At 62.0% G+C, this 57,463-nt stretch carries 49 protein-coding genes and 4 tRNA genes (1 of these 53 cut by a window edge); 32 read left to right on the top strand and 21 right to left on the bottom strand.

All coding sequences use genetic code 11. From position 1 onward, the window contains the following. The 3 genes in view from H7R73_RS00265 to H7R73_RS00255 are tightly spaced (at most 14 nt apart) and all read left to right on the top strand, a layout consistent with a single transcriptional unit that may run on beyond the window. On the top strand, positions 1-911 hold the end of the coding sequence (locus H7R73_RS00265; protein ID WP_232092722.1) for a fimbrial biogenesis outer membrane usher protein. Its footprint begins 1,537 nt before the window's first position; 911 of the gene's 2,448 nt are visible here — the last part of the coding sequence; its start codon lies beyond the left edge, outside the window; its stop codon occupies positions 909-911. A 2-nt stretch (positions 912-913) separates the two neighbouring features. Then, positions 914-2,530, top strand: coding sequence for a hypothetical protein (locus tag H7R73_RS00260; protein ID WP_182951436.1), 1,617 nt, complete (start codon positions 914-916; stop codon positions 2,528-2,530). 14 nt (positions 2,531-2,544) lie between these two features. Then, positions 2,545-3,219: a fimbria/pilus periplasmic chaperone gene (locus H7R73_RS00255; RefSeq protein ID WP_223931213.1), complete on the top strand. Its 675-nt coding sequence runs from the start codon at positions 2,545-2,547 to the stop codon at positions 3,217-3,219. A 34-nt stretch (positions 3,220-3,253) separates the two neighbouring features. On the opposite strand, the gene leuE is transcribed toward H7R73_RS00255, so the two are convergent. Then, positions 3,254-3,892 (bottom strand): leucine efflux protein LeuE, encoded by a 639-nt coding sequence (leuE, locus tag H7R73_RS00250; protein ID WP_010672336.1) that lies wholly within the window; start codon positions 3,890-3,892, stop codon positions 3,254-3,256. Positions 3,893-4,103: 211 nt separating this feature from the next. Between leuE and H7R73_RS00245 the strand changes: the two genes are divergently transcribed. Beyond that, complete coding sequence (locus H7R73_RS00245; RefSeq protein WP_041214206.1) at positions 4,104-5,324, top strand: MFS transporter; 1,221 nt, start codon at positions 4,104-4,106, stop codon at positions 5,322-5,324. Positions 5,325-5,537: 213 nt separating this feature from the next. On the opposite strand, the gene H7R73_RS00240 is transcribed toward H7R73_RS00245, so the two are convergent. Further along, positions 5,538-6,722, bottom strand: coding sequence for an NAD(P)/FAD-dependent oxidoreductase (locus tag H7R73_RS00240; RefSeq protein WP_182951435.1), 1,185 nt, complete (start codon positions 6,720-6,722; stop codon positions 5,538-5,540). A gap of 162 nt (positions 6,723-6,884) precedes the next feature. Further along, the gene (gene ftnA / locus H7R73_RS00235; protein WP_010672333.1) at positions 6,885-7,409 is read right to left on the bottom strand and encodes a non-heme ferritin; all 525 of its coding nucleotides are present in this window, start codon (positions 7,407-7,409) and stop codon (positions 6,885-6,887) included. A 209-nt stretch (positions 7,410-7,618) separates the two neighbouring features. On the opposite strand from ftnA, the gene H7R73_RS00230 reads away from it, so the two are divergent. Beyond that, positions 7,619-9,403 carry a GGDEF domain-containing protein gene (locus H7R73_RS00230; RefSeq protein ID WP_103261056.1) on the top strand — a complete coding sequence of 595 codons (1,785 nt, stop codon included), beginning with the start codon at positions 7,619-7,621 and terminating at the stop codon, positions 9,401-9,403. Positions 9,404-9,421: 18 nt separating this feature from the next. On the opposite strand, the gene fabV is transcribed toward H7R73_RS00230, so the two are convergent. After that, a complete protein-coding gene (fabV, locus tag H7R73_RS00225) occupies positions 9,422-10,609 on the bottom strand; it encodes an enoyl-ACP reductase FabV (RefSeq protein ID WP_103261055.1) in 1,188 nt (395 codons plus the stop codon). 452 nt (positions 10,610-11,061) lie between these two features. On the opposite strand from fabV, the gene H7R73_RS00220 reads away from it, so the two are divergent. Both H7R73_RS00220 and trpS read left to right on the top strand, forming a co-directional pair. Beyond that, positions 11,062-11,496 (top strand): universal stress protein, encoded by a 435-nt coding sequence (locus H7R73_RS00220; RefSeq protein WP_010672329.1) that lies wholly within the window; start codon positions 11,062-11,064, stop codon positions 11,494-11,496. 191 nt (positions 11,497-11,687) lie between these two features. Beyond that, the gene (trpS, locus tag H7R73_RS00215) at positions 11,688-12,701 is read left to right on the top strand and encodes a tryptophan--tRNA ligase (protein ID WP_182951434.1); all 1,014 of its coding nucleotides are present in this window, start codon (positions 11,688-11,690) and stop codon (positions 12,699-12,701) included. On the opposite strand, the gene H7R73_RS00210 is transcribed toward trpS, so the two are convergent. Further along, positions 12,680-13,654, bottom strand: a complete 975-nt coding sequence (locus H7R73_RS00210; protein WP_103261052.1) for a LysR family transcriptional regulator — start codon at positions 13,652-13,654, stop codon at positions 12,680-12,682. The two genes, trpS and H7R73_RS00210, sit on opposite strands and share 22 nt — an antisense overlap. Positions 13,655-13,745: 91 nt before the next feature. Between H7R73_RS00210 and H7R73_RS00205 the strand changes: the two genes are divergently transcribed. Together H7R73_RS00205 and H7R73_RS00200 are read left to right on the top strand one after the other, a co-directional pair. Next, a complete protein-coding gene (locus H7R73_RS00205) occupies positions 13,746-14,645 on the top strand; it encodes a DMT family transporter (RefSeq protein WP_041212088.1) in 900 nt (299 codons plus the stop codon). Beyond that, positions 14,630-14,791: a hypothetical protein gene (locus H7R73_RS00200; protein ID WP_103261051.1), complete on the top strand. Its 162-nt coding sequence runs from the start codon at positions 14,630-14,632 to the stop codon at positions 14,789-14,791. Before H7R73_RS00205 ends, H7R73_RS00200 begins: the two co-directional genes overlap by 16 nt. 105 nt (positions 14,792-14,896) lie before the next feature. On the opposite strand, the gene H7R73_RS00195 is transcribed toward H7R73_RS00200, so the two are convergent. Next, the gene (locus H7R73_RS00195) at positions 14,897-15,367 is read right to left on the bottom strand and encodes a DUF6314 family protein (RefSeq protein WP_103261208.1); all 471 of its coding nucleotides are present in this window, start codon (positions 15,365-15,367) and stop codon (positions 14,897-14,899) included. Between the two features lie 42 nt (positions 15,368-15,409). Here H7R73_RS00195 and H7R73_RS00190 point away from each other — a divergent pair, with 42 nt between their 5' ends. Beyond that, the gene (locus H7R73_RS00190) at positions 15,410-16,264 is read left to right on the top strand and encodes a DMT family transporter (protein WP_042016171.1); all 855 of its coding nucleotides are present in this window, start codon (positions 15,410-15,412) and stop codon (positions 16,262-16,264) included. Between the two features lie 63 nt (positions 16,265-16,327). Here H7R73_RS00190 and H7R73_RS00185 read toward each other — a convergent pair whose 3' ends face one another. Both H7R73_RS00185 and H7R73_RS00180 read right to left on the bottom strand, forming a co-directional pair. Beyond that, the gene (locus tag H7R73_RS00185; RefSeq protein ID WP_029313392.1) at positions 16,328-17,191 is read right to left on the bottom strand and encodes a GGDEF domain-containing protein; all 864 of its coding nucleotides are present in this window, start codon (positions 17,189-17,191) and stop codon (positions 16,328-16,330) included. Between the two features lie 169 nt (positions 17,192-17,360). Next, the gene (locus tag H7R73_RS00180; protein ID WP_010672321.1) at positions 17,361-18,074 is read right to left on the bottom strand and encodes a 3-deoxy-D-manno-octulosonic acid kinase; all 714 of its coding nucleotides are present in this window, start codon (positions 18,072-18,074) and stop codon (positions 17,361-17,363) included. A 138-nt stretch (positions 18,075-18,212) separates the two neighbouring features. Between H7R73_RS00180 and H7R73_RS00175 the strand changes: the two genes are divergently transcribed. The 8 genes from H7R73_RS00175 (at position 18,213) to H7R73_RS00140 (ending at position 26,252) form a co-directional block, all read left to right on the top strand. Beyond that, complete coding sequence (locus H7R73_RS00175; RefSeq protein WP_103261207.1) at positions 18,213-19,313, top strand: glycosyltransferase family 9 protein; 1,101 nt, start codon at positions 18,213-18,215, stop codon at positions 19,311-19,313. A 256-nt stretch (positions 19,314-19,569) separates the two neighbouring features. Further along, a complete protein-coding gene (gmk, locus tag H7R73_RS00170) occupies positions 19,570-20,196 on the top strand; it encodes a guanylate kinase (protein ID WP_039040668.1) in 627 nt (208 codons plus the stop codon). Positions 20,197-20,275: 79 nt separating this feature from the next. Next, a complete protein-coding gene (gene rpoZ / locus H7R73_RS00165) occupies positions 20,276-20,551 on the top strand; it encodes a DNA-directed RNA polymerase subunit omega (RefSeq protein ID WP_005307060.1) in 276 nt (91 codons plus the stop codon). 135 nt (positions 20,552-20,686) lie between these two features. Next, positions 20,687-22,804 (top strand): bifunctional GTP diphosphokinase/guanosine-3',5'-bis pyrophosphate 3'-pyrophosphohydrolase, encoded by a 2,118-nt coding sequence (spoT, locus tag H7R73_RS00160; RefSeq protein WP_182951433.1) that lies wholly within the window; start codon positions 20,687-20,689, stop codon positions 22,802-22,804. Between the two features lie 107 nt (positions 22,805-22,911). Beyond that, the gene (trmH, locus tag H7R73_RS00155; RefSeq protein WP_182951432.1) at positions 22,912-23,643 is read left to right on the top strand and encodes a tRNA (guanosine(18)-2'-O)-methyltransferase TrmH; all 732 of its coding nucleotides are present in this window, start codon (positions 22,912-22,914) and stop codon (positions 23,641-23,643) included. Further along, on the top strand, positions 23,643-24,308 hold the full coding sequence (locus H7R73_RS00150; protein ID WP_103261049.1) for a CatB-related O-acetyltransferase: 666 nt from the start codon (positions 23,643-23,645) through the stop codon (positions 24,306-24,308). The genes trmH and H7R73_RS00150 overlap by 1 nt, the downstream gene beginning before the upstream one ends. Next, complete coding sequence (locus H7R73_RS00145) at positions 24,305-25,345, top strand: alpha/beta fold hydrolase (protein ID WP_103261048.1); 1,041 nt, start codon at positions 24,305-24,307, stop codon at positions 25,343-25,345. The genes H7R73_RS00150 and H7R73_RS00145 overlap by 4 nt, the downstream gene beginning before the upstream one ends. Positions 25,346-25,448: 103 nt before the next feature. Continuing rightward, positions 25,449-26,252 carry a Cof-type HAD-IIB family hydrolase gene (locus tag H7R73_RS00140; protein WP_039040694.1) on the top strand — a complete coding sequence of 268 codons (804 nt, stop codon included), beginning with the start codon at positions 25,449-25,451 and terminating at the stop codon, positions 26,250-26,252. Between the two features lie 70 nt (positions 26,253-26,322). Here the strand turns inward: H7R73_RS00140 and H7R73_RS00135 are convergent, their stop codons facing one another. The 5 genes from H7R73_RS00135 to H7R73_RS00115 form a co-directional block, all read right to left on the bottom strand. Further along, positions 26,323-26,841 carry an RICIN domain-containing protein gene (locus H7R73_RS00135; RefSeq protein ID WP_103261047.1) on the bottom strand — a complete coding sequence of 173 codons (519 nt, stop codon included), beginning with the start codon at positions 26,839-26,841 and terminating at the stop codon, positions 26,323-26,325. A 170-nt stretch (positions 26,842-27,011) separates the two neighbouring features. Further along, positions 27,012-27,088 (bottom strand) — tRNA-Pro (locus tag H7R73_RS00130). A gap of 59 nt (positions 27,089-27,147) precedes the next feature. Then, a tRNA-Leu gene (locus H7R73_RS00125) sits at positions 27,148-27,233 on the bottom strand. A gap of 20 nt (positions 27,234-27,253) precedes the next feature. Beyond that, a tRNA-His gene (locus H7R73_RS00120) sits at positions 27,254-27,329 on the bottom strand. 50 nt (positions 27,330-27,379) lie between these two features. Next, a tRNA-Arg gene (locus H7R73_RS00115) sits at positions 27,380-27,456 on the bottom strand. Positions 27,457-27,719: 263 nt separating this feature from the next. Between H7R73_RS00115 and H7R73_RS00110 the strand changes: the two genes are divergently transcribed. From H7R73_RS00110 to H7R73_RS00065, 10 genes are all read left to right on the top strand, one after another. Next, positions 27,720-28,310, top strand: a complete 591-nt coding sequence (locus H7R73_RS00110) for a TetR/AcrR family transcriptional regulator (RefSeq protein WP_182951431.1) — start codon at positions 27,720-27,722, stop codon at positions 28,308-28,310. After that, a complete protein-coding gene (locus H7R73_RS00105; RefSeq protein ID WP_182951430.1) occupies positions 28,307-29,413 on the top strand; it encodes an efflux RND transporter periplasmic adaptor subunit in 1,107 nt (368 codons plus the stop codon). Before H7R73_RS00110 ends, H7R73_RS00105 begins: the two co-directional genes overlap by 4 nt. 15 nt (positions 29,414-29,428) lie before the next feature. Further along, positions 29,429-32,509 carry a multidrug efflux RND transporter permease subunit gene (locus tag H7R73_RS00100; protein ID WP_039040660.1) on the top strand — a complete coding sequence of 1,027 codons (3,081 nt, stop codon included), beginning with the start codon at positions 29,429-29,431 and terminating at the stop codon, positions 32,507-32,509. A gap of 120 nt (positions 32,510-32,629) precedes the next feature. Next, a complete protein-coding gene (locus tag H7R73_RS00095; RefSeq protein WP_182951429.1) occupies positions 32,630-34,588 on the top strand; it encodes an ATP-binding protein in 1,959 nt (652 codons plus the stop codon). A gap of 76 nt (positions 34,589-34,664) precedes the next feature. After that, positions 34,665-36,014 (top strand): glutathione-disulfide reductase, encoded by a 1,350-nt coding sequence (gene gorA, locus H7R73_RS00090; RefSeq protein WP_182951428.1) that lies wholly within the window; start codon positions 34,665-34,667, stop codon positions 36,012-36,014. Between the two features lie 447 nt (positions 36,015-36,461). Then, the gene (gene kdpA / locus H7R73_RS00085) at positions 36,462-38,144 is read left to right on the top strand and encodes a potassium-transporting ATPase subunit KdpA (RefSeq protein ID WP_182951427.1); all 1,683 of its coding nucleotides are present in this window, start codon (positions 36,462-36,464) and stop codon (positions 38,142-38,144) included. A 55-nt stretch (positions 38,145-38,199) separates the two neighbouring features. Further along, positions 38,200-40,257, top strand: a complete 2,058-nt coding sequence (gene kdpB / locus H7R73_RS00080; protein WP_182951426.1) for a potassium-transporting ATPase subunit KdpB — start codon at positions 38,200-38,202, stop codon at positions 40,255-40,257. A gap of 60 nt (positions 40,258-40,317) precedes the next feature. Next, positions 40,318-40,845, top strand: coding sequence for a potassium-transporting ATPase subunit C (locus tag H7R73_RS00075; protein WP_010672299.1), 528 nt, complete (start codon positions 40,318-40,320; stop codon positions 40,843-40,845). Between the two features lie 102 nt (positions 40,846-40,947). Further along, positions 40,948-43,536, top strand: a complete 2,589-nt coding sequence (locus H7R73_RS00070) for a sensor histidine kinase (protein WP_182951425.1) — start codon at positions 40,948-40,950, stop codon at positions 43,534-43,536. Positions 43,537-43,574: 38 nt separating this feature from the next. Beyond that, entirely contained in the window at positions 43,575-44,258 is a 684-nt protein-coding gene (locus tag H7R73_RS00065) for a response regulator (RefSeq protein WP_010672297.1), read from the top strand. A gap of 96 nt (positions 44,259-44,354) precedes the next feature. On the opposite strand, the gene H7R73_RS00060 is transcribed toward H7R73_RS00065, so the two are convergent. Continuing rightward, complete coding sequence (locus tag H7R73_RS00060; RefSeq protein WP_103261041.1) at positions 44,355-45,482, bottom strand: multidrug effflux MFS transporter; 1,128 nt, start codon at positions 45,480-45,482, stop codon at positions 44,355-44,357. Positions 45,483-45,574: 92 nt separating this feature from the next. On the opposite strand from H7R73_RS00060, the gene H7R73_RS00055 reads away from it, so the two are divergent. After that, positions 45,575-46,399: an AraC family transcriptional regulator gene (locus H7R73_RS00055; protein ID WP_103261040.1), complete on the top strand. Its 825-nt coding sequence runs from the start codon at positions 45,575-45,577 to the stop codon at positions 46,397-46,399. On the opposite strand, the gene H7R73_RS00050 is transcribed toward H7R73_RS00055, so the two are convergent. Further along, positions 46,329-46,562: a hypothetical protein gene (locus H7R73_RS00050; RefSeq protein ID WP_041212072.1), complete on the bottom strand. Its 234-nt coding sequence runs from the start codon at positions 46,560-46,562 to the stop codon at positions 46,329-46,331. The genes H7R73_RS00055 and H7R73_RS00050 overlap by 71 nt on opposite strands. 283 nt (positions 46,563-46,845) lie before the next feature. Here H7R73_RS00050 and H7R73_RS00045 point away from each other — a divergent pair, with 283 nt between their 5' ends. Beyond that, positions 46,846-48,096 carry a valine--pyruvate transaminase gene (locus tag H7R73_RS00045; protein ID WP_103261039.1) on the top strand — a complete coding sequence of 417 codons (1,251 nt, stop codon included), beginning with the start codon at positions 46,846-46,848 and terminating at the stop codon, positions 48,094-48,096. A 73-nt stretch (positions 48,097-48,169) separates the two neighbouring features. Here the strand turns inward: H7R73_RS00045 and H7R73_RS00040 are convergent, their stop codons facing one another. Together H7R73_RS00040 and H7R73_RS00035 are read right to left on the bottom strand one after the other, a co-directional pair. Then, positions 48,170-48,610, bottom strand: a complete 441-nt coding sequence (locus tag H7R73_RS00040; protein ID WP_010672292.1) for an Hsp20 family protein — start codon at positions 48,608-48,610, stop codon at positions 48,170-48,172. A gap of 92 nt (positions 48,611-48,702) precedes the next feature. Continuing rightward, positions 48,703-49,116 (bottom strand): Hsp20 family protein, encoded by a 414-nt coding sequence (locus tag H7R73_RS00035; protein ID WP_010672291.1) that lies wholly within the window; start codon positions 49,114-49,116, stop codon positions 48,703-48,705. 256 nt (positions 49,117-49,372) lie between these two features. On the opposite strand from H7R73_RS00035, the gene H7R73_RS00030 reads away from it, so the two are divergent. Further along, positions 49,373-50,143, top strand: a complete 771-nt coding sequence (locus tag H7R73_RS00030) for an MBL fold metallo-hydrolase (protein WP_182951424.1) — start codon at positions 49,373-49,375, stop codon at positions 50,141-50,143. An 85-nt stretch (positions 50,144-50,228) separates the two neighbouring features. Then, a complete protein-coding gene (locus H7R73_RS00025) occupies positions 50,229-51,194 on the top strand; it encodes a GlxA family transcriptional regulator (protein ID WP_042016140.1) in 966 nt (321 codons plus the stop codon). A 97-nt stretch (positions 51,195-51,291) separates the two neighbouring features. On the opposite strand, the gene gyrB is transcribed toward H7R73_RS00025, so the two are convergent. The 4 genes from gyrB to dnaA form a co-directional block, all read right to left on the bottom strand. Further along, entirely contained in the window at positions 51,292-53,703 is a 2,412-nt protein-coding gene (gene gyrB, locus H7R73_RS00020; RefSeq protein WP_103261037.1) for a DNA topoisomerase (ATP-hydrolyzing) subunit B, read from the bottom strand. Continuing rightward, on the bottom strand, positions 53,700-54,803 hold the full coding sequence (gene recF / locus H7R73_RS00015; RefSeq protein WP_010672287.1) for a DNA replication/repair protein RecF: 1,104 nt from the start codon (positions 54,801-54,803) through the stop codon (positions 53,700-53,702). Before recF ends, gyrB begins: the two co-directional genes overlap by 4 nt. Before the next feature lie 2 nt (positions 54,804-54,805). After that, entirely contained in the window at positions 54,806-55,909 is a 1,104-nt protein-coding gene (dnaN, locus tag H7R73_RS00010; protein ID WP_039040646.1) for a DNA polymerase III subunit beta, read from the bottom strand. 83 nt (positions 55,910-55,992) lie between these two features. Continuing rightward, the gene (dnaA, locus tag H7R73_RS00005) at positions 55,993-57,363 is read right to left on the bottom strand and encodes a chromosomal replication initiator protein DnaA (protein ID WP_039040645.1); all 1,371 of its coding nucleotides are present in this window, start codon (positions 57,361-57,363) and stop codon (positions 55,993-55,995) included. Positions 57,364-57,463 lie beyond the last annotated feature (100 nt).

Here is a 57,463-nt window from a genome sequence, read left to right as displayed (position 1 = left end):
ACCTCTCCATGCGCGCCAGCCTGCAGAGCGACAGTGGCACACTCAATGGATTCAGCAACAAGAGCATCACCCTGGACTACGCCATCCCGTTCGACAATCTGTTCAGCTTCGGCATGAGCAGCAACGAGCAGGGCCAGACCACGGCCAACCTCAACTATCAGAAGCGCATGGAGGGAGCCATCAACCTGGCCGCACTGAATGCCTCCCGCATGATGCACGGCAGCGACACACACAATATGGCGCTTTCCGGCACCCTGGGGTTCGAGAACAGGGTCATCGGCGGCACCATGACGCTGGGTCGCGGTCATGGCGGCGACGTGAATGGCAACCTGATTGCACGGGGTGCCCTGATCACCACGGAGAACGACGTGATCGCATCCAGCCGGAGCACCTCTGGTTCAGGCCTCATCATCAATACCGGCATCCACCGGGAAGGACAGATGCTCGCCAAGGTGAATGGACAGGACTACCCCCTGCAAGGGGAACAGACCTTCCTGGCGCTCCCGCCTTATCAGGAATACGAGGTGGAACTGCTCAACAGCAAGACGGGCAAGGACAGCTATGACATCAACACCGGCAAGCAGCGCTACACCCTGTTCCCCGGCAACGTCGCCACCCTGGATGCCGGCAGCAGCATCAAGGAGATGGTCACCGTGTTTGGCGTACTCAGGGCAGAAGATGGCTCGCTGCTTGCTAACGCCCGCATTGACAACCACATCGGCACCACGGTGACCAACGAGGTCGGCGAGTTCACCCTGGACGTGGACAAGGCCAACCCCATGCTGACTTTCCGCCGGGGAAGCGACTTCTGTGAAGCCGACCTGGATCTTGCACAACACACGGGCGCGGCCTGGGTCGGCATCGTGACCTGCCAGGGACTGCCCACCTACGCCATGGTGAGAGAGTATTGAACATGAACATCACACACAGATTGCTGCTGGTCATTGCACTTGGCGCCGGCTGGGCACAGCAAGGCAGTGCGGCTGTCACAAAATATAATCTGGCTGATGCCGATCTTCGTCATTTGCTGTTTATTGAAAATCAGGAGGACAACAATTTATTCATTACCCCAACCGATTATCTGGACCCTCGCCTGTCGGGTGGCAATGCCTGGACGTCCGACTCCAGACAGGTCAGCCTGGCATATGCAGACAATGGCTATAACTACACAGTCACCAACGACAATATCGACATGTGGGAAAACGGCCCGATTCGGTATCCTTATATCAATCAGCGTTGCATAAAGAGCTGGTCTGGATGTGACCCGCAAACGGCAGAAGCGGTCAACAAGCCGAGCGTCGTCAATGAAACAGGTTTCTTTGGATTAACGAAGGCGGCAACTGGATATGCTCATGCAAAATTGAGCGCCAGCTTCTTTGATTACCTGCGTACCATGCCGGTTGGAGCCATCCTGAACAGGGAAATGAACCTCTGCAGGACCACCAGAGCCTATGATGCAGCCTCGGGTGAGCGTTGCATAGATCAAAGCAGCGGCACCTGGTATGTGAGAAAGGTACAGCACAAGAAAGCGGGTCATCTGCGCTTTATACAGACCAATGCCATCAGTGAAGTGATCGTGGACAGCAATGGAGCCCCCTATGTGTTACCCGGTTCACAAGGCTGCGAGAATTATCGGCTGGGTACCCGTGATGGTATTCTCTGCCGTTTTCTTGACTACGATTTCAGTCAGGATGGTAGCCAGTCATTTTCCGATCCCTATGTATACACAAACATAAAAAATGCGGCCCTGAACAGCGCCATTGCCAGTGCAGATGTGCAAATGAGCGCAAATCTCACCAATTGGGCAAGCAAGGGTGCTGACTACAAGATCGGCTATCTCAATGGGCAATCGTCTATTTATCTGTTTCTCTCCAGTAATTTTTTCAAACAGGTGGTCAGACTCGGGCTTCAGGATCAACTGACAAGAAGTTTGATTAACTTCAACATGCGAAATGTCAAAGCACCGGAAAGTGGGTTTTATGAATTCAGTGGCACCACTGAAATCGTGATAAAGCCGCGGGACTTCAGCGTATCCATCTTGTCTTCGGAGGGCGTCAGCAATCCTTACAGGGAGGGGCAGGTCGGAAAAGACATTCTGAGCTTCTCATACAATATCTCTGATAGCGGCCCCATCAGTGCCGATATGCTGGAAATTTCTATTTCACAGGACAGGGGGTCGCCTTATCGGGGATATTGCACTTTCTATCCGGCAGGCTCCTCAGCTCCTGAACAGGCCGTCCCCATCCCTACCAGGCTGGTATTCGATTCGGTGGCTCATGGAGCGGGTTCACGGCACGCCATTCGCTGCGATCGCACACCGGTGGATATTCGCACCCTCGGAATACAGGACAATCAACCACCGCAGGAGTGGAATGATCCCGTCAACGGTCAGGGCATCACCCGGTTTTACAAGCTGGCGCTGGAATTCGACCTGACCGATCCCATGGTGCAGCGCACCATGGGCGACGAGATGTGGGAAGGCGAGGTGGAACAAAGCGGCACCATCACCATCAAGGGGACCTGGCGCTGACCATGGAGTACAACATGCATCGTCTACTTTGGCCCTTGCTGGGCGGCTTGCTGGCCTCACAGGCCGCCGCCCTCGACATCGGCGCCATGACTCTTGCCATGGCGCCAGAGCAGGAGTTCATTACCAGAACCCTGACCAACAACAGTGCTTCACCCAAGCTGTACGACATACAAATGGAAAAAATCAGCGACCCCACGGCCAGAGGCAGGACACTGCCCACCGTCCCCGGTGAGCTGCTGTTTGCCCCCAGGCGCTTCACCCTGCACGCCAGACATGCCCAGAACGTCAAGTTCTACTACAAGGGGCCCGCCGATGACCATGAGCGTTACTACCGCATCACCTTCACCGAGTCACCGGCAGCCCAGGTGGATGAAGGCAGCCAGACGCAGCACCGGGGAACCGTCGAGGTGAAACTGGCCCTGCAGTCCATCCTGGTGGTGCGTCCGCGTCAGTCACGTTTTGCATACCAGTTGGACCCGGCACAGAGCACCATCACCAATACCGGCAACACCTATTTCGAGTTCATGGTAAAACGGGGCTGCCAGCAGGCGGACAGCGAGGCGGACAGCAAGTACCTGCTGCCCGGGGAGACCTACCACAATCCCGGGATCAATCAGCCGGGCAACCAGAAGCTCATCGTCTACCAGTCCCGCTTCATCCCGGTGGGCAAGGATTGCTGGCCAGACTAGGTGCCCGACACCGGACGGTCAGCAATCCCCGGGGTCAGGAGGAGAGCGTCGCCAGCCTGGCCGCAAACCCCATGAAGAAGAGGCCGATAAGGCCGTTGCCGAGACGGGCCGCCGTCTGGCGCTGACGGAAAAAGCGGGCCATCAGGGTACCGCCGAAGATCAGCAGGGTCAGGTAGACGAAGCTCATGGCTTCCAGCATGCCAGCCAGCACCAGGTAGGAGATCCAGGTGTGGGCATAGCTGAAGTCGATGAACTGCACGAAGAAAGAGACGTAGAACAGGATCGCCTTGGGATTGGTGAGGCTCAGGGTGAGGGCCTTGGTAAAATAGCGCTCACCGGGATCCATCTCGGACGCCGGTCCCGCCTTTTTGGCGATGAAGTTCGCGTGCAGGATCTTCACCCCCAGATAAAGCAGGTAGATGGCGCCCAGATAGCGCACCAGGGTAAACAGCAATGGGGTGGTGCGAATGAGGGACGCGATCCCCAGATAGGCGCAGAAAATGAGGATGGCATCGCCGACGAAGACGCCGAGGGCGGCGCGATAACCCGGGCCTATGCCGCGCACGGCACCGGTTCGCAGCACGTAGAGGGAGTTCGGGCCCGGGGCGATGATGATGAAGAAGAGACCGACCAGATAGGTCCAGACGTTGATGACACCCAGGCTTTCGAACATGTTCCCTCCATGGCGGGTGATGGGCCGGATAACGGCGGCAGGCCTTCTATACTAATCCGCCCCGCGCCAAGCACAAGATCTGACCAGCCATCCACACGCCGTCAGCATGAACGGCCTGCGCGCCGCGCGAACGCAATCCGGGCGTTCGCCCACTTTGGTTATGTCCAGATGCGCCGGGATAGGGCATGGTAGAGGGAGTGATACCCCAGCCATGGACAAGACCTTGAGTACCGACACCCCGATCACCGCCCCGCCCGCGGTGGACAACCCGACTACCACCGCTTATCCGGTGATCGCCGCCATCAGCTTCTCGCACCTGTTGAACGACATGATGCAGTCGGTACTGCTGGCCATCTATCCCCTCCTGAAGCTGGGGCTCGATCTGTCGTTCACCCAGATAGGTCTCATCACCCTCACCTACCAGTTCACGGCCTCGCTGCTGCAACCCCTGATTGGCCTCTATACCGACCGCAGACCCATGCCCTACTCCCTGCCTCTGGGCATGGGCTTCACGCTGGTGGGGCTGCTCTACCTGTCGCAGGCAGGCAGCTTTGGCGCCGTGCTGTTGTCGGCCATGCTGATCGGCATGGGCTCCTCCGTCTTCCACCCGGAATCCTCCCGGGTCGCCCGCATGGCGGCCGGCAACCAGCCCGGTCTGGCCCAGTCTCTGTTCCAGATCGGCGGCAATCTGGGATCGGCCATCGGCCCCCTGCTCGCGGCGCTCATCATAGTGCCGAAGGGACAGGGCAGTGCGGCCTGGTTCTCGTTGTTCGCACTCATCGGGGTCATCGTGCTCAGCTTCGTCGGCCGCTGGTCCAGCCACCATGCCGCCAGCTTCCATCGGCGGATGAGGGCCCATGCCGGCACCGGCCTGAGCCGCCGCCAGATTGGCTGGTCACTGGCCATCCTCGGTCTGCTGATGTTCTCCAAGTTCTTCTACATGGCCAGCCTGAGCAGCTATTACACCTTCTACCTGATGGACAAGTTCCACCTGTCGCTGGAGAGCGCCCAGCTCTATCTGTTCGCCTTCCTGTTTGCCGTCGCGGCGGGGACAGTGCTCGGCGGGCCACTCGGCGATCGCATCGGTCGCAAGCGGGTGATCTGGATCTCCATCCTCGGCGTCGCTCCCTTCACCCTGCTGCTGCCCCACGTCGACCTGTTCTGGACCTCGGTGCTGTCGATCGTCATCGGCCTCATCCTGGCGTCGGCCTTCTCCGCCATCCTGGTCTACGCCCAGGATCTGGTACCCGGCAAGGTCGGTACCATTTCCGGCCTCTTCTTCGGCTTCGCCTTCGGCATGGGAGGGATAGGGGCCGCCCTGCTGGGCAGATTGGCCGATGCCACCAGCATCGAAACCGTCTATCAGGTCTGCGCCTATCTGCCCCTTATTGGCCTGCTGACCGCCTTCCTGCCCAATATCAGGAGAGGCTAGAGGCCAAGCGGCAACCAGCGACCGACCATAAAAAACGCGGCCTGAGCAGGCCGCGTCTGGTTCCATCACTCGGGCCGCCTGACACGGCCCGATCCGCTCGGACTCATCCGCCGAGCCTCTTTGTCAGCACTCCAGCCCGACGACCGGGTCAACTGGAAGTTGTCACCCGAGAGGCCGCTGACGGGACCATTCACCGCAGGGCCGCGGCATTCCTCAGCAGTACTGGCCTGCCACCCAGCCCGACGACCAGGCCCACTGGAAGTTGTAACCACCGAGCCAGCCGGTCACATCGACCACTTCGCCGATGAAGTAGAGGCCGGGCACGGTGCGCGCCTCCATGGTCTTGGAGGAGAGCGCGTTGGTATCCACCCCCCCCAGGGTCACTTCAGCGGTGCGATACCCTTCGGTGCCGTTGGGCAGGATCTGCCAATCCCCCAGCAGGGTGGCCACCGCCTCCAGCTCCCGTTCGTTGTACTGGCGCATCGGCTTGCTCACCAGCCATCCCAGCTCCACCAGCTTGTCGACGAAGCGCTTGGGCAGCTCGCGCCCCAGCACGGTTTTCAGCTCCTGGGCAGGATGGGCCTGGGCCCAGGTCTTGAGGGTCTCTGGAATGTCGAGATCCGGCAGCAGGTTGATGTGGATCTTCTCCCCCGCCAGCCAAAAAGAGGAGATCTGCAGGATGGCGGGGCCGGAGAGGCCGCGATGGGTGAACAGCATGGCCTCCTTGAAGCGGGTGCCATCCTCGGCGGTCACCGCCACCGGCAGGCTGACCCCCGCCAGATCGGCGAAGGCCTCCTTGTCGGCCTGATGCAGGGTAAAGGGCACCAGCCCGGCGCGAGTCGGCAGCACGGTGAGGCCGAACTGCTCCGCCAGCTTGAAGCCGTAAGGGGTAGCACCGAGTTTCGGCATGGAGAGGCCGCCGGTGGCGACCACCAGCGACGAGCAGGCGATCTCCCCCTTGCTGGTGTCGAGCACGAAGCCTTCATCTTTTTTGCTGACGGTGAGGATCTCGGTCTGGAACTGCAGGGTCACGCCAGCCCAGTCGCACTCGGTCAGCAGGATGTCGACGATATCCTTGGCGCTGTCGTCGCAGAAGAGCTGGCCCAGGGTCTTCTCGTGGTAGTTCAGGCCATGCCTGTCCACCAGATCGATGAAATCCTGCTGGGTATAGCGCGCCAGCGCCGATTTGCAGAAGTGGGGGTTGGCCGAAAGGAAGGCATGGGGACCCGCCTGATGATTGGTGAAGTTGCAGCGACCGCCGCCGCTGATGAGGATCTTGCGGCCCGGCTTCTTGGCGTTGTCGAGCACCAGCACGGAGCGACCCCGGTAGCCAGCCTGGGCCGCACACATCAATCCGGCCGCCCCGGCACCGATCACCACCACATCCACCTGTTTCATCGTCACTCACCCATCAAAAGAAAAACGGCCCCTTTACCTTAAAGGACCGTCATTGTACCCGGCAGACACCAGCACAGCGGTACAAGGACACCTGCAAATAGAAAACGGCCCCTTTACAAGGGGCCGTCATTGTACTGACTGAACACTAAGTGTCCACGACTATCAGGCGTTGCCGTCCATGATGCTGGCCGGGGCGCCCTTGGCCAGCTCGGCCAACTCCTTGTCGATGAAATAGAGGCCCTTGCCATCCTCGCCCACCAGGCTCAGACGGTCGACGATGCTCTTGAACAGCTTCTCCTCTTCGTGCTGCTCGGCCACGTACCACTGCAGGAAGTTGAAGGTGGAGTAATCCTGGGTGGTGAAGGCGACGTGGGCCAGACCGTTGATGCACTTGGTGATGTGATACTCGTGCTCCAGGGTGGTGCGGAAGATGTCACCCAGGGACTTGAATTCGTGGGGAGGCGCTTCGATGGCCCCCAGCACCGGCATGGCGCCGGTCTCGCTCACGTAGGTGAACAGGCGCTCCATGTGCTGGCGCTCCTCGACCGCATGCTGGCGCAGGAAGGTGGCGGCCCCCTCGAACCCCTTGTCCTCGCACCAGGCGCTCATCTGCAGGTAGAGGTTGGAGGAATAGAATTCAAGATTAATCTGCTCGTTCAACTTCTCGATCATGGCTTTGGCCAACATGATGATTCTCCACTGTGATTTGCCCACGATTGTCGCCACTGTTGCATCCTGACGCAACCAGAGACAACCGACGCACCCCGCAGTTGCGACGACTTTTCACCTCATCCTCTCCCCCATACGGTTATAGAGAAGCAAAGAAACATGGTGTAGGTGACATCAGCCATTATGATGGCGCCATTGGTCGGGGAAAGGATTCAATGAGATTCATAATGGCACTGGCGCTGCTCTGGATGACCCAGTTGCAGGCAGCTCCCTCCTTGCTGAAAGAGGCTGAATTGCAGGCGGCGCGCGATCCCGTCGGCTATCTGCAGCGCCTCGACGCCAGTCCCCAGCAGGATATGGAACTGTTCTACGCCAGGTCCCTGGCCCAGGCAGCCCTAGGCCGCTATCCCCAGGCACAGCGCGACAATGCCCGCGCCCGCGGTCTGGCCAATGCCCAGCAGGAGACCCTTCGCCTGCTCGACTTCCGGTTGCAGCAGATTGCCCTGACCCTGGATGCCGATACGCCGGATCAGGCACTCGAGCTGCTCACCCAGCTCTGGCCAGTGGTCCGGCATCACCCCAGGCAGGTCTCGGAGTGGCATGCCCTCAACGGGCTCGCCCTCTACCGTACCCAGCAGATGAAAGAGGCGATCCTCGAGCTCAAGACCGCCTATCACCTCAAGCAGAAAGAGCCGGTTTCCATCCTCTCCACCTTGCAGTGCGGCCGTCTGCTGATGACCCTCGGCAACCTCTATGCGGACCTCAATCTCTACCGTGAGGCCGAGACCTATTATCAGGATGCCCTCGGCCAGATGGTGCAGCTCAACGAACCCAACAGCCAGGCCATCATCCGGGCCAACATGGCCAGGCTCTACATCGACATGGGCCAGCCTGCCAGAGCCAGCCAGTTGCTCGATACCCTGCTGGCCACGCCGAGCCTGTCACCCCACTATCGTGCCATCGTCCTCGGCTACCAGGCCATGGTGTTCAACGCACGGGCGGACTGGCACGCCGCCTGGCGCAGCCTGGAGGAGGCACAAGCCATCTATGACAGGCTGGATAGCCCGCAGGCGGCCTCCCGTCTGACCGAGATCAGGGCAAGAACCCTGCTGGGTCGTGGCGAGAAGCAGCTGGCCCTGCAACTGCTGATGGAGCACACCGCCCCTCTCTCCATGGATGGTCGGGCGATGCAGGCCAGGTTGCTGGCCGATCTGGGCCGCTACCCCGAGGCCTACGGGGCCATGACCCGCTACATGCAGTACTACAAGCAGCACTTCAACCAGACCCTGAGCCAGCACGCGGCCGCCTTCCAGGTCGAGATGGATCTGGCTCGCAGCGAGGCCAGCAATCGCGCGCTGCAGCAGGAGAACGAGAACAAGCGCCAGCAACTGCTCTACCAGCAGAGTGCCCGCTACTACCAATTGCTGCTGCTGGTGCTGCTGGCCGTCGCCCTGATCCTGCTCGGGCTCACCACCCGCAGGCTCCACCGCAGCTCGCGCCACCTCTACAAGCTCGCCACCTTCGATCAGCTGACCGGGCTGCCCAACCGGCGCGCCCTGCTGGAGAGACTGGGTCAGCAATGGCTGCACGAAACGCCCCTGACCCTGCTCATCATCGACATCGATCACTTCAAGCAGATCAACGACAAGCATGGTCACCAGGCGGGGGATCAGGCTATCCGGCAGTTGGCCAGGGAGCTCAAGAGCTGGGCGCCGGACCAGCAGTTGATCGGGCGCTGGGGCGGGGAAGAATTTCTGGTGGCCATGACCCAGGACGGGGCCACCTGCTGGCGGCAGGCGGAGCAGCTGAGAAGCCGGATCGCCTACCTGGCGGCCCCCCACATGACCATCAGCATCGGAGTGGCGGAACGCTCGACGCAGGATGACAGCCTGAGCCAGCTCATCCATCGGGCCGACATGGCCATGTATCAGGCGAAGCGCCAGGGGCGCAACCAGACCGTGCTGGCCCAGTCTCCCAATCTTTCCCCTGAACTGGCCTGCAACGTCGCCTGATGCCCCCTCGTGCGGGTGTCAGGGCGTCAGCTCAGTGAGTGACGCCACGTTCACCGGCGCACCGTAATCCACCCCCGGCAGCTCGAAGCCGTTGAGCTGCATGAACTCCTGGCGCAACCCGGCAAAATCCCCCAGGGTGCGGAAGTTCTCCGGCGTCACCTTGGGCCAGAGCGCCGAGACGGCGGCCTGCACCGCTGGCTCAAGCTCGTGGTCATCCATCCGGATCAGCCGGTTGCCATCGGCGACGACTCCTCTGGGCCCGTACATCTTGTCGGCAAACAGCCGCTGCATCTGCTCGATGCAGCCCTCGTGGACACCACGCTCCTTCATCACCCCCATCAACAGGCCCAGATAGACAGGCAGCACCGGAATAAACACGCTCGCCTTGGTCACCAGCGCCTTGCAGACCGACACCCAGGCATGACCGCCAATCCCGGCAAGTTGCAGGTTGATGGTCTCGGCGGTGGCGTGCAGGTGCTCCTTGGCATAGCCGATGGTGCCGTCCCGATAGAGGGGATAGGTGGACTCGGGGCCAATGTAGGAGTAGGCAACGGTCCGGGCGCCGGGGGCCAGGCAATCCGCCTGCTGCAATGCCTGCATCCAGCGCTGCCAGTCCTCGCCCCCCATCACGGTGACGGTGTCGCGGATCTCCTCCGGGGTGGCTGGCACCAGCGACTGCTGCACCAGCGCATCGTGCTCCAGATCCAGCCCCCAGCCTTGCAGCGGCTGGCCTGTGGTCTTGAGCACCGAGCGTATCTGTGTGCCATCCGGCATCACCCTGACTCCGCTCGCCAGCGAATAGACCACCAGATCCACCTGCCCGAGTCGCTGGCGGATGACGTCGATGGCCTGCTGGCGCATGGTGTCGGAGAAGGCATCTCCGATCAGGTTGACGGCGATGCGACCGGCTTGCTCCGCCGCCTGACGAAACCAGATGTTGTTGTACCAGCCAGCACTGCCGAGCCCCTTGTCGGAGGGACCCCGCTCGAACGAGACGCCCAGGGTATCGGCCCCGGCGCCGAAGGTGAGCGCGATCCGGGACGCCAGCCCGAAACCGGACGATGCCCCCAGCACCAGCACCCGTTTCGGCCCGTTGAACGGCCCAGCCGCCCGCACCTGTTCGATCTGTTGCAGCACGGCGGCGCGACAACCCATGGGGTGGCAATTGCGGGCAACACAACCCTGGATCTGGGGATGAATGATCATGAAGGACTCTCCGATGCATCGGTGGGACATGAGAAACGGCCATGACAGCGTCACCCGGTTGCAGGTGAGGAGCCCTGGCCGTTTTGCCAAGGGAACTGGCTACAGCATAACCAAGGGGGGCGGGATTACCTTGATGTCGGACGGGATATGGACTGGAAGAGGGCAGAAAAACAAAAGGGAGCGCGAGGCTCCCCAAAGCGGTATTCAGATGCTTTTTGTTGTTTTGTGTTCATTGCGAAGCACGGGCACATCCTATTCCCCCACCTTCTCGGGGGCAATAGCACGCCTGTGACCGGCGTCAAACTCCTGTTCAAAATATGCACTCCCCGGCCACCTGCACCTCTACGCCTTCCGGTTCGGGGTCAGGCAAATCCTGAAACTGTGGCGACGATGCCGTTTTAGTTTCAGCAGACATTGGTATAGTGGACCCAGGATCAGTGAGGAGAACTCCCATGAATGGAACCTATTACAAACACGTACTGGCCGCGATCGACCTGTCGGAAGACAACCGCAAGGTGATCGAGAAGGCGGTCGACCGGGCCCGCTCCAACGGCGCCAAGCTGTCGGTGATCCATGTGGATGTGGACCTCAAGGATCTCTACACCGAGATGATCGACATCGACATCGACAACGTGCAGGACCAGGTGATCGCCGAAGCGAAGGAGAAGCTGGAAGCCTTCCTCGCCTCGGTGGACTACCCCATCGAGAAGAAGCTGGTCATCTGCGGCGATCTGAGCGAGCGGGTCAACCAGGCGGTCAAGGACTACCAGATCGACCTGCTGGTGTGCGGCCATCGCCAGAGCTTCTGGAGCCTGCTCACCTCGAGCGCACGCCAGCTGATGAATACCGTGCCCTGCGACATGCTGGTCGTGCCCTTGCAGAAGTGATCGAACAGGCGTAGTGTGATTTGCCATGAATATGACCTCATTCAATCACAACTACTGGTGGTGCTGCTTATAAACAGGCGGCACTGCTTTTCTATGTAGAATTTCCCAAAGAAAACACCGTGACCGCCGAGAGGCGGTCATTGTTTTCATCCCTTTGTCGCCTCCCGGCTCACCCAACTGGAGAGAGTGACATGCACAACCCCGTTATCCTGACCGGCGACCGTCCCACCGGCAAACTGCACATCGGCCACTACGTCGGCTCCCTGCGCCAGCGCGTGGCCGCCCAGCACCATTACCGCCAGTTCGTCATGATCGCCGATCTGCAGGCGCTGACCGACAACGGCCACAACCCGGCCAAGGTGACCGATCACGTGCTGGAGGTGATGGCCGACTACCTGGCCGCCGGCCTCGACCCGGCCAAGACCACTTTCTGCCTGCAGAGCGCCCTGCCCGCCCTCGCCGAACTCACGACCTACTACCTCAACCTGGTCAGCGTCGCCCGGCTGGAGCGCAACCCCACCGTCAAGGCCGAAATCCAGCAGAAAGGGTTCGAGCGCAGCCTGCCCGCCGGCTTCCTCGTCTATCCGGTCAGCCAGGCCGCCGACATCACCGCCTTTCGTGCCACTCACGTGCCGGTGGGCGAGGATCAGCTGCCCATGCTGGAGCAGACCAACGAGATAGTGCGCCGCTTCAACACCCTGGTGGGCAAAGAGGTGCTGACCGAGTGCCAGCCCATCCTGAGCGACACCGGCCGCCTGCCCGGCATCGACGGCAAGGCCAAGATGTCAAAGTCCCTTGGCAACACCATCGAACTCGGCATGTCGAGCGGCGAGATCAAGCAGGCGGTGTTCGCCATGTATACCGACCCCAATCACCTCAAGGTGAGCGATCCGGGTCAGGTGGAGGGCAATACGGTGTTCGCCTATCTGGATGCCTTCCACCCTGACAAGGCCCTGGTGGCCGAGATGAAGGCCCACTACCAGCGCGGCGGTCTGGGGGACATGCGCTGCAAACAGGTACTCAACGACTGCCTGCAGGCCCTGCTTGCCCCGATGCGGGAGCGGCGCGAGGCGGCCATCGCCGACAAACGTCAGCTGCTGCGCCTGTTGCAGCAGGGCACCGAGCAGGCCCGGGCCCTCACCGACGAGGTGCTGGCCGAGGTGAAGGGGGCGATGGGGCTGGACTACTTCTCCGGATTGGCGTGATCTGCCCCCTGCGGCGTGGGATGGCCGAGCGCATCCGCGCCGTAGCGCTCCCTCGCCAGCCGGTGCAACAACCCCTTGAACCAGCCGATCGCCTCGTCATGGGCACTGAGCGGGTGGCCCGCCATCAGGTAGACGATGGGGATGGCGGGTTCCAGCTGGTGCAGGCGCAACGGATAGTGGCGACAGAAGTGGCGCCCGATCATCTCGGGCACCACCACCAGGTAACGGCCGGTCGCCATCAGCGGCGGTACCGCCATAAAGCTCGGCAGCCTGACCCCCAGCTCCCGCTCCACCCCGAAACGGGCCAGCCAGAGATCCACCATGGCCTGGCTGTGGCCCCAGCTGGAGGTGTGGATGTGGGGCCGGCTGACCAGTTCTCCCGGCCCCAGCATGTCGGGCAGAGCGCTGCCGAGGGGAGACAAACAGACCAGCGGATTGCTGAACCACTCCTCGCGCCACAACCGGGGCGAGAGGTGGTTGGCACCGGCAAACCCGATCACCAAATCCAGTTCCCCCTTCTCCAGCTCCCGCTCGTAGTCGCTGTCCGCCAGCTCGCACACTTCCAGTCGGCAGTGGGGAGCCTGCTGCACCATCCACTCCACCAGCACCGGCACCAGGCCGTGCTCCACCGAGCCCGGGGTGGCGATGCGAAAGATCCGCCGCGCACTTGCCGGGTCGAATCCCTTGGCCTGACGCAGCCCCTGCTCCAGCATGGCCAGCGCCTGGCGCACCGGGCTCGCCAACGCCTTGGCCCGTTCGGTCGGCATCATCTCGCGCCGACTCATCACGAACAGCGGGTCATCCAGCGCCTGGCGCAAGCGCCCCAGCGCATGGCTGACGGTGGACTGGGAGAGGTGCAGCCGTTCGGCGGCACGGGTGACGTTGCGCTCCTGCATCAGCATGTCGAACACGGTGAGCAGGTTGAGGTCGAGGCGGGAGAGGGGCAGTTCCATCGATATTGGCCATAGTTGAATGACGACAATTCATTTTTGGCATAGTAGCAGATTGCATAGAATGCGCAGGCGAATTACATCGGAGATTCAAATGCGTAGCTATCTGTTGTTGCTGGCGATCGGCCTGTTGTGGGGCTCCCAGTTCATTTTCATGCACCAGGCCGTGGCTGAACTGCCCCCCATCATGGTGGCCGCCGGACGCGCCCTGTGTGGCAGCCTGACCCTGGGTCTGCTCTGCCTGTTCATGCGCCTCAAGAGTGAACACACGCCCTGGCGAACCTATATGCTGATCGCCCTGCTCGACGCCACCATCCCCTTCATCATGGTGGCCTGGGGACAACAGTATGTGGACAGCGCCATCGCGGCCGTGGTCATGGGTTGTATCCCCTTTGTGACCATTCTGGCGGCTCCCTTGTTTATTTCTGGTGAAAGAATCACCAAGGGCGGCCTCGTCTCCGTGATCATCGGCTTCATCGGCGTGCTGGTACTGTTCTGGCCCAAGCTGACCAGCGGCATGAATGCCGGCCTGCTCGGTGCCATGGCCATCCTGTTCGGTGCCAGCTGCTTCGCCATCGGCCTGCTGATGATCAAGCGCTTCGCCAAGGACCATCCTGTGGTCGTGGCCCGCAACATCCTGATCTCCTCGGCCATCCAGCTGCTGCTGGCCGCGCCCTTCGTGGCCGACCTGAGCAGCCTCACCCTGCCGAGCCAGCAGGCCATGGGCGCCGTCGCCATGCTGGGGATCTTCTGTACCGGCCTGGTCTACTTCCTCTACATGGCGCTGATCCAGAAGGCGGGCCCGACCTTCGCCTCCTTCAGCAACTACCTGGTGCCGCTGTTCGGCGTCATGCTGGGAGCCCTGTTCCTCGGCGAGCAGATCCAGTCCACCACGGGCGTGGCGCTGGCCCTTATCCTGGGTTCGGTCGCCCTCAACCAGTGGGCACAGCAGCGCCGCCAACAGCGGGAGGCTGCCCTATGTCAGGCATCCTGACCACCCTCTGCGGCGGTCTGGTACTGATAGCCGGCTGGCAGTATCGCCACCGGCTGGCCGGGGTGCTGGGTCTGCTGATGATGCTGCTGCCCTGGTTCTTCGACAGCAAGCTGCAAGCCATGCTGAACTATGCACTGAATGCCTGAAGACCCTCTCTGCGTGTGTGACGAGAGTGTATCTCTCCTGTTTTTGGGACCGTTTTAACAAAACCTCCGATTTGTCCCCTCTACCGGCGCCCTGCGCCGGTTTTTTTATCTCTGCGCCTCTGCTCCGTAGCGATAACTCAACCGCTCGTTCTTGCGCGGCCCCGTTATCTGCCAGGCGAGCAGGAAGCCCCCGCCGGTTTCGGTCAGCTCGGCGCTGTAGTGATCCTGCCCGCACAGGTGAGGCTCGGCCGTGACCCAGTGCCCGTCCCCCCGGGGCAACAGCTCGAACAGCATCACCGGCTGCTCGTAGCGCAGGTGGGAGAGCATGATCCCCCGTGCGGTGCGCTGCCACCAGAAGCGATTGTGCATGGTCAGCTCCCGGCCATGGGGCGTGGTATAGCGACCCGTCTCGGCATACAGCCACCCCCCATGGTGATCGGTCACCACCACGGCCCCCTCCCCGCGACCGCACCAGTCGGTGGCGGATCCGGCCCCGTTGCTCGCCTCGAAGGCAAATGCTCCGATCTGTGACAACCCTTCCCATAAACGCTGGATCGCGCCTTCCAACTCGGCCATCATAGCGCCCTCCAAATTGACAATTGACGACAATTCAATCACATGAACTACTTGATAGGGGTTACCCTGCTCTGGTCCTTCTCCTTCAGCCTGATCGGGGTCTACCTTGCCGGTCAGGTGGATGCCTACTTCTCGGTACTGACCCGCATCGTGCTCGCCAGCCTGGTGTTTCTGCCCTTCCTGCGCCGTCGCTGGCTGCGCCCCGATCTGGTGGCCAAGCTGATGGCCCTCGGTGCCATCCAGCTCGGCATCATGTATCTCTTCTACTACCACTCCTTCCTGCTCTTGACGGTACCGGAAGTGCTGGTGTTCACCATCTTCACCCCCATCTATGTCACCCTGATCCACGACCTGCTGGAAGGGCGCTTCAAGCCTGTCTATCTGTGGGGGGCCCTGCTGGCGGTGCTGGGGGCGGCCGTCATCCGTTTCGACGGCCTGACCGAAAGCTATGTACTGGGATTCCTGGTGGTGCAGGGCGCCAACGTCTGCTTCGCCCTGGGCCAGGTGGGCTACAAGGTGCTGCTGGCCCGGGAGGCTGAGCAGCCGCCCCAGCTGGCGGTGTTCGGCTGCTTCTATCTGGGCGCCCTGGTGATCGCCCTGCCCGCCTGGTGGCTGCTGGGCAAACCTCAATATCCCACCAGCCCCCTGCAATGGGGCATCCTCTTCTGGCTGGGGGTCGGGGCATCCGGGCTCGGCTACTTCCTGTGGAACAAGGGGGCGACCCTGGTCAGCAGCGGCGTGCTGGCCATCATGAACAACGCCTTGATCCCCGCGGGTCTGCTGGTCAATCTGGTGCTCTGGGGAAAGGATACCGACCTGCTCAGGCTCGGTCTGGGCGCCCTGCTGATGCTGGCTTCCCTCTGGGTCTGCCAGCGTCAGCAGGTCAGTGAGCGCTGACTGAAAACCATTGACGCTGATGGGTCCATCGGCGTCAATGGGTTCGCGGACAGTGACTGGCCGTCAGCCGACCACTGCGTTGTGTTCCCGCTTCGCCTGACCGTGGCAGGAGGCCAACCGGGCCAGCAGGTGATCGAGCTGCTCGGCACTCTGGCTCTGCACCAGGCCGATGCTCACGGTCACCGGACGCTGGGGCAGCAGGCTGGCGTCGGCGATCTCAAGACGCAGCCGCTCGGCAATCTCCAGGCCGCTTAACCGATCGGTCTGGGAGAGCATCAGGATGAAGCCGTCTTCGTCCCAACGGGCGAAGGGATCTTCCCGACGCAGCTCGCGGCGCACGATGCGGGCCAGCTTGGCCAGCATGGCGTCGCAGGCCGCCTCCCCGAACAACTGCAGGATCTTGCTGCGGTGATCCACGCTGAACTGCAGCAGACAGAAACTGCCGCTCTCGCTGGCCAGCCGTTCATCCAGCAACAGCTCGAAGTGGCTGCGGCTCTCGAGGCCGGTGAGGGGATCCGTGTCGTGGCGATCCTCCAGAGGCGCCATGGCGGCATCCAGATGGCGAACCACCCCCAGCAGTTGACCTCCTTCGTCGCGACGGACCCGCTCCTCCAGCCGGATGTAATGGCCCTGATGGTGCAGGATACGGTACTCGAGTCGAAGCCCGTTGCTGCGCCCTTGCTGACAGGCCTCCAGGGCCTCTGCCAGACGGGGAGCATCATCCGGATGTACCCGATCCAGCCAGCCGAGATCCCCCAGCTCGCCCCCCTCCAGACCCAGCAGTTGCAGACAGGAAGGGTCCCGCCTCAGACCCTGCCCGGCCGACCAGGTCCAGATCCCGGCCTCCAACATCGCCATGGCCTGTGCCATCAGCGTCACCTCAAGGGGAGTGGTGACCTCAACCCCGGCAGTCTCATACCTTTCCATCACGCGCCTCGAAACCGGATCTGAATATCTGTCCAAGCAATCACACTCAATAAGTAACATTGGTGCTGGCGCCGAGCAACCGCGCCAGCATCGCTGGCCTCGCACCTCTCGCCTCTGGTGGTCCGCCATCAGGGCTTGCCAGCCTCCAGCTACGAAGTGAAGCCCGACGTCACGCCACCTTGCCCTGATAGCCTGCCATCAGCGCCTGCCAGTTCTCCGGCACGAAGTGGAAGCTGGTGTGCAGTTGCGACTCCTTGTTGAAGGAGCGCAGCAACCGCTCCAGGTTGGCCTGCTGCCAGTTGCCGGGGGAGCGGATGGCACCTTTGTCGAAGTCGATCACCCACACCTTGCCCTCCTTGTCGAGCAGCAGGTTGTGGCTGTTGAGATCCGCATGATAGACCCCTGCATCGTGCAACTGGCGCACCGTTTTGCCTATCTTGTGCCACACCTCACCGGCGATCGGCCCCTGCTTGAGCAGGGCCACCAGATCCTTGGCGCCGCGAATGCGCTCGATCAGGATGTCGGCCCGATAGAAGGGTCCCTGCTTGACCATGCGGGCCGCAAAGGGGCGCGGCACCGGCAGCCCCTGTTCACTCAGGGTCGCCAGCAGACGATATTCAGCCATGGCCCGGCTGCTCTCCACCCCCTCAAACCAGAACCGGTCACGCACCAGCTTGCCCACCATGCCGCCACGGTAGTAGTGACGCAGCACCAAGTGGCGGGATTCATCCTTCACGAACCAGGTCACCCCGCGGCCGATGGAAGAACCCACCACCTGGCGATGGGTCTGCCACCAGACAGGATCGAACAAGGCAGGGGAAGGATCGCGGAAGACTCCGTCGGCATACCAGCAGACCTGGTTGTGGGTGGTGTGTGTCAGCATGATGAGAATTCCGGTCGAAAGTGGGTGCAGGGCATCCATTCAGAAAGCCGTGCCGGTCGGGCAACCGGCGCAATTTTACAATCCACAGGGGAGTTTGCATAATGCCATCCATCCATTTTGCCATCGTTGCGCCACATCATGCCGCTGTTCCAAACGCCGCCCTCCTCCATCTGCATCCTGCGGCTCTCCGCCATCGGAGATTGCTGCCACGCGCTGGCGCTGGTACGCGTCATCCAGCGGGAGTGGCCCCAGACCCGCATCACCTGGATCACCGGCAAGATTGAGGCGACCCTGTTCGCCGATCTGCCGGGGGTCGAGGTCATTCCCTTCGACAAGAGCAAGGGGTGGCGCGGCTATCGCGATCTCTGGCAGACCCTCAAGGGGCGCAGGTTCGATGCCCTGCTCCACCTGCAGGCCGCCATGCGCGCCAGCATCGCCACCCTCGGCATCAAGGCCAAGGTCAAACTCGGGCTTGATCGGGAGCGCGCCAGCGACGGTCAGTGGTTGTTCACCAACCATCGGGTCCCCTCACCCGCCTCCCCCCACGTGCTGGACGGCTTTCTCGCCTTCGCCAAAGAGCTCGGGATAAAGGATCTGACCCCGGACTGGCAACTGCCCATCAGCGCCGAGCACCAGGCCTGGGCGAAGGAGATAATTGGCGGCAAGCCGACCCTGCTCATCTGTGCCGCTGCCAGCAAGGCATTCAAGAATTGGACTGCCGCCGGCTACGCCGCGCTGGCGGATCACGCCGCAGACAAGGGCTTTCAGGTCTATCTGTGTGGCGGACCGGCCAGGCTGGAGCGGGATCTCGCCGCCGAGATCCAGCGCCTCAGCCAGAGCAAGCCGGCAGATTTGGTGGGGCAGACCAGCCTCAAGCAATTGCTGGCGCTGATTGGCGAGGCGAGCCTGGTGCTGGCCCCGGATACCGGCCCTGCCCACATGGCTACCCTGGTGGGGACACCCGTGATCGGCCTCTACGCCCACCACAACCCGGAGCGTACCGGACCCTATCTGTGCCGGGATTATCTGGTCAGCGTCTATCAGGAACTGATTGAGCAGGAGACCGGCAAGCCGCTGGCCGAGCTCGGCTGGCGCACCCGCCTCAAGGATCCGGACGCCATGGCCAAGATAAGCCGCGAGCGGGTCATCGCCGCCTTCGACCGCCTCTGTACCGACAAGCATCTTCTACCGACCCAGGGCAACTCGGAAATTCCGAGCCCTGGCGCAGGGATAATCTGATGGCCCGGCCCCGGCTCCGTGGGCAGAATGGCCCTCTATGCGGGTAACGCCCGCACAGCAAGCTACGGATATTTTGATCGGCTGGAATATGATTCCGGCCGTTTTTTTATCCGCCCCCATCTGCTAACATTCGCCGCCTTTACATCCTCCTGACTCTGATTCCTCCGCGCATTGCGAGCAACCGTCTCCCTTATCGGGCACAAGACGGCGGCCTCTGCTACAACCAAAGCGCGGATCATCGCTTAAAGGTACAGACATGGCGCAACAAGGCACTCTCTATATCATCTCTTCCCCGAGCGGGGCCGGTAAGTCCAGCCTGCTCAATGCCTTGCTGACCCAGCACAACGCCGCCGGCAAGATGCAACTCTCGGTCTCCCACACCACCCGCGCCACCCGTCCCGGTGAAGAGCACGGGGTGCACTACCACTTCGTCAAGGTGGAAGAGTTCAAGGCGCTGATCGAGCGCGGTGACTTTCTCGAGTGGGCAGAAGTCTTCGGCAACTACTACGGCACTTCCCGCGCCGCCATCGAGGCCTGCCTGGCGCAGGGCATCGACGTCTTCCTCGACATCGACTGGCAGGGCGCCCGCCAGATCCGCGAACAGATGCCGACCAAGTCCATCTTCATCCTGCCTCCCAGCCGCGAGGAGCTGGAGCGCCGCCTGATCGGCCGCGGCCAGGACAGCGCCGAGGTGATCAAGGGCCGGATGGAGAAAGCCATTGCCGAAATGGTGCACTATGACGAGTATGACTATGTCATCATCAATGAAGACTTTGAGCTGGCACTGTTCCAGCTCAGGGCCGTCATCGAGTGCCAGCGCCTGGAAATGCGTCAGCAACAGCAGGCCCAGCAAAACTTGCTGAAACAGCTACTGGCAGAGTAAGCCAAAAACAAGTAAACTTTTGCGTCATTTTTAAACACCGCTTTTTCAATCACAGAAAGCCCAAACACTGGAGTCCCGCATGGCCCGCGTTACTGTAGAAGATGCTGTAAAACAGGTAGGTAACCGTTTTGACCTGGTGCTGGTCGCCGCGCGCCGCGCTCGTCAAATCGCGGTACAAGGCAAGGATCCCCTGGTCGACGAAGAGAACGACAAGCCGACCGTGATCGCCCTGCGCGAGATCGAACTGGGTCTGGTCAACAACCAGGTGATGGATACTCAGGACCGCTACGAGCAGCAAGAGCAGGAAGCCGCCGAGCTGGCTGCCGTTGCTGCCATCGCAGAAGGTCGCGGCTAAGTCAGTCGCTTCCCATAGTCGGCGCCCGCCCGGGTGCCGGCTGTTCTCCCCATTTACAACCGCTCGAAAACCTCGCAAACTCGAGGGCATACCCTCAATTTCACGGATTGCCGTTTAACCGCTGCGGGGACTGTCTTGTATTTATTTGAAAATCTTAAAGAAATAGCCAGTTCCTACCTGCCACCCGAGCAGGTTGAGAAGCTCAGGCAAGCCTATGTGGTAGCCCGTGATGCTCACCAGGGACAGATGCGTTCCAGTGGTGAACCCTACATCACTCATCCCGTTGCCGTGGCCCGCATCCTGGGCGACATGCGCCTCGATCATGAGACTCTGATGGCTGCCGTGCTGCACGACGTCATCGAAGATACCCCTGTCACCAAGGACGATCTTGCCGAGCAGTTTGGCAACGCCGTCGCCGAGCTGGTCTCCGGTGTCTCCAAGCTCGACAAGCTGAAGTTCCGCGATCGCAAGGAAGCCCAGGTCGAGAACTTCCGCAAGATGATGATGGCCATGACCCAGGACATCCGGGTCATCCTGATCAAGCTGGCCGACCGCACCCACAACATGCGCACCTTGGGATCTTTGCGGCCGGACAAGCGCCGCCGCATCGCCCGGGAAACCCTCGAGATTTTCGCCCCCATCGCCAACCGCCTCGGTATTCACACCATGAAGAACGAGCTGGAAGAGCTCGGCTTCGAGGCGCTCTACCCCATGCGCTCCCGGGTACTGCGGGAATCGGTGCGCCGCGCCCGTGGCAACCGGCGCGAGATCATCGACTCCATCCAGAGCGAGATTGAGGGGCGTCTGCGGGAAGCCGGTATCGATGCCCAGGTGAGCGGACGCGAGAAGAACCTGTTCTCCATCTACAACAAGATGGAGAAGAAAGAACTGCAATTCCACGAAGTGATGGATATCTATGCTTTCAGAGTGAGAGTGAAAGACATAGACACCTGCTACCGGGTGCTTGGGCAGATGCACAGCCTCTACAAGCCGCGCCCCGGTCGCTTCAAGGACTACATCGCCATCCCCAAGACCAACGGCTACCAGTCCCTGCACACCTCCCTGGTGGGCCCCCACGGGGTACCGGTGGAGGTGCAGATCCGCACCGAGTTCATGGACCAGATGGCCGACAAGGGCGTCGCCGCCCACTGGGCCTACAAGCAGGATGGGGACAGCTCGGGCACCACGGCCCAGATCCGCGCCCAGCGCTGGATGCAGAGCCTGCTGGAGCTGCAACAGAGCGCCGGCAGCTCCTTCGAGTTCATCGAGGGGGTCAAGACCGACCTCTTCCCCGACGAGATCTACGTCTTCACACCGGAGGGCCGCATCATGGAGCTGCCCGCCGGCGCCACCCCGGTGGACTTCGCCTACACGGTGCACACCGACATCGGTCACGCCTGCGTCGGTTCCCGGGTCGACCGCCACCCCTATCCGCTGAGCAGCCAGCTGCACTCCGGTCAGACGGTGGAGATCATCACGGCCCCCGGCGCCCGCCCGAACGCGGCCTGGCTCAACTTCGTGGTGACCACCAAGGCGCGCTCCAAGATCCGTCAGTTCCTGAAGAACCTGCGCACCGAAGAGTCTGTGGTGCTGGGTCGTCGCCTGCTCAACCATGCGCTGGGCGCCAAGAACATCGAAGACATCCCGGAAGCCCGCGTCAAGCAGGTGCTGGCCGATACCAAACACGAGAACCTGCAGGGGCTGCTGGCCGACGTGGGCCTTGGCAACGCCATGAGCGTCATGGTGGCCCGCCGCATGCTCGGGGATGAGCTGCCGCCGGAAGAGCAGCCCAAATCCACCAGTAAAAAGATGCCGATCAAGGGCGCCGACGGCATGCTGGTCACCTTCGCCAACTGCTGCCGCCCCATTCCGGGGGATGCCATCATCGCCCACATCAGCCCGGGCAAGGGACTGGTGATCCACCAGGAGTCCTGCCGCAACATCAAGGGCTACAGCCGCGAACCGGACAAATACCTGCCGGTGCAGTGGGAGGTGGACAAGGAGCAGGAGCAGGAATTCCGCACCGGCATCAGCATCGAGATCGTCAACCACCAGGGCGCCCTGGCGGAGCTGGCCAACGTGATTGCCGCCACCGGCGCCAACATCCACGCCATCAGCACCGAGGAGAAGGATGGCCGGGTCTATGTGGTCACCCTGCTCATCACCACCAAGAGCCGGATCCACCTCGCCAACATCATGCGCAAGATCCGGGTCATGCCCAACGTGCTCAGGGTGAGCCGACAGAAAAACTGAACACAGGCGGCGCAAGCCGCCTGCTGCTTTTCAAGAGATACCCAGGGCCCCATGCCGCAAGCCACCAGTCTTGTTGCATGCACCGGCCTCACGACATAGAAACCGACATGACTCCTGAACGCTTCAAACGCATTTCCGACATGCTGGCCCAGCGCCAGCTCGACCTGACCGTCTGCATGGAAGAGGTTCATAAACCTCACAACCTGGCCGCCATCGTGCGCACCGCCGATGCCATCGGCATCCACCGGGTGCACGCAGTCTGGCCCAAGAGCTGGATCCACAAGCGCAAGGGCACCGCCCGCGGCAGCCAGAACTGGGTGGACGTGAAGCTGCACCCGGACATCGGCAGTGCAGTGACCGAACTCAAAGCTTCCGGCATGCAGATCCTGGCGACCCACCTCTCCGACAGCTCCGTGGACTTTCGCGCCATCGACTACACCAGACCCACCGCCATCCTGGTGGGCCAGGAGAAGCACGGCATCGGCGAAGAGGCGCTGGCCCTGGCCGATCACCATATCGTCATCCCCATGGTGGGCATGGTGCAGTCCCTCAACGTCTCGGTGGCCGCCGCAGCCATCCTCTACGAGGCCCAGCGCCAGCGCGAGCTGGCCGGCTGTTATCAGCGCGGCTGTCCACTCAGCCTGGAAGAGCAGAACACCATCTTGTTCGAGGGGGGCTATCCCGTCTATGCCCAGCTCTGCAAGGAGAAAGAGATGCCCTATCCCCAGCTCGGCCCGGCCGGCGAGATCCTGGCGGACGAACGCTGGTGGCAGCAGATGCAGCTGACGCGCAAAGGATGGGCCGCACAACAGGAAGAAGATGAATGGCAGGATCAGTGATGGAAAATCCGTTCGGCAGCTGGCTGGAATCCCAGGTCATACGGGATCATCTGACCAACCCCAATATCGAGGCCGGGGAGTACAGCTATTACTCCGGTTACTACCACGGCAAGCCGTTCGAGGATCATTGCGTGCGCTACCTGCTCGGCGATGGCTCGACGCGGGAGTCCTGGGACAGTGGCCAGTGGGGAAAGGAAGTTGACCGCCTGATCATCGGCAAGTTCTGCTCCATCGCCTCCGGCGCCACCTTCATGCTGGCGGGCAACCAGGGTCACCGGATGGACTGGGCTTCCACCTTCCCCTTCGATGCTGCCCGCTTCGGTGACGGCGTGCAGGACGGTTTTCTGCGCAAGGGAGACACCCGGATCGGCAACGATGTCTGGATCGGCTCGGAAGCCATGATCATGCCCGGCATCACCATCGGCGATGGCGCCGTCATCGCCACCCGGGCCGTGGTCACCCGGGATGTGGCCCCCTACACGATAGTGGGCGGCAACCCGGCCAGGCCGATCCGCCCCCGTTTTGACGAGGAGCAGGTCGCCATGCTGCAAGCCATGCAGTGGTGGGACTGGCCGCTGCCCCGCCTGCAAGCCGCCATGCCCCTGCTCTGCTCGAATGATATCACTGCGCTCTACCACCACTGGCGCGAGGAGCTTGCCCGATGAAACCTGCCTCCCTTTCCCTGCTGGCCCTGACCCTGTTTTCTGCCGGAGCCCTTGCCGTGAGCAATCCTTACCAGCTGACCACTGAAGCCGACGTTCCCGCCCTCTATCAGCAGACCCTGCCCGACTTCTGGCGCCAGCATGCCGTCGAGGGGGAGTTCCAGGGCAAGGACGGGGTCACCCTCCGCTATGCCGCCCTGCGCCAGCCCAAGATCGATCGCGCCATCCTCATCGTCAACGGCCGGGTTGAGAGCTACCTCAAGTATCAGGAGCTGGCCTGGGATCTCTGGCGCCAGGGTTACAGCCTCTACCTCATCGATCATCGCGGCCAGGGAATGTCAGACCGCATGCTGGCCGACAAAGAGAAGGGATATGTCGACCAGTTCGACGACTATGTCGCCGATCTCAAACAGTTTCATGACGAAGTGATCGCCCAGGACCAACCCGCCAAGCTGTTCCTGCTGGCCCACTCCATGGGGGGGGCCATCTCGGCCCGCTATCTGGAACGCTGGCCGGACGACATCCAGGCGGCGGTGCTCTCCTCCCCCATGATGGGCATCAACCTCGGCGGCCTGCCCAAGTGGCTGGCCAAGGGGTTGGCGGCCACCATCGGCACGGTCGGCGGCTGGGTGGGCGAGCCCCCCTACGGCCCGGGTCAGGGACCCTATGAGGATCACGGCTTTGCCGACAACGAGCTGACCCACAGCACGGCGCGTTATCAGGCCTTCCGCCAGATCTACGAACAGCATCCCCAGGTCAGGCTGGGGGGTGCCACCGCCCACTGGATCCATCAGGCCATCACAGGGTCGGACGCGGCCGTAGCCGATGCCGGCGCCATCAAGACGCCGCTGCTGCTGCTGCAGGCCGGTGAGGACAGCGTGGTGGACAACGCCGCCCAGGAGGCCTTCTGCGCCAAGGCCCAATGTGAAGGGAGCAAGCCGCTGCGCATCGACGGGGCCTGGCACGAGCTCTTCATCGAGGCGGATCCCCAGCGCCAGGCCGCGCTCAATGCAACCCTGGCCTTCTTCGCGCGCTACTGACGCGACCAGAAGGGGCTGGTTATTTTTTGGATCCCTAAATAAATGGGGTGACGGCAGACGCTGGGGTACACTCCCCCGGCGTTCAATTGAAGTCGAGGTAATGATGTTCAAGGTAGTTGTGTCCGATCTCGATGGTACCCTGCTCAACGGGCAGCACCAGATCTCCTCCCGCACCCGGGATACCCTGCACCGTCTGGTCGATCAGGGCGTCAAATTCGTGGTCGCCACCGGCCGCCATCACGTGGACGTGCGCAGCATCCGCGATGCGCTGGGGCTGGATATCTACCTCATCACCTCCAATGGCGCCGTGGTGCACGACAAGCAGGACCAGCTGGTCTACAACCAGGCACTGCCGGCCACAGTGGCGGCCGAACTGATCGCCCTCGAGCGCGACCCCTCCATCCACATCAACGTCTACTACGGCGACGAGTGGCTGGTGGAAGAGGAGCTGCCCTGGTTGCTGCAGTTCCATCACGACTCCGGCTTCAGCTACCGCCTGGCGGATCTGGCCAACCATCCGAAGGACAGGGTCAACAAGGTGTTCTACATCGGCGACCACGACAAGCTGCTGAAGATAGAGGCGCACCTCAACCAGCAATATGGTGATCGGATCAACGTCACCTTCTCCCTGCCTGACTGCCTCGAGGTGATGCACGCCGGCGTGCACAAGGGCAATGCCGTGCGCGCCGTGCTGGAGCAGCACGGGCTGGAGATGTCCCAGGCAGTGGCCTTTGGCGATGGCATGAACGACTTCGAGATGCTGAGCATGGTGGGCCGTGGCGTGGTCATGGGCAACGCCCACGATCGCCTCAAACAGGCCCTGCCAGAGCATGAACAGACCCTCACTTCCGATGAAGATGGCGTTGCCGTCTATCTGGAGAAACTGTTCGCCTCCCAGACCCGCTGATAAGGCATCCCCATCGCGGATCGAAAAAGGGTGGCCCATGTGGCCACCCTTTTTGTTTCTCGCTCTCTTGTCACCACGCCAGTGCCGGGTGCATCAGACGGTTCAACAGCGTGCCGGATGGCGTCCACTCAAAGCTCTGATTGGCGCCGCCATAGCATTCGGCGAGGCGCAGGGGGACGGCGGGCTTGTGACGGCGACCCGCCACATCCAGGCACAGTGACACCTGCCGATTGAACAGACGATCCCCCTGCCACAGCCATTGATGGCTCTCCTCCCGGCACGCCTCCATCCCCAGACCATCCTCCCCTTTGGCGACCAGGCAATCCCCGGCCAGTTGCAGGGCACCGACATCCCAGCTGAATGACTGGTTCGATTGCTGATCGCAGGGCTGAGTCAGCAGACGGCCCTGCTCGCTCAGGGTCACGCAGAAGCCACCACTGGTCACCAAGGTGGCCTCGAGTTCGGCCTTTGGCTTGGGGGCGGCGCCCATCAGAAGATCTTCCGGTTTCGGCTGCAGGGCGCAACCACCCAGCAGCAGTGCGGCCATGGCCAGCACGGAGAGTTGAAGAGAAGTGATATGGTGATGCATAGGCCTTGTATCTGGTCCGTGCCCGAGCGTCCCCTGTCTCGCGGCTCCGGGCCCAGCATACCGAACTCGTGGCGAACAGGCGCCTGAAGAAGTGTAAAAAGACGTGACAGGAAAAAGCGGAAGAGAAATGCCAAAAAGCAAAAACCCCGCCTGAGCGGGGTTTTCAAATGTGGTCGGTGATAAAGGATTCGAACCTTTGACCCTCTGGTCCCAAACCAGATGCGCTACCGGGCTGCGCTAATCACCGAGGGGGTATTTCAAAAACACAAAGATGACCATCTGGTCATCCTCGTCATACAGCAAGTATGGTGCGAAGAGAGGGACTCGAACCCTCACACCCGGGGGGCACTAACACCTGAAGCTAGCGCGTCTACCAATTCCGCCACCTTCGCGTACCTGACAAGCTGTAAAATGGGGTGGCTGATGGGGCTCGAACCCACGACAACCGGAATCACAATCCGGGACTCTACCAACTGAGCTACAGCCACCACAGCTGTTTTCGTTCTTCAACACGCCCGTTTAACCGGCGCACTTTTGATGGTGCGCCCGACAGGATTCGAACCTGTGACCTCTGCCTCCGGAGGGCAGCGCTCTATCCAGCTGAGCTACGGGCGCTACGCTGTCGAACGGGGCGCATTATTGATGATGATGCCGACCTTGTCTACTCTTTTTTTGACACAAAGAATCAAGTGCCTGTTTTTCAATCACTTCCGACCCTTTTCAACTATTTTTGTTTTGTTCAGGCTGGATCCAGCAATTCCCCACTACTTTTTGAATCCCTCACCCCATAGGGTCAAAGATGATGGGCAATGCTTGACTTGCCTTTGCGCCCACCTAGAATGAATGAACGTTCATTCAGTCGTTGACCTCTGATAACCATGGATAAGAAAGAACGCATTTTCGAAGCAGCTCACGAGATCCTCGGCGAGCAGGGCTTCTACGGCCTTTCCATTGCCGTGGTCGCCAAGAAAGCCAAGGTGGCGGCAGGCACCATCTATCGCTATTTCAGCGACAAGGATGACCTGATCCGCCAGCTCTTTCAGCACACTATCCTCAAGTTTCATCCCCTGGTCATGGAAGGTGTGCAGATAGAAGAGGTGTCCTATGAGCAGTATCGGCGCCTCTGGCTCAACATCGATGCCATCTTCACCAGCTACCCCAATGCACTCAAGTGCAAATTGCAGTACGAAAGTTCTCCATTGGGGGCTGAATTGGAGCGGGATCCGGTCATAATGGCGACGTGGGCGCCACTTGAGCGCTTCTTTGAGCAAGGACGCCAACAGGGACTCTTCATCGATCTCCCCATTCTGGTGTTGCAAGCATTGAGTCTGGATTGCGTGGCCAACCTGGCACAGCAGCGCCGGGTTCACGATTTCGAATTGACGCAGGAACAGCTGGAGACGGTCATCCGGGCCAGCTGGAATGCCATTTTAAACCCTAATGTTTCCATCACAGGAGCCTGTTCATGAAAAAGTGGATGGCCATCATGTTGCTGATAGCACTCGCCCTGTTTGGCAGTGTCATCGGCTTCAATATGTTCAAGCAGAAGAAGATTGCAGAGTTCATGGCCAATCGGCCCGAGCCCGAGTTCCCGGTCACCGCCATGGTCACCAAGGCGCAGGACTGGGTCCCCACCATTGAAGCCATCGGCTTCATCGAGCCGAACCAGGGGGTCACCCTCTCCAGCGAGCTGTCAGGCACCATCGACAGCATCCGGTTCGAATCGGGGGCACATGTCAAAGCGGATCAACTGCTGCTGAGCCTGGACTCCAGTGTGGAAAAAGCCAATCTGAATTCTTCCCAGGCCAGGCTGCCGGCAGCCAGGGCCAAGTTCGAGCGCTACAAGAACCTCTATCAGAAGAACTCCATCTCCCGGGACCAGCTGGATGATGCCGAGGCAAGCTACCGCTCCCTGGAAGCGGACATCGAAAGTCTGAAGGCCACCATCGCCCGTCGTGAGGTGCGTGCCCCCTTCAGCGGTGCCGTGGGCCTGCGCAACGTCTTCCTCGGCCAGTATCTGGAGCCCGGTACCCAGATTGTGCGCCTCGAAGACACCAGCGTGATGCGCCTGCGCTTCACCGTGCCCCAGACCGACATCTCCAAAATTACCCTGGGACAGACCATCAAGATCAACGTGGATGCCTATCCCCAGACCCAGTTTGACGGCCAGATCACGGCCATCGAGCCCGCGGTCAACTATCAGAGCGGCCTGATCCAGGTGCAGGCAGACATCCCGAACAACGACGGCCAGCTCCGTTCCGGCATGTTCGCCCGCACCAGCATCATACTGCCCACGGTGAAGGACCAGATCGTGATCCCGCAGTCCGCCATCTCCTTCACCCTCTATGGCGAGAACGTCTACGTCATTCACGAGGCTGACGGCGTGAAACGCGCCAAGCAGGTGGTGGTCAAGGCGGGTGAGCGTCGCGGCAACGATGTCCATGTGCTGTCCGGCATCAAGGCTGGCGATCAAATCGTGCTGTCGGGTCAGGTTCGCCTGAGCAACGATACCAAGGTGCACGTGGTCGAGAACGATGCCCTTGCCGTTCCGGCACAAACCCCGATGCTGTAAGCGCGGAGAGCTGCGATGCGATTTACTGACATATTCATAAAACGGCCTGTGCTGGCGATCTCGCTCAGCTTCCTGATAGCCCTGCTGGGCTTCCAGGCCATCTTCAAGATGCAGGTGCGTGAATACCCCGAGGTGATCAACACCGTCATCACGGTCAACACCAGCTACTATGGCGCCAGTGCGGACCTGATCCAGGGCTTCATCACCCAGCCCCTGGAGCAGGCGGTCGCCCAGGCCGACAACATCGACTTCATGACCTCCTCGAGCCAATTGGGCAGTTCCACGGTGACGGCGTACATGAAGCTCAACACCGATCCGAACGCCGCACTGTCCGACATCCTGGCCAAGGTCAACTCGGTGCGTTCCCAGTTGCCCAAAGAGGCGGAAGACCCTTCGGTCACCTCCTCCACCGGCTCCACCACGGCGGTGCTCTACATGGGCTTCACCAGCCCGGAGCTCAACTCCAGCCAGATCACCGACTACCTGGAGCGGGTCATCAAGCCCCAGCTGTTTACCGTGGGCGGGGTCTCCAAGGTGGATCTGTATGGCGGGGTCGAATTCGCCCTGCGGGTGTGGCTGGATCCGGCCAAGATGGCCGCCTTTGACCTGACCTCAAGCGACGTGATGACGGTGCTCAACAGCAACAACTATCAGTCCGCGACCGGCCAGGCCACCGGCTATTTCACCCTGTTCAACGGCAACGCCGAGACCCAGGTCGGCAACATCGAAGAGCTCAAGCGTCTGGTGGTCGCCACCCGCGACAGCAAGGTGATCCGTCTCTCCGACATCGCCAAGGTCTCCCTGGAGAAGAGCCACGACATCTATCGCGCCAGCGCCAACGGCCGCGAGGCCGTGGTTCTGGCCATCAACGCAGCCCCGACAGCCAACCCCATCAACATCGCCCACGATGTGCTGGAGCTGCTGCCGAGCCTGAAGCGCAACATGCCGAGCACCATGCAGGTGAACGTCCTGTATGACTCCACCATCGCCATCAACGAATCCATCCATGAGGTCATCAAGACCATACTGGAGGCGGCCGCCATCGTACTGGTGGTGATCACCCTGTTCCTCGGTTCGTTCCGGGCGGTCATCATCCCCATCATCACCATTCCCCTGAGCCTCATCGGCGTGGTGATGATGATGGACATGTTCGGCTTCTCCATAAACCTCATGACCCTGCTGGCGATGGTGCTGGCCATCGGTCTGGTGGTGGATGACGCCATCGTGGTGCTGGAGAACGTCGACCGTCACATCAAGGAAGGGGAAGAGCCGTTCCGGGCCGCCATCATAGGTACCCGGGAGATCGCCGTGCCCGTCATCGCCATGACGGTCACCCTGGCGGCGGTGTATGCGCCCATCGCCCTGATGGGGGGCATCACCGGCTCCCTGTTCAAGGAGTTCGCGCTGACCCTGGCGGGCGCCGTGTTCGTCTCGGGCATCATCGCCCTGACCCTGTCGCCCATGATGTGCGCCAAGATGCTCAGGGCCAATGAGGAGCCCGGCAAGTTCGAGCGTACCGTACACGATCTGCTGGACCGGATGACGGCCCGCTACGACGCCATGCTCCATGCGGTGATGCAAAAGCGCATCGTGGTCATCCTGTTTGCCGTCATCGTGTTCGCCAGCCTGCCGCTGCTGTTCAAGTTCATTCCGAGCGAGCTGGCCCCGTCCGAGGATAAAGGCGTCATGGCGGTGCTGGGGACGGCGCCTTCCAACGCCAACCTGGACTACATCGAAAACACCATGGCGGACGTGAACAAAGTCCTGGACGACCAGCCGGAGATCGCTTACTCCCAGGTCTTCTCAGGGGTGTTCAACTCCAATCAGGCGTTCGGTATCGCCTCCATGGTGCCCTGGAGCCAGCGTGAAGCGAGCCAGAAAGAGGTGCTGGATCGGGTCGCCGGTCTGGTGAAGGACATCCCCGGGATGGCCATCACCACGTTCCAGTTCCCGGAACTGCCGGGGGCCTCGAGCGGTCTGCCCATCCAGTTCGTCATCACCACCCCGAACAGCTTCGAGAGCCTGTTCCTGATCGCGGGTGAGATGCTGGCGGCAACCCAGGCCAACGGCCAGTTCGTCTATTCGGATCTCGATCTGAACTACGACTCGGCCACCATGAAGATCAGCATCGACAAGGACAAGGCGGGTGCCTACGGCATCACCATGCAGGACATCGGCATCACCATGGGCACCATGATGGCGGACGGTTACGTCAACCGTATCGACCTGGATGGCCGCTCCTACGAGGTGATCCCGCAGGTGGAGCGCAAGTTCCGTCTCAACCCCGAGTCCATCAAGGGCTACTACGTGCGTGCCGCCGACGGCAAGTCGATCCCGCTGGGCAGCCTGATCAAGATTGAAGTGAAGGGAGAGCCCCGTGCCCTGCCCCACTTCAACCAGCTGAACTCCGCCACCATCGGCGCCGTACCGGCACCGGGCGTGGCCATGGGGGATGCGATCAACTGGTTCAAGGCGACCGCGGAAGAGAAGCTGCCCCAAGGCTATCGTTACGACTTCATGGGTGAAGCCCGCCAGTTCGTGACCGAAGGGAATGCGCTCTACGCCACCTTCGCCCTGGCCCTGGCCATCATCTTCCTGGTGCTGGCGATCCAGTTCGAATCCGTGCGTGACCCGCTGGTCATCATGGTGTCGGTGCCGCTGGCCATCAGTGGCGCGCTGATCGCCCTGGCGTGGGGCATGGCCACCATGAACATCTACTCCCAGGTCGGTCTCATCACCCTCGTCGGTCTGATTACCAAGCACGGTATTCTGATCTGCGAGGTGGCGAAGGAGGAGCAGCTGCTCCATGGTCTGAACCGGATGCAAGCCGTGATGCAGGCTGCCAAGGTCCGTCTGCGCCCCATCCTGATGACCACCGCGGCGATGATCGCAGGCCTTATCCCGCTGCTCTATGCCTCGGGTGCGGGGGCGGCACAGCGCTTCAGCATCGGCATCGTCATCGTGGCGGGTCTGGCCATCGGCACCCTGTTCACCCTGTTCGTGCTGCCAGTCATCTACACCTTCCTGGCATCCGAACACAAGCCACTGCCGGAATTCGACGAATCCATCCCGGCAAAAGCCAAGGGCGGTCACTGATCCCAGCCCACACAAAAAAGGCCCCGAAAGGGGCCTTATTTTTATCCATTGGATGACACACGACATAAGTCCATGAAGCAGTTAAACTAAACCGCACTCAATCCAGACCGCAAGGACGCCATGTCAGGAATCTTCTCCAAGGCCGTCGGCCTTAACGGACTCTCTTATCGTCTGCTTTCCTACATTCTGATCTGCAGTACGGTGCTGGCACTGCTCATCACCGTGCTTCAGCTCGCCTGGGACTACAACAAGGATGTGACCGTCATCGAGGCCAGCATCGGCCAGATCGAGGCCTCCTTCCTGCAACCCATCTCGGCCAGTCTCTGGAATCTGGATGAAGAGCAGGTGAAGGTGCAGATCGAGGGCATCATGAACCTGCCCAACATGCAGTTCGTCATGGTCAAGGAGATGCTGGGCAATTCGGAAGTGCCCCTGCTCACCCAGGGGGTGGAGCAGCCCCAATACGACATCTCCCGCGAGTTCACCCAGAGCTATCAGGGGGAAGTGGTCGGCAAGCTTTTCGTCGCCACCTCCCTGGAGCAGGTCTACCAGCGCCTCATCGAGAAATCCGTGCTGATCCTGGTCAGCCAGACCATCAAGACCCTGGTCGTCTCGTTCTGCATCCTGGTCATCATCTACTATCTGGTGATCCGTCATATCAACCGCATCGTCAGCTATGCCCAGAAACTGAGCCTGGATCGCCTCGCGGTGGAGCTGACCCTGGAAGGTCGCCCCCTGCCCCGCAAGTCCCCTGACGAATTCGATACCCTGGCCGCCACCCTCAACCAGATGCGCACCCGGCTGAACGACGAGTTCACGGCCCGCCATCAGGCCGCCGATCAGCTCCAGCAGGAGCGGGACTTCTCCGCCACCCTGATCAACTCCGCCAACATGGTCATCTGCTGCATGGAGCCGGATCTCAACATCGCCAGCATCAACCCGGCGGCCATCCTGCTGACCGGCTATCACCACCAGGAGCTGTTGCAGCACAACTGGCTGGATCTCTTCGTCAGCAAGGAGCAGCGTGACGAGCTGGCCGCCACCCTGGCCGATCAGGGCGCTCTGGAGGACAGGGAGATCACCATGCACGACCAGCAGGGCAACGAGCTGGTACTGCAGTGGACCTTCGCTCCCTTCTACGAGGGGCCCAACCTCAAGTACCTGATCGGCTTTGGCTATGACATCACCCCCCTCAAAAAGGTCGAGCGGGAGATCACCCTGTTCAACGAGCAGCTGGAAGGCAAGGTGGCGGAGCGTACCCGCAGCCTGAGCGATGCCAACGACCAGCTGGGCAAGGCCTATGACGATCTCAAGCAGGCCCAGCAGACCCTGGTGGAGTCGGAAAAGATGGCCTCCCTCGGTTCCCTGGTTGCCGGCGTGGCCCACGAGATCAACACCCCCATCGGCATCAGCGTCACCGCCTCCTCCTACCTGCAGGAGCGGGTGGCCGACTTCAAGCAGCATATCGAGGCCAAGCAGCTCTCCCGCACCTACCTCAACGAATTCACCCAGAATCTCGACGAGTCGATGCAACTGCTGCAAGGCAACCTGAGACGCGCTTCGGAGCTCATCGCCAGCTTCAAGCAGGTGGCAGTGGATCAGTCCTCCGAGGCCCGATACAACTTCAGCCTCGCCGACAACCTGCATCAGGTGGTGGTATCCCTCGGCTACAAGCTCAAGAAGGCCCAGTGCGAGGTGGACATCCAGTGCGATCCCAAGCTGAGCATCTACTCCTTCCCGGGCAGCTTCACCCAGATCTATTCCAACCTGATCCTCAACTCCATCCATCACGGTTTCGATGGCTGGGACAGGCCCAGAAAGATCACCATCCAGGTGGCGCAGCAGGGAGACGAGCTGGTCATCGACTACAGTGACAACGGCCGCGGCATCCCCCCGGAGATACTGCCGCGCATCTTCGATCCCTTCGTCACCTCCAAGCGGGGCCAGGGTGGCAGCGGGCTCGGCACCCATATCATCTACAACCTGGTGGTCCAGCTGCTGCGTGGCCGCATCCACTGCGCCAGCGAACCGGGCCAGGGTGCCCAGTTCCACATTCGCCTGCCCATCCAGCAGAACTGAGCACCGGCTCTTGTGGGCCGGCCGCTTTGTCCCCATCATGCTGTGACTGCATTCTTAACGAGCGGAGAACCTCGCAATGGCACAGCATTTTGACTACATCGCCATCGGTGGCGGCAGCGGCGGCATCGCCTCGGCCAACCGGGCAGCCATGTACGGCAAGAAAGTCGCCCTGATCGAAGCCAAAGAGCTGGGTGGCACCTGCGTCAACGTCGGCTGCGTACCGAAGAAGGCCATGTGGTATGCAGGCCAGATCGCCGATGCCCTGAAATATGGCGCCGACTACGGCTTCGACACCACGCTCAACCACTTCAGCTGGGCCAAGCTGGTCGAATCCCGTCAGGCCTATATCGGGCGCATTCACCAGTCCTACCAGAACGTGCTGGGCAAGAACCAGATCACTGTCATCAAGGGCTTCGCCCGCTTCGTCGACAGCCATACCGTCGAGGTGAACGGTGAGCAGTACAGCGCCGATCACATCCTGATTGCCACCGGCGGCCGCCCCGAGGTCCCGACCATCCCGGGCGCCGAACTGGGTATCGACTCCGACGGTTTCTTCGACCTGCAAAGCCAGCCCAAACGGGTTGCCGTGGTGGGTGCCGGCTATATCGCCGTGGAGATCGCAGGCGTGATGCAGGCACTTGGCTCCGAGACCCATCTGGTGGTGCGCAAGCATGCGCCGCTGCGCAACTTCGATCCCATGATCCATGAGACCCTGGTGGAGATCATGACGCAGGAAGGGCCCAAGCTGCACACCCACGCCATTCCCAAGGCCGTCATCAAGAACGCCGACGACAGCCTGACCCTGCAGCTGGAAGATGGCCGCCACCTCACCGTCGACTGCCTGATCTGGGCCATCGGCCGCGTCCCGGCCACCGACAACCTCAATCTGGCTGCCACCGGCATCGAGTTGGACGAGAAGGGCTTTATCCCCACCGACAAGTTCCAGAACACCGCCGTCGCCAACCTCTATGCCGTCGGTGACAACACCGGCCGCATCCAGCTCACCCCGGTGGCCGTCGCGGCGGGCCGCCGCCTCTCCGAGCGGCTGTTCAACAACAAGCCCAATGAGCACCTCAACTACGATCTGGTGCCGACCGTGGTGTTCAGCCACCCGCCCATCGGCACCATAGGACTGACCGAGCCGGAAGCCGTTGCCGAATACGGTGAAGATCAGGTGAAGGTCTACCGCAGCCAGTTCACCGCCATGTATTCGGCGCTGACCCAGCATCGCCAGCCCACCCGGATGAAACTGGTCTGCGTCGGGCCGGAAGAGAAGGTGGTCGGTCTGCATGGCATCGGCTTCGCCATGGACGAGATCCTGCAAGGCTTCGGCGTCGCCATGAAGATGGGTGCCACCAAGGCGGACTTCGACAACTGCGTCGCCATCCATCCCACCAGCGCGGAAGAATTTGTGACCATGCGATAAGCGGGGTTGAAGCTGGCCTGTCATTATCAGACCAGCTTCTACAACTGTGTTTCCACTCACCATCCGACCAGCGCGGAAGAGTTTGTGACCATGCGATAAGCGGGGTTGAAGCTGGCCTCATCACCATCGGGTCAGCTTCCACCACTTGCTACCAAACCCGGCCCAGGCCGGTTTTTTTGTACCTTGCCCGTCCACCAGCCAACAAAACCCGCCTTCTTTACGCCGATTTTACGCCAGCCAAATCGGGCTTTATGGCGCCTTTACGCCCGTTCTACATACCCTTTCAGCGTCAATGAGACCTATGGGATCGACACGGATATGCATCGATCCCTGACGCTAATTACCTCAACGGAGTCGTTATGAATTGGCTATATCTGCTGCTGGTCCTCGCCCTCGCGGGCTATCTGCTGCGCGCCCTCGCGCGCACCCATGAGTGAGGAACCGGATATGTGGCAAGAGATCATCTATCCCGTCGCGTTCGTGCTGCTGGTGCTGCTGCCGGCGCCTCTGCTTGGCAACTACCTGTATCGGGTGTTTGAAGGCAAGAGTCGCTGGCTGGCCCCGCTTGAGCACGCCACCCTGGCCTGCTGCGGCACGGACGGGCGCGAGCAGGACTGGAAGTCCTACGCCCTCAGCCTGCTGGCTTTCAACGGCGCCGGTTTCGGCCTGCTGTTCCTGATCCTGATGGCGCAGGGGCTGCTGCCCCTCAACCCGCAGCAACTGCCAGGGTTGAACTGGCAACTCGCCTTCAACACCGCGGTCAGCTTCATGACCAACACCAACTGGCAGGCCTACTCCGGCGAAGCCAGCCTCTCCTACTTCAGCCAGATGGTGGGGCTCACCACCCAGAACTTCGTCTCCGCCGCCACCGGCGCCGCCGTCGCCATCGCCCTGTTTCGCGGCATCGCCCGCCAGCAGACCACCCACCTTGGCAACTTCTGGCAGGATCTGGTGCGTTTCTGCCTCTACGTGCTGCTGCCGATGGCGCTGATCCTGGCGCTGCTGCTGGTCTGGCAGGGGGTCCCCCAGAGCCTGTCGGCCTACCTGCCGTTCCACGCTCTGGAAGGCCAGGAGCAGCTGCTGCCGCTCGGCCCGGCCGCCTCCCAGATCGCCATCAAGCAGCTCGGCTCCAACGGTGGCGGCTTCTTCGGCATCAACTCGGCCCATCCGTTCGAGAATCCGACCGCCCTCTCCAACTGGCTGGAGATGGTCGCCCTGCTGACCCTGGCCGCCGCCATGGTCTGCACCCTGGGTCGCTACGTGAAGGATCTGGCCCACAGCCGCGCCATCCTCATCGCCATGACCATCATGCTGGTGCTGGGGCTCTGCCTCGCCATCGGCCAGGAGCTGAAACCGGATCCCGCCCTCGCCCACCTCACCAGCGAAGCCGGCAACTGGGAAGGCAAGGAGAGTCGCTTCGGCCCCGTGCTGTCCAGCATCTGGGAAGTGGCGACCACCGCCGCCTCCAACGGCTCGGTCAACGCCATGCACGACAGCTTCACCCCCCTCGGCGGCATGGTCGGCATGATCAACATGCTGCTGGGTGAAGTGGTGTTCGGCGGCGTCGGTGCCGGCATCTACGGCATGATGCTGTTCGTGCTGCTGACCGTGTTCCTGTGCGGCCTGATGGTGGGGCGCACCCCCACCTATCTGGGCAAACGGCTCGGCATCACCGAGATGAAGTGGGTGGTCGCCAGCATGCTGGTGATGCCGGTCGGGGTATTGGTGATCGGCGGCATTACCCTGCTGATGCCGAACTCCGCCACCGTCATCGGTCACGATGGCCCCCATGGCCTGTCACGACTGATCTATGCCTACGCCTCGGCCGCCGGCAACAACGGCTCCGCCTTCGCCGGCTTTGCCGCCGCCGACAGCTGGCAGTGCATCGCCATCGGGCTGGCCATGCTGCTCGGCCGCTTCGGCTACATCATTCCGGTGCTGGCCATCGCCGGCCAGCTGGCCCGCGCCCCTCGTCAGGAGACGAGCGAAGGGGACTTCCCCGTCAGCGGCCCGCTCTTCATCACCCTGCTGATCGTCACCGTGCTGCTGATGGGGGGTCTCTCCTTCCTGCCGGTGCTGGCGCTGGGCCCGGTGGCGGAACACCTGAGCCTGCTGGGAGGAGCCTTCTGATGCTGCACCTCCGACTGATCTGCGTGACCAACTATTCGATGCAGGGAGCTTTCCAATGAGCAAATCCGCTTCAATGAGCACCGACACCATTCAGGTGAAGGGCAAGAAACAGAAATCACAGATCCTGCAGGCCATGGTGGAAGCCCTCTATCGCTTCAATCCCAGGGCGCTGTTTGGCAGCCCCATCCTGTTCACCCTCTGGCTGGCGGCCGTGATGGCGACCCTGGAGTCGCTGCTGGGGCAACCGCTCTCCGGCGTCGCTCCTTCTCTGGCCTGGCAGCTGACCGCCTGGCTCTGGCTCACCCTCTGGTTTGCCAACTTCGCCGAGACCCTGGCAGAGGGGCGCGGCAAGGCGCGGGCCGACAGCCTGAAGGCCGGCATGAGCCAGCTCAAGGCACGTCGAGTCACCAGCCCGCAGGATGACAAGGGCGAGTGGGTACCGGCCACCAGCCTGCTCAAGGGCGATCTGGTGCTGGTGCGCAGCGGCGAGATGATCCCGGCCGACGGCGAAGTGGTCGCCGGCATCGCCTCGGTCAACGAGGCAGCCATCACCGGCGAATCCGCCCCCGTCATCCGCGAGTCGGGCACCGACCGCAGCGGCGTGACCGGCAACACCACCGTCGTCTCCGACCAGATTTGGGTACACATCAGCAACAACCCGGGCGAAAGTACCCTGGATCGCATGATTGCCCTGGTGGAAGGGGCCAAGCGGCAGAAGACCCCCAACGAGATGGCGCTGGACGCCCTGCTGGTAGGGCTGACCCTGATCTTCCTGCTGGTGGTGGCCACCCTGCCCTGGTTCCTCGACTACAACGGCACCCAGGTGCCCCGGCTCTATCTGCTGGCGCTGTTCATCACCCTGATCCCGACCACCATCGGCGGTCTGCTCTCCGCCATCGGTATCGCCGGCATGGACCGGCTGGTGAAGCTCAACGTGATCGCCAAGTCGGGCCGCGCGGTGGAAGCCGCCGGCGACGTGCGTACCTTGCTGCTGGACAAGACCGGCACCATCACCTTCGGCAACCGGATGGCGGACGAGCTGATCCCGGCCCCCGGCGTGGACCCCTCCCTGCTGGCTCAGGCCGCCATGCTGGCCTCGCTCGGTGACAACACGCCGGAAGGCAAATCCATCCTGACCCTGGCGGGCAAGAGCCACACCAGACCGAGCCAGCTGGAGAGCGACATCATCATCCCCTTCAGCGCCGAGACCCGGCTGAGCGGGCTGGATCGCAACGGCCATCACTATCGCAAGGGCGCGGTGGACGCGGTGCTGCGCTACCTCTCCCTCGATCGCAAGGCGGTGCCCGAGCTCATTCTCAAATCGGTGGACAACATCGCCCGCCAGGGCGGCACCCCGCTGCTGGTCTGCACCCACGAGAAGCTGCTGGGGGTAGTGTTCCTCAAGGACATCATCAAGCCGGGCATCAAGGCCCGCTTCCAGATCCTGCGCCACATGGGGATCCGCACCGTGATGATCACCGGTGACAACCCGCTGACCGCCGCCGCCATCGCCGCCGAAGCCGGGGTGGACGACTTCATCGCCGAGGCGACGCCGGAGAAGAAGCTGGCCTACATCCGTCAGGAGCAGGCCGACGGCCGGCTGGTGGCCATGTGCGGGGACGGCGCCAACGACGCACCAGCCCTGGCCCAGGCCGACGTGGGGCTGGCCATGAACGAGGGGACCCAGGCCGCCAAGGAGGCGGGCAACCTGGTGGATCTCGACTCCAACCCCACCAAGCTGCTGGACGTGGTGCTGGTGGGCAAGCAGCTGCTGGTGACCCGTGGCGCCCTGACCACCTTCTCCATCGCCAACGACGTGGCCAAGTACTTCGCCATCCTGCCGGCCCTGTTCATCGCCGCCTATCCACAGCTTGGGGCGCTGAACCTGATGCAGCTGGGCAGCCCGGAAAGCGCCATCCTGTCGGCCATCATCTTCAACGCCCTGATCATCGTCGCGCTGGTGCCGCTGGCTTTGCGCGGGGTCAGCCTGAAGGGAACGGCGGCCAGCCTGCTGCGCCGCAACCTGCTGATCTACGGCGTCGGCGGCCTGATAGTGCCTTTCATCGGCATCAAGCTGATCGACCTGGTCATCACCGGCCTGGGGCTGGTGTAACGGCATCACCGGATGCGGGGCAGGCCCGCATCCACCCAACACATTTGGAGCAAACACATCATGATCGCAATCAGAACCCTGCTGACCCTGACCCTGCTGCTGGGGGTGGCATATCCGCTGGCCGTCACCGGGCTGGCCCAGCTGCTCTTCCCCTGGCAGGCCAACGGCAGCCTGCTCACCAACGCCAAGCAGCAGGTGGTCGGCAGCGCCCTGCTGGCCCAGAAATTCGAGCGGGCCGACTACTTCCACTCCCGCCCCTCCGCCAGCGATTTCGCCACCATAGGTGGCGGCGGAAGCAACCTGGGGATGAGCTCGCCGCTACGGGCCGAGTTTGCCGTAGCTGCGGCCAGGGCGCAGCCGGAAGCCAGGGTCCCCGCTCTGCTGACCCGCTCCGCCTCCGGCCTCGATCCCCATCTGCCCCTCGATGCAGCGCTGGCCCAGGTGGATAGGGTCGCCGGGCAACGGGGGCTGGATCCCGTTCAGTTGACGGAGCAGGTCAAGTCGGCGGCACAAGCTGGTATCCTTGGCCCGCAGGTGGTCAACATTCTCCAGTTGAACCTGCAACTCGATCATCAAAAGGGCGCCTGAGGGCGCTCCTTGCCGTTCGGGAAGGCTCCCTTTCGACAACGGGGACAAGCATGAGCAGTGAGGTCACGGCCGCAGTTCGGCCGATGCAACGGGAGCACGGGGATGCGTGATGAAGTGAGGGCAGACGCCCTGCTGGCGAGCCTGGAGCAGGAGCACAGGGGCAAGCTGAAGGTGTTTCTCGGCGCGGCCCCCGGCGTCGGCAAAACCTACGCCATGCTGCAGGCGGTGCGGGAGCAGGCCAGGGAGGGAGTCGACATCCTGATCGGGGTGGTGGAGACCCACGGCCGCCAGGAGACCCTGGCCCTGCTCGACAAGCTCGCCATCCTGCCGCGCACACTGCACCTGCACCGCCAGCAGCGGCTGGAGGAGATGGATCTGGACGGTCTGCTGGCGCGCAAGCCCGCCATCGCCGTGGTGGACGAGCTGGCCCACAGCAACGCCCCCGGCAGCCGCCATGAGAAGCGCTGGCAGGATGTGGAGGAGTTGCTGGGCGCCGGCATCGATGTCTATACCACCCTCAACGTGCAGCACCTGGAGAGCCTCAACGATCTGGTGTGGCAGCTGACCGGGGTCAGGGTCAAGGAGACCCTGCCGGATCAGGTGCTGCTGGAGGCCGACAGCCTGGTGCTGATCGACCTGCCCCCCAAGGAGCTGCTCGGCCGCCTCAAGGAGGGCAAGGTCTATGTGCCCCACCAGGCCAAGGCCGCCCTGCAATCCTTTTTCTCTCTCAACAACCTGACCGCTCTGCGGGAGCTGGCGATGCAGACCGCCGCCAGCCACGTGGAGGGAGACCTGCAGTTGCAGTGGCAGGCGGCCGGCAAGACCACACTGCCGCTGCGGGGCAAGCTGATGGTCTGCATCGGGGATGAGCACGGCGCCGCCCTGGTGCGTTACGGCCACCGCTTCGCCCAGCGCAGGCAACTGCCCTGGCTGGTGGTGCACATCGACAGCAAGGGGCAACGCTCCCCCGAGCTGGAGCAGGCGCTGGCCCTCGCCTCCCAGTTGGGGGCCAGGGTGCTGACCCTCTCCAGCCCGGCCGTGGCCGATGCCCTGCTGGAAACCGCCGAACAGCAGCAGGTCTCCCAATTGCTGCTCGGCAAATCCCGCAACCCGCCCTGGCGTCGATCCCTGGTACAGCACCTGCTCAAACAGGCGCAGGGATTCGAGATCACGCTGGTGGATACCGAGAAGCGCAAGCCCGGCCTGACCCTGCCTACGGCAGGCCCGGGTGAGCTTCGCCAGAGCCTGCTCGCGGTGGCCATCATGGGGGGGACCTCGGCCGTGGTCTGGGCCCTCTCCCACTGGCTGCCCCCCGCCTCCCTGCCCATGCTGTTCGTGCTGGGGGTGCTGGCCACCGCGCTCACCACCAGCCTGGTCCCCGCCATCCTGGCCGCCGTGCTGGGCTTCGTTGGCCACAACCTGCTGTTCACCTTCCCCTACTTCTCCCTGAGCGTGGCCAGCCACAGCGACCTGCTCACCCTGTTCGTGCTGCTCATCGTCGGCATCGCGGCCGGGCGCCTCGCCTCCCGCCAGCGTCAGCAACTGGTCAGTCTGCGCGAGACCCAGCAGCTGGGCAACGCCCTGCTCTCCCTGAGCCAGGGGCTGGCCACCGCCAGCAGCCCGGTGGACGTGCTGAGACAGGGAACCCAGGCCATCGCCCTCGCCCTTGGGCAGCCCGTGTTCGCGCTCGATGGGGATTACCAGTACCGGGCCGGTGACACCCAGACCGGGCCGGGCCAGACCGACAAGGCCGCCATTGACTGGTGCCTAGCCCAGAAGCAGAGCGCCGGTGCCCATACCGCCACCCTCAACGCCGCCGAGGCCCAGTATCATCACCTCGGCGATGACCTGGTGCTGGGCATCCGGCTGGCCAACCCGCTCACCTCCGCCGCCGAGCACCAGCTGCAGGCTCTGCTCACCGATATCCGCGCCGCCCTGGCGCGGATCGATCTCAACGAGCGGCTGGCGGACAGCCAGTTGCAGGCGGAGACCGACCGGATGCGCGCCGCCCTGCTCTCCTCGGTCTCCCACGACCTGAAGACGCCGCTCGCCACCATCATGGGGGCCGGCAGCACCCTGCTGGAATACGGGGACCGGATAAGTGCGGAGGACCGCATCGAACTGCTGCACTCGGTGCAGGACGAAGCGCGCCGCCTGCACGGCTATGTCCAGAACCTGCTGGACATGACTCGCATCGGCTCACCGGACTTCCAGTTGAAACGGGACTGGGTTGACCTGGCTGACCTGGTGGAGAGCGCCCGCCGCAGACTCGACTCCTCCTGGCGCCAGCACAAGCTGCTGGTGCACTTCGATCAGCAGATCCCCCGGCTCTATGTGCACGGTGCCCTGATCGAGCAGGTGCTGGTCAACATCCTCGACAACGCCTCCCGCTACTCGCCGGCCGGCACCCCCATCGAGTTCAAGGTGATGCTGGCGGACCCCGACCTCATCATCGACATCATCGATATCGGGGTCGGCATCGCCGAGTCGGATCGGGACAAGATCTTCAATCTGTTCTACACCCAGCCGGTCGGCGACTGCGGCAGCCGCGGCACCGGGCTTGGCCTCGCCATTTCCCGCGCTATGATAGAGGTCCACGGCGGCCGCATCTGGGCATTCGCCGGCCCCAACGGCAACGGCACCTGCATGCGCATCTCCCTGCCGCTGGCCCTCAACGCACCGGCGGCCTGATGGTCGCCGCCCTTTTCAATCAGCAAACGGGAGGCTGAATGGCTCACATACTGGTCATCGACGACGAGGCGGCCATCCGCCGTTTTTTGCGGATCAGCCTGATCGCCGAAGGACATCAGGTGAGTGAGGCGGTCGGCGTCACCGAGGGGATGGCGCAGTATCGCCACCTCAACCCCGACCTGGTGATCCTGGATCTGGGCCTGCCGGACGGTGATGGCATCCAAATCCTGCACGCCATCCGCGAGCACCACGCCAATCCCGTGCTGGTGCTCTCGGCGCGGGACTCCGAGCAGGAGAAGGTGCGGCTGCTGGATGCGGGGGCCAACGACTACATGAGCAAGCCGTTCGGCGTCGGGGAGATGATGGCCCGTATCCGGGTGCTGCTGCGCCAGCGAGTCGGTGCCACCAGCGGCGAGTGTCGACACTTCCCCCACTGTGGCCTGACCCTGGACAGCAGCAGCCACAAGGTGACCCTGCAGGGCGAGGAGATCCCCCTCTCCCGCAAGGAGTTCGCCCTGTTGCAGGCCCTGGTGTGCCACCCCGGCAAGCTGGTGCAACAGACCCAGCTGCTCATCGACATCTGGGGACCGAGCCACAAGGAAGATACCCACTACCTGCGCATCGTCATCGCCAGTCTGCGCAAGAAGCTGGGAGATAACCCCCAGCAACCCACGCTGATCGAGACCGAATCCGGTATCGGCTACCGCTTTATCGGCAGCTGATGTTGCAGCAAGAAGCTGGGCGGCAACATTCCCAGCAACCCACCCTGATCGAAACTGAAGCCGGCATCGGCTACCGTTTTATCGGCAGCTGATGTTTCACGTGGAACGACGCCAGCAACAACAGAGTGCCAACAGACCGCATCCCCCGAGCAGCAGTCCGAGATCCTGCAAGCTGGCTGCAACCGCCAACCCCAGGCTGAGTAGCAGGTAGTAGCCAAGCCCGAACAGGGCCCCGGCACTGCCCGCCACCTCCCGATAGGCCAGCAGCGCCTGGCTCAGCACATTGGGGATAGCCAGCCCGAACGCGATCACCACTCCCGTCATGGGCAGCAGAAACCAGAGCGATGCCTGACTGGCCCACACCAGCCAACCCGAACCCAACGCCAGCACGGCGGCGAGCCGTATTAACGAGGCAGGCGTCCAGCCACGGCCCAGCAGGCGCTTGTTGAGCAGGCTGCCCACCAGGGTCGCCAGCGCCAGCACGATGCCGGAGTAACCAAATTCCCCCGCGCTCAGCCCCAGACTGGCAAACAGAAACGGCGCCAGGCTGTAGTAGCCGAACAGCATGGTGTTGAACAGCGCCACCAGGGCGGCGCTGCGCCACAAGCCGCTATCACGCACCATCCGGCAGGCCAGCGGCCAGAGTGCGACCCTCTGAGTGATGGCCGGGCGGGTTTCCGGCAGTTGCCAGCAAGTGACCAGCAGCAATCCAACTGCCAATACCAGCAGGGCGCCGAATACCCCGAGATAGCCGAACCCGCTCGCCAGCTGGCCGCCGCTCACCAGCCCCAGCACCGGACTGAGGGAGAGCGCGATGCCCATCACCGAAAAGACCCGCGCCAGATCGCTGCCCTGATAGCTGTCGCGCAGCATGGTCTGGGTCACCACGGAACCCACGGCGGCGCCGAAGGCCGCGATGACCCGGGCCAGCAGCAGGGTTTCAAATTGAGTGGCCAGCAACGCCAGCAGGGTGCCGGCGCCATAGGTCAGCAGCCCCGCCAGCATGGCGGGACGCCGCCCGATGAGATCGCACAACCTGCCCCAGCAGACCACGCCCGCCGCAAACGCCAGAAAATAGACCGACAGGGTCTGGGACGCCTGCCCCTCGCTCACCCGAAACTCAGTGGCGATATGGGTCAGCACCGGACTGTAGATGGTCTCCACTATCTGGGGAAACATCATCAATCCGACCACCAGCCAGCGCGGTGGCAACCTGTTGTTCATGACACACCTCCTTCACAAGAGGTCGCCATTCTAGAGAGGGATAACATGTCCGATTACAATAAGGCGGACTATAAACAGCAAGAATCGGACACATGGCCTTTATTCTTCCCGATCACCCCTTTGATCCGGACCAGCACGACGGCAGCGCCATCGGTATTGCCGCCGCCCTCGGCTGGCACGACTCCGGCCGCCATCAGCACCAGCGCCACCAGCTGCTGTTCGCCCAGGCAGGCTGCATGACCATAGAGCTGGACGATCAGGTCTGCCTGCTGCCGCCAACGCGAGCGGCCTGGTTGCCAGCGGGTCTGCCCCACCGGGTGTTGATGCGCGGAGTTGTGGCCTATCGCTCCCTCTACTTCCAGCCGGAGCCCGCGTTGCCAAACGAGATGGCGGTGCTGGCGGTCAACCCGCTGCTGCGGGAGATCATCGAGCGGATGGCACTCTGGCCCTGGGACAAGCCGGAAGCAGAGCAAACCTGCACACTGGCATTATTGAAAGAAGAGCTGGCGCAAGCGCCGCGGGAATCCTGGCAGTTGCCGCTGCCGTCAGACGGGCGTCTGACCGGCTGGCTGCAGGAGATAAAGCGGGGTGACACCCTGCCCGATCGGCTCAACCGGCTGGCCGAACGGGTGGGTGCCAGTGACAAGACCATAGGCCGCATCTTCATGCGAGAGACCGGCATGAGCTACCAGGCCTGGCGCCAGCAGTGGCGACTGCTGCGGGCCATGGAACTGCTGGCCGAAGCCGAGCCCATCAGCCGGGTAGCCGCAGCCCTGGAGTTCGCCAGCGACAGCGCCTTCATCGCCTTCTTCAGGCAGCACACGGGGCAGACCCCCTTGCGCTACCTCAGCTCTCGGGATGAGTCGCATCGGCCGAGCTCGCCTCCACCACCAGGGTCTCCAGGGCCAGCGGCTTGAGGTTTTGAATGGCCTCTGCCACCACGTCATGGGAGGCCTGCTGCTGCAAGGCCAGCATCTCCTGTTGCAGGGCGGCGCTGTCCAGCTCGGGTCTGGGGTTCTCGGCGGCCATGGCATTCAGGCTCAGGCTGCTGGCAATCAGGGTAGCGATCAGGATCTTCATCTGGCGTGCTCCGGTGTGGTTGAGATGACCACATAACTATTCCAATAGTTGTGCCAGATTTATAACAACATGATTTTATTGATATAAATGATTTTTTGATGCTGCCCCCCCCCTTCCTGAATCAAATATTGGTTATTTTAAAACCTATAAATGGTTTTTTTTACCACCTCCATCATGGCAACCCTGTTCCACGTGAAACGCCCCGTTTTTTTGATCGACACCCGCTTTTGAAGTGAGCTATGGTGCTAGCTCCCCCCTTAACTGACTCTGGATTTGCCACCGAATGGAATTCTCCTTGTTCGGCGAGAAGTTCACTCGCCACGCCGGTATTACCCAACTCATGGACGACCTCAATCAAGGGCTGCTGAATCCCGACGCCATCATGCTGGGAGGCGGCAATCCGGCCCCCATCCCCGCCATGCTGGAACGCTTTCAGGCCGAGGCCAACACCCTGTTCGACAACGGCGAACTGATCAAGGCCATGGCCAACTACGATGGCCCCCAGGGCAAAGACAGGTTCACCAAGGCGCTGGCCGCCCTGCTCAGCAAGGAGCTGGGCTGGGAAATCTCCGCCCGCAACATCGCCCTGACCAACGGCAGCCAGAACGCCTTCTTCTATCTGTTCAACCTGCTGGCCGGCGAGTTCGCCGACGGTCGCAAGAAGAAGGTGCTGTTCCCCCTGGCCCCCGAATACATCGGCTATGCCGACTCGGCCCTCTCGGACGATCATTTCGTCGCCTACAAGCCCACCATCGAGAAGCTGCCCGACGGCCAGTTCAAATACCACGTGGATTTCGAGAGCCTGCAGGTGGGCGACGACATCGGGGTGATCTGTGTCTCCCGGCCGACCAACCCCACCGGCAACGTGCTCACCGACGAGGAGATCGAGCACCTCGATCAGATCGCCCGTGACAAGGGGATCCCGCTGCTCATCGACAATGCCTACGGCGTGCCCTTCCCCGGCATCATCTTCAGCGACGCCAAGCCGTTCTGGAACGCCAACACCATCCTCTGCATGAGCCTCTCCAAGCTCGGCCTGCCGGGCACCCGTTGCGGCATCGTCATCGCCGACGAGAAGATCATCCGGGCCATCACCAACCTGAGCGGCATCATCAATCTGGCGCCGGGCAGCCTGGGTCCGGCCATCACCATTCCGATGATCGAGAGCGGTGACATCATCGCCCTGAGCGAACAGGTGGTGAAACCCTTCTACCAGCAGAAAGCCACCTTCGCGGTCCAGCTGCTGCGCGAGGCCATTCCGGATCCGCGCTTCCACATCCACAAGCCGGAGGGTGCCCTCTTCCTCTGGCTCTGGTTCGAAGACCTGCCGATCCACTGCCAGGAGCTGTATGAGCGACTGAAGGCGAAGAACCTGCTGATCGTGCCCGGCCACTACTTCTTCCCCGGCATCGACGACCCCGAGTGGCGCCACAGCCAGGAGTGCATCCGTCTCAACTATGCCCAGAGCGAAGATCTGGTGCGTCGCGGCATCGCCATCCTGGCCGACGAGATCAACGCCCTCTACGCCGGTTGATTCCCCCTTCGGCATGAAAAAAAGAGGCCTGCAGATGCAGGCCTCTTTTCTATCAGGTGGTCAGCGATGTTGTTTAACCGGGCAGTGCCAGCTGATCGGGTTTGCCGATGGGGATGGCACGGGGCTTGAGCGCTTCCGGCAGCTCCCGGGCCAGCTCTATGGTCAGCAGACCGTGCTCCAGCCTGGCCCCCTGCACTTCCACGTGCTGGCTCAGCTTGAAGGCGAGCTCGAAGTCCCGCTCGGCGATCCCCTGATGGAGGAATTGGCGCTCGCCCATGGTGGCGACCTTGCGCCCCTTCACCTTGAGGGTACCGTTTTCGGTCTCCAGCTCCAGCTCATTGCGATCGAAACCGGCCACGGCAACCGTGATGAGGTAGCTGTCGTGATCCCGCTTCTCGATGTTGTACGGGGGGTAGGCCGAGGTCTTCTGATCGAACAGGCCTTCCAGCTCGCGGGCCATCCGCTCGAAGCCGACGGCATTGGAATAGAGATGAGAAAAATCGAGGTTACGCATGATCCTATCCTTCTATAAAGCAACAGGGTTTACTCTCCACGGGCCCGCCATCGGCACCCGGGAAACATCAGCAATGCAACGAGGTCAGGCTGTCAGCCGTTGATCTCGATCTTGCGGGGCTTCATCGCCTCGGGCACTTCGCGCACCAGGTCGATGTGCAGCAGACCGTTCTTCAGGTCGGCCCCCTTCACCCGCACATAGTCGGCCAGCTGGAAGCGACGCTCGAAGCCGCGTTCGGCAATGCCTTGGTAGAGGTAGTTGCGCTCGGTGTCGGCCTGCTTGCTGCCCTTCACCGTCAGCAGATTTTCCTGGAAGCTCAGCTCCAGCTCTTCCTGGGTAAAGCCCGCCACCGCCATGCTGATGCGGTAGTCGCTGTCACCCAGCTGCTCGATGTTGTAGGGGGGATAGCCGGCATTGCCATTGCTGGCGGCAGATTCGATGAGAGTGGCCAGACGATCGAAACCGATGGCAGAACGATAGAGCGGAGAAAAGTCGATAGAACGCATAGTATTACCCTCTTGTGAGCGATAACGGATTGTTTGCCCTCCTGATGGACGGGCGCCTGGTCGAAACCTCTGTAGAGCGTTCCGGCCTTGTTATCTATATAGGGGCCAGCATTTGGCTTTCAAGGGGTAAAAACAAAAGAAATGCAGGCCATCAAGAATGGCCCGATTAGATCGATAATAGGCCTGCGGGCCACTCATGATCCGTCCCTCATCCCTCCATACTGGCCGTGTCCCCAACGAGAAACCGGAGCACGCCATGAAGATTACCCAGGTTCGCAACGCCACCCTGCTCATCCACTACGCAGGAACCCGCTTCCTCATCGACCCCATGCTGGCCCCCAAGGGGAGCTACCCCGGCTTCGAAGGCATGGCCAACAGCCATCTTCGCAACCCCCTGGTCGATCTGCCGCTGCCCATGGCGACCCTGCTGGAGGTGGATGCGGTGATTGTCACCCATGACCATCTGGATCACTGGGACGATGTCGCGAAAGCGAAGATCCCCAAGCACCTTCCCCTGTTCGTGCAGCATCAAAAAGATGCCGACACCATGAGGGGATGCGGCTTCGAGGATGTGCGCCTGCTGGGCGAGGTCGGCGAGTTCGCCGGCATCTGCCTGCAACAGACGGAAGGCCGACACGGCAGCGATACCATCATGGCCCTGCTGGGGGATCGCCTTGGCGAGGTCAGCGGAGTGGTCTTCTCCCATCCCGCCGAAAAGACCCTCTATCTGGCCGGCGACACCGTCTGGAATGCCCGGGTTGAACAAGCGCTGCACCGGCACCAACCCGAGGTTGTCGTCCTCAACTGCGGTGATGCCCAGGTGACGGGTCTGGGCGCCATCATCATGGGCAAGGAGGATGTGGCCGCCGTCTATCAGGCCGCCCCGCAGGCCACCCTGATCGCCAGCCACATGGAGGCGGTCAATCATGCCCTGCTGTCCCGGCGGGAGCTGCGCGACTACCTGGACAGCCAGGGGATGGCCGCCCGGGTACGGGTGCCCGAGGATGGCGACACCATGGTGCTCTGAGCGAGGGGCCGGGCACCACATGGCTCTTCGGCTTTCTGTTGCTGCCCCGTATGATGGGGATCCGAGTGCAAAGGAGTCTGCCACCATGCCCCGTCCTCTCATCGTCGCCGTCATCACCTTCGATCGCTTCAGCCCCTTTCACTGCTCGGTGCCCTGCCTCATCTTTGGCGACAAGATGATGCCGGGCCAGTCGTTGTTCGAGCTGAGACTCTGCGCCGGGGATGACACGCGGCAACCCGCCTCCTCCCAGGGCTTTCGCATGGAGGCCGACTATGGCCTGGAGGGTCTGCTGGAGGCGGATATCATCATCATCCCCTTCTGGCGCGATCCGGCCGAGCGCCCCGCCCAACCCCTGCTCGATGCCCTGGTTGCCGCCCGGATCAGGGGAGCCCAGATCGTGGGGCTCTGTCTCGGTACCTATGTGCTGGCCTATGCCGGCCTGCTGGACGGGCGCGGTGCCGCCACCCACTGGGAATTTGAGCAGGAGTTCGTCCAGCGCTTCCCCCGGGTGCGGCTCGATACCAATGCCCTCTACGTCGACGACGACGGGCTCATCACCTCGGCTGGCACCGCCGCCAGCCTGGACTGCTGCCTCTATCTGGTTCGCCAGCATCACGGCAGCCAGATTGCCAACAAGCTGGCCAGGCGGCTGGTGGTGCCTCCCCACCGGGAGGGTGGCCAGGCCCAGTTCATCGAGCAGCCGGTACCCGCCTCCACCCGGGATGCCAGGATCAACCAGCTGTTCGATCACCTGCGCCTGCACCTGGCCGCGCCCCATACCCTGGACAGCCTGGCGGAACATTGCATGATGAGCCGACGCACCTTTAGCCGCCGCTTCCAGCTCGCCACCGGTCTCTCCCTCGGGGAGTGGCTGATGGCGGAGCGCCTGCGCCGCAGCCAGACGCTGCTGGAGTCCAGCTCCCACACCGTGGAACGCATCGCCGAACTGGTGGGGCTCGGGTCTGCCACCATCTTGCGCAAGCACTTTCGCACCCGCTTCGGGGTGTCGCCGCGGGAGTGGCGCCGCACCTTTCGCGGTGACAGAGTCTAGGTCCCACATGTTTCACGTGGAACGCGCCCTTTTCCTTGCCCCAGAAAACAAAAAGCCGCTCACGAGGAGCGGCTTTTGATGGTTGTCGGACCGTCTATTAGACGTCGAGGTTGGCAACCCGCAGGGCGTTGGTCTCGATGAAGTCGCGACGGGGCTCTACGGCATCCCCCATCAGGGTGGAGAAGAGCTGGTCGGCGCCGACTGCGTCGTCGATGGTGACACGCAGCATGCGACGGGCTTCCGGATCCATGGTGGTTTCCCACAGCTGCTCCGGGTTCATCTCGCCCAGCCCTTTATAGCGCTGGATGTAGATGCCACGCTTGCCTTCGCCCATCAGCCACTCGACCGCTTCAACGAAGCTGGCGACCGGCTTCACCTTCTCACCACGCTTGATGTAACCGCCTTCCTCGATCAGGTTGGCGATCTCCTTGCCCAGGGAGACCAACTGACGGTACTCGGAGGATTGCAGGAAGTCATAGCTCAGCGGATATTCACGGTCGACCCCGTGCTGGCGTACCACGGCGTGGGGCACGAGCAGGCTGCGCTCCTCGTCGCGGCGTACCTGCATCTGGTACTGGATGCCGTGGTTGCTCTCGTTGAGCACGGCTTCCATGCTCTGGCACCAGGTCTGCAGATCGCTCTCGCTGGCCAGCAGGGTTTCGTTCAACTCAGGCTGATAGATCAGCTGGGTCAGCACGGCTTCCGGCGCGCGGCGGGACATGCGGGTGATGAGGTGAGTCACGGAGCGATGCTGGTTGACCAGACGCTCCAGCGCCTCGCCACCGATGGCCGGGGCAGACTCGTTGACGTGCAGGGTCGCACCGTCCAGCGCCATGGCGGTCTGGTACTGCAACAATGCGTCTTCGTCTTTCAGGTACTGCTCCTGTTTGCCCTTCTTCACCTTGTAGAGCGGCGGCTGGGCGATGAAGACATAGCCACGCTCGATGATTTCCGGCATCTGACGATAGAAGAAGGTCAGCAGCAGGGTACGGATGTGCGCACCATCGACGTCCGCATCCGTCATGATGATGATGTTGTGATAGCGCAGCTTGTCCGGGTTGTACTCGTCGCGACCGATGCCACAGCCCAGAGCGGTGATCAGGGTGCCCACCTCCTGGGAGGAGATCATCTTGTCGAAACGGGCCTTCTCCACGTTCAGGATCTTGCCCTTGAGGGGCAGGATGGCCTGGTTCTTCCGGTTGCGACCCTGCTTGGCGGAGCCGCCAGCAGAGTCCCCTTCCACGATGTAGAGTTCGGAGAGCGCCGGGTCTTTCTCCTGACAGTCCGCCAGCTTGCCGGGCAGACCGGCGATATCCAGCGCGCCCTTGCGGCGGGTCAGTTCGCGGGCCTTGCGGGCCGCTTCACGGGCACGGGCCGCATCGATGATCTTGTTGACCACGATTTTGGCGTCGCCCGGGTTTTCCAGCAGGAAGTCGGCCAGCTTCTCACCCATCGCCTGTTCCACGGCGGTCTTCACTTCGGAAGAGACCAGCTTGTCCTTGGTCTGGGAGGAGAACTTAGGGTCAGGCACCTTGACGGAGATAACGGCAATCAGACCTTCACGGACGTCGTCACCACTGGCGGCGGACTTGGCCTTCTTGCTGTAGTCCTCCTTGTCCATGTAGTTGTTCAGCGTCCGGGTCAGCGCGGTACGGAAGCCCACCAGGTGGGTACCACCATCCCGCTGCGGAATGTTGTTGGTGAAGCAGTAGACCCCTTCCTGATAGGCGTCGTTCCACTGCATGGCGACTTCGACACCGATGCCGTCCTGCTCTGTGGTGAAGTGGAACACCTTGGGGTGGATCGGGGTCTTGTTCTGGTTCAGGTACTCGACGAAGGCCTTGATGCCCCCTTCGTAGCAGAAGTGCGCCTCGCGGCCATCACGCTCGTCCATCAGACGGATGGAGACGCCGGAGTTGAGGAAGGAGAGCTCGCGCAGACGCTTGGCCAGGATCTCGTAGTGGAACAGGGTGTCGCTGAAGATGGTCGGGCTCGGCCAGAAGCGAACTTCGGTCCCGGTGCCAGTGCTGTCACCAATCTGCTTGAGGGGTGCCTGCGGCTCGCCCAGGTGATAGGTCTGCTCGTAGACATGACCGTTGCGGCGGATGGTCAGCAGCAGCTTGTCGGAAAGCGCGTTCACCACGGAGACGCCCACACCGTGCAGACCGCCGGACACCTTGTAGGAGTTGTCATCGAATTTGCCGCCGGCGTGCAGCACGGTCATGATGACTTCAGCGGCCGAACGACCCTCTTCCGGGTGGATGTCCACCGGAATGCCGCGACCGTTGTCGCGCACGGAGACGGAGCCGTCGGAATGGATCTTGACCTGGATATCGGAGCAGTAGCCAGCCAGAGCCTCGTCGATGGAGTTGTCGACGACCTCGAACACCATGTGGTGCAGGCCCGATCCATCGTCCGTATCGCCGATATACATCCCCGGGCGCTTGCGGACCGCATCCAGGCCCTTGAGCACCTTGATATTCGAGGAGTCGTAAGTATTTTCACTCATAGCTTACTCTCTGCCTTCTCTAACGTTTCGGAGATCTTGCCTTGTTCCACGTGGAACAGCTTGCAGTCACTCGCATCCATCATGTCTGCGAGCTGACCGGTATCGATGGCGGTGATGAACACCTGGGACGCGCACTGCTTCAGCCTTGCGGCCAGCAGACGACGTTTGTCGACATCCAGTTCAGAGGCAAAATCATCAATTAAAAAAATACAGCCGCGGCTGCTATGTTGATTCAAATAGAGCCCTTGGGCCAGCCGCATGGCACAGACCAGCAACTTCAGCTGACCCCTGGACAAAATATCCTGCGCGGGCACGCCGTTCGCCTTGAGCCGCACGTCCGCCTTCTGCGGACCGACCCCAGTGTACCCCAGCGAACGATCCCGTTCGAACCCCGCCTCCAGCAATGCATCGAGGGGAGTGTCTTTTTCCCAGCCTCGATAGAATCCAAGACTGATATCGAACTCCGGCAGAAAATCTGCCGTCATCTCCTTGATCAGGGGCGTAATGGCCTGACAATAACTGGCGCGAAACCCCGCCAGCTCGCCACCCAGTCGCACCAGCTCCTGATCCCAGAATGCCAGTTGACGATACTGGGTGCTCTGGCGCAGCAAGGCATTGCGCTGCTTCAACAGCCGACGCACCCGCCCCCAGAGGGAGAAGAAGGTCGGCTCCTGATGGAAAACACCCCAGTCCAGCCAGGCCCGGCGAGCCTGGGGCCCACCGGTCAGCAGGCTGAAACCATCGGGGTGGATCAACTGTACCGGCAACAGCTCCGCCAGATCGGCCAGGCGCTGGGCCTGGGCACCGGCGATCTTGAGCTGGGTTTCGCCCCCCTTGTCCTTGGCAAGCCCGATGGGCACCTGACGCCCCTCCAGCTCGCACTGGGCAAACAGGGTAAAGGCCCGCTCGCCCTGGCGGATGACCCGCCCGGTCAAATGGGTACGAAACGAGCGGCCGAGACCAAGGTAATGAATGGCTTCCAGCACGCTGGTCTTGCCGCTGCCGTTGCTCCCGACCAGGATATTGAGGCCGGGAGACAGCGCGAGACTGGCGTGCTGAATGTTGCGAAAGTCGCTGAGCTGGAGTTTGACCAGGGACACGACTAGATCCGCATCGGCATCACCACGTACTGGGCATCTTGGTTCTCAAAATCCTCAATAATGGCGCTGCTGATGGAATCGCTCAGGCTGATCCGGATTTGGTCACATTTTAACGTATTCAACACGTCCAGCACATAGGAGACGTTGAAGCCGATCTCCATCTCGCCAGCGGCGTATTGTACGTCAAGCAGCTCTTCGGCTTCTTCCTGTTCCGGGTTGTTGGCGGTGATGCGCAGCAGGTTTTCCTGCAGATTGAGACGCACCCCACGGAATTTCTCGTTGGAGAGGATGGCGGCACGGGCAAAGGCCTGGCGCAGATCCTCGCGACCGGCGATCAGGGCCTTGTCGCTCCCTCGCGGGATGACGCGGCGCCAGTCCGGGAAACGGCCATCCACCAGCTTGGAGGTGAAGATGAAGCCATCCAGAGCGGCGCGCAGGTTGCTGCGACCCACTTGCAGCCGTACCGGCTTGTCTTCCGCTTCCAGCAGGCGCACCAGCTCAAGCACCCCTTTGCGCGGCAGGATGACCTGATGATCGGGCAACGATTCCCCCACCACCTCGCGGCGGCAGGTGGCCAGCCGGTGACCGTCCGTCGCCACGGTACGCAGGCCGTGTCCTTCGCTCTCGAACAGCATGCCGTTCAGGTAGTAGCGCACGTCCTGGCTCGCCATGGAGAACTGGGTCGCGTCGATGAGTTTTTTCAGCTCCAGCTGGCTGATGTCGAACTCGAGCACGGATTCCCAATCCTCGATGTTCGGGTATTCGGTCGCCGGCAGGGTCGACAGGTTGAAGCGGGAGCGGCCGGACCGGATGATAAGGCGCTCTCCCTCGGTGCTGAGGCGGATCTCCGCCCCCTCCGGCAGACCGCGACAGATGTCCAGCAGCTTGCGCGCCGGCACTGTGGTGCGGCCATCCTGGCTGTCGCTGTTGAGATAAACCTGTCCGATCATCTCCACCTCGAGATCGGTCCCGGTCAGCGACAGCAGGCCATTGCTGACATCGAGCAGGACGTTGCCGAGGATGGGCAGGGTCGGCCGGCCACCCAGGGCACCGGACACCAGTTGCAGGGGACGTAACAGGGCCTCACGGCTAATTTCGAGCTGCATCTGTGCTCTCCGTTGTTATTGGGAGGAAAGGATTCGGATCAGGCTGGAACATGCAATCTGCATCTGTGCACTCCGTTCCGTTATCAGGAAGAAAGGGTACGGATCAGGTTGGAATAATCTTCCTTGATGTCGTGACTCTCTTCCTTCAGCTGCTCAATCTTGCGGCAGGCATGAAGAACCGTGGTGTGGTCACGGCCACCAAAGGCATCCCCTATCTCAGGCAAGCTGTGGTTGGTCAGCTCCTTGGCCAGCGCCATCGCCAGCTGGCGCGGGCGGGCAACGGAACGGGAGCGACGCTTGGAGAGCAGATCCGCCAGCTTGATCTTGTAGTACTCCGCCACCGTCTTCTGGATGTTGTCGATGGTGACCAGCTTCTCCTGCAGGGCCAGGAGATCGCGCAGCGCCTCGCGCACGAAGTCGATGTTGATGGCGCGGCCGGTGAAGTTGGCATTGGCGATCACCCGGTTGAGGGCACCTTCCAGTTCACGGACGTTGGAGCGCAGCCGTTTGGCGATGAAGAAGGCCACTTCGTCCGGCAGGTGGATCTGGTTCTCGTCCGCCTTGCGCATCAGGATCGCGACACGCGTCTCCAGCTCGGGGGGCTCGATCGCCACCGTGAGCCCCCAGCCGAAGCGGGACTTGAGACGATCTTCCACCCCGTTGATCTCTTTCGGATAGCGGTCCGAGGTCAGGATGATCTGCTGGTTGCCTTCAAGCAGGGCGTTGAAGGTGTGGAAGAACTCCTCCTGGGAGCGCTCCTTGTTGGCGAAGAACTGGATGTCATCGATGAGCAGGGCATCGACGCTACGGTAATAACGCTTGAACTCTTCAATGGCGTTATTCTGCAGCGCCTTCACCATGTCCTGCACGAACCGTTCGGAGTGCATGTAGATGACTTTGGCGTCTTTCTTGCGATCCTTGATGGCATTGCCAACGGCGTGCAGCAGGTGGGTCTTGCCCAGGCCAGTGCCGCCATAGAGGAACAGCGGGTTGTAGGCACCACCCGGATTGTCGGCCACCTGACGGGCGGCTGCACGGGCCAGCTGGTTGGACTTACCCTCGACGAAATTCTCGAAGGTATAGTTCACGTTGGTGTTGCTCTTGTGGTTTGGCTCGGGCTTGTTTTCGGCCTTGTTTTCCCAGCTCTTGGGAGAGTTATTCACAGGATCGACACCACGGGCCGGCGCCCTGGCGACCGCGACGGGATGAGGGCGATTGCCGATATCAAAACGCAGGGTGGGAGCGTCGGCTCCGCACAGCTCGTTGATGATGCCGTTGACCCGGAGCAGGTACTTGTCGCGTACCCAGTCCAGAACGAAGCGGTTCGGTGCATACAGGGTCAGAGTATTGTCACTCAACTCCGCTTGAAGCGGCCGGATCCACATGCTGAATTCTGCCGAGGGCAACTCATCTTGCAGCCGGTTAAGGCACTGCTGCCATAGCGAAGCAGTCACTCTAGACTCCCGTCAATTGATTAAGTAAAGACCGGCTATTCTACGTTTTTAGTGGCCGGATCTCCAGTTGCTGCCGCACGGATCCAGCAAATAAGATCCT

It is taken from the genome of Aeromonas sp. WP2-W18-CRE-05, from assembly GCF_014168615.1.
Taxonomy (GTDB): Bacteria; Pseudomonadota; Gammaproteobacteria; order Enterobacterales; family Aeromonadaceae; genus Aeromonas; species Aeromonas caviae.
This window is presented reverse-complemented; position numbering and strand designations above follow the sequence as displayed.

Bases quoted from the DNA above. Each gene is read 5' to 3' on its own strand.
- kdpA (WP_182951427.1), top strand. From the start codon at position 36,462: ATGTGGCAAGAGATCATCTATCCCGTCGCGTTCGTGCTGCTGGTGCTG.
- H7R73_RS00210 (WP_103261052.1), bottom strand. From the start codon at position 13,654: ATGGAACTGCCCCTCTCCCGCCTCGACCTCAACCTGCTCACCGTGTTC.
- H7R73_RS00230 (WP_103261056.1), top strand. From the start codon at position 7,619: ATGGCACTGGCGCTGCTCTGGATGACCCAGTTGCAGGCAGCTCCCTCC.
- H7R73_RS00145 (WP_103261048.1), top strand. From the start codon at position 24,305: ATGAAACCTGCCTCCCTTTCCCTGCTGGCCCTGACCCTGTTTTCTGCC.
- dnaN (WP_039040646.1), bottom strand. From the start codon at position 55,909: ATGCAGCTCGAAATTAGCCGTGAGGCCCTGTTACGTCCCCTGCAACTG.
- rpoZ (WP_005307060.1), top strand. From the start codon at position 20,276: ATGGCCCGCGTTACTGTAGAAGATGCTGTAAAACAGGTAGGTAACCGT.
- leuE (WP_010672336.1), bottom strand. From the start codon at position 3,892: ATGTTCGAAAGCCTGGGTGTCATCAACGTCTGGACCTATCTGGTCGGT.
- gyrB (WP_103261037.1), bottom strand. From the start codon at position 53,703: ATGAGTGAAAATACTTACGACTCCTCGAATATCAAGGTGCTCAAGGGC.
- H7R73_RS00070 (WP_182951425.1), top strand. From the start codon at position 40,948: ATGCGTGATGAAGTGAGGGCAGACGCCCTGCTGGCGAGCCTGGAGCAG.
- H7R73_RS00220 (WP_010672329.1), top strand. From the start codon at position 11,062: ATGAATGGAACCTATTACAAACACGTACTGGCCGCGATCGACCTGTCG.
- H7R73_RS00185 (WP_029313392.1), bottom strand. From the start codon at position 17,191: ATGGAAAGGTATGAGACTGCCGGGGTTGAGGTCACCACTCCCCTTGAG.
- fabV (WP_103261055.1), bottom strand. From the start codon at position 10,609: ATGATCATTCATCCCCAGATCCAGGGTTGTGTTGCCCGCAATTGCCAC.
- H7R73_RS00060 (WP_103261041.1), bottom strand. From the start codon at position 45,482: ATGAACAACAGGTTGCCACCGCGCTGGCTGGTGGTCGGATTGATGATG.
- H7R73_RS00100 (WP_039040660.1), top strand. From the start codon at position 29,429: ATGCGATTTACTGACATATTCATAAAACGGCCTGTGCTGGCGATCTCG.
- H7R73_RS00180 (WP_010672321.1), bottom strand. From the start codon at position 18,074: ATGCTGACACACACCACCCACAACCAGGTCTGCTGGTATGCCGACGGA.
- H7R73_RS00135 (WP_103261047.1), bottom strand. From the start codon at position 26,841: ATGCATCACCATATCACTTCTCTTCAACTCTCCGTGCTGGCCATGGCC.
- H7R73_RS00110 (WP_182951431.1), top strand. From the start codon at position 27,720: ATGGATAAGAAAGAACGCATTTTCGAAGCAGCTCACGAGATCCTCGGC.
- H7R73_RS00140 (WP_039040694.1), top strand. From the start codon at position 25,449: ATGTTCAAGGTAGTTGTGTCCGATCTCGATGGTACCCTGCTCAACGGG.
- kdpB (WP_182951426.1), top strand. From the start codon at position 38,200: ATGAGCAAATCCGCTTCAATGAGCACCGACACCATTCAGGTGAAGGGC.
- H7R73_RS00075 (WP_010672299.1), top strand. From the start codon at position 40,318: ATGATCGCAATCAGAACCCTGCTGACCCTGACCCTGCTGCTGGGGGTG.
- H7R73_RS00205 (WP_041212088.1), top strand. From the start codon at position 13,746: ATGCGTAGCTATCTGTTGTTGCTGGCGATCGGCCTGTTGTGGGGCTCC.
- trpS (WP_182951434.1), top strand. From the start codon at position 11,688: ATGCACAACCCCGTTATCCTGACCGGCGACCGTCCCACCGGCAAACTG.
- H7R73_RS00045 (WP_103261039.1), top strand. From the start codon at position 46,846: ATGGAATTCTCCTTGTTCGGCGAGAAGTTCACTCGCCACGCCGGTATT.
- H7R73_RS00025 (WP_042016140.1), top strand. From the start codon at position 50,229: ATGCCCCGTCCTCTCATCGTCGCCGTCATCACCTTCGATCGCTTCAGC.
- H7R73_RS00055 (WP_103261040.1), top strand. From the start codon at position 45,575: ATGGCCTTTATTCTTCCCGATCACCCCTTTGATCCGGACCAGCACGAC.
- H7R73_RS00035 (WP_010672291.1), bottom strand. From the start codon at position 49,116: ATGCGTTCTATCGACTTTTCTCCGCTCTATCGTTCTGCCATCGGTTTC.
- H7R73_RS00095 (WP_182951429.1), top strand. From the start codon at position 32,630: ATGTCAGGAATCTTCTCCAAGGCCGTCGGCCTTAACGGACTCTCTTAT.
- gmk (WP_039040668.1), top strand. From the start codon at position 19,570: ATGGCGCAACAAGGCACTCTCTATATCATCTCTTCCCCGAGCGGGGCC.
- H7R73_RS00200 (WP_103261051.1), top strand. From the start codon at position 14,630: ATGTCAGGCATCCTGACCACCCTCTGCGGCGGTCTGGTACTGATAGCC.
- H7R73_RS00260 (WP_182951436.1), top strand. From the start codon at position 914: ATGAACATCACACACAGATTGCTGCTGGTCATTGCACTTGGCGCCGGC.
- H7R73_RS00175 (WP_103261207.1), top strand. From the start codon at position 18,213: ATGCCGCTGTTCCAAACGCCGCCCTCCTCCATCTGCATCCTGCGGCTC.
- H7R73_RS00255 (WP_223931213.1), top strand. From the start codon at position 2,545: ATGCATCGTCTACTTTGGCCCTTGCTGGGCGGCTTGCTGGCCTCACAG.
- H7R73_RS00150 (WP_103261049.1), top strand. From the start codon at position 23,643: ATGGAAAATCCGTTCGGCAGCTGGCTGGAATCCCAGGTCATACGGGAT.
- H7R73_RS00195 (WP_103261208.1), bottom strand. From the start codon at position 15,367: ATGGCCGAGTTGGAAGGCGCGATCCAGCGTTTATGGGAAGGGTTGTCA.
- trmH (WP_182951432.1), top strand. From the start codon at position 22,912: ATGACTCCTGAACGCTTCAAACGCATTTCCGACATGCTGGCCCAGCGC.
- H7R73_RS00105 (WP_182951430.1), top strand. From the start codon at position 28,307: ATGAAAAAGTGGATGGCCATCATGTTGCTGATAGCACTCGCCCTGTTT.
- H7R73_RS00190 (WP_042016171.1), top strand. From the start codon at position 15,410: ATGAACTACTTGATAGGGGTTACCCTGCTCTGGTCCTTCTCCTTCAGC.
- gorA (WP_182951428.1), top strand. From the start codon at position 34,665: ATGGCACAGCATTTTGACTACATCGCCATCGGTGGCGGCAGCGGCGGC.
- H7R73_RS00050 (WP_041212072.1), bottom strand. From the start codon at position 46,562: ATGAAGATCCTGATCGCTACCCTGATTGCCAGCAGCCTGAGCCTGAAT.
- ftnA (WP_010672333.1), bottom strand. From the start codon at position 7,409: ATGTTGGCCAAAGCCATGATCGAGAAGTTGAACGAGCAGATTAATCTT.
- H7R73_RS00245 (WP_041214206.1), top strand. From the start codon at position 4,104: ATGGACAAGACCTTGAGTACCGACACCCCGATCACCGCCCCGCCCGCG.
- H7R73_RS00065 (WP_010672297.1), top strand. From the start codon at position 43,575: ATGGCTCACATACTGGTCATCGACGACGAGGCGGCCATCCGCCGTTTT.
- H7R73_RS00040 (WP_010672292.1), bottom strand. From the start codon at position 48,610: ATGCGTAACCTCGATTTTTCTCATCTCTATTCCAATGCCGTCGGCTTC.
- H7R73_RS00030 (WP_182951424.1), top strand. From the start codon at position 49,373: ATGAAGATTACCCAGGTTCGCAACGCCACCCTGCTCATCCACTACGCA.
- H7R73_RS00240 (WP_182951435.1), bottom strand. From the start codon at position 6,722: ATGAAACAGGTGGATGTGGTGGTGATCGGTGCCGGGGCGGCCGGATTG.